General features: G+C 56.2%; 46 protein-coding genes and 3 tRNA genes (1 of these 49 running past the window's edge). 24 read left to right on the top strand and 25 right to left on the bottom strand.

What is annotated here, in order from left to right:
* Positions 1-106: 106 nt before the first annotated feature.
* From tsf to rplM, 4 genes are all read right to left on the bottom strand, one after another.
* The gene (gene tsf / locus VLX68_05830; GenBank protein ID HUI91751.1) at positions 107-1,030 is read right to left on the bottom strand and encodes a translation elongation factor Ts; all 924 of its coding nucleotides are present in this window, start codon (positions 1,028-1,030) and stop codon (positions 107-109) included.
* A gap of 11 nt (positions 1,031-1,041) precedes the next feature.
* Positions 1,042-1,920, bottom strand: a complete 879-nt coding sequence (rpsB, locus tag VLX68_05825; GenBank protein ID HUI91750.1) for a 30S ribosomal protein S2 — start codon at positions 1,918-1,920, stop codon at positions 1,042-1,044.
* 132 nt (positions 1,921-2,052) lie between these two features.
* The gene (gene rpsI / locus VLX68_05820; GenBank protein ID HUI91749.1) at positions 2,053-2,433 is read right to left on the bottom strand and encodes a 30S ribosomal protein S9; all 381 of its coding nucleotides are present in this window, start codon (positions 2,431-2,433) and stop codon (positions 2,053-2,055) included.
* A gap of 59 nt (positions 2,434-2,492) precedes the next feature.
* On the bottom strand, positions 2,493-2,921 hold the full coding sequence (gene rplM, locus VLX68_05815; protein ID HUI91748.1) for a 50S ribosomal protein L13: 429 nt from the start codon (positions 2,919-2,921) through the stop codon (positions 2,493-2,495).
* 128 nt (positions 2,922-3,049) lie between these two features.
* On the opposite strand from rplM, the gene VLX68_05810 reads away from it, so the two are divergent.
* Positions 3,050-3,988, top strand: coding sequence for a glucosyl-3-phosphoglycerate synthase (locus VLX68_05810; GenBank protein ID HUI91747.1), 939 nt, complete (start codon positions 3,050-3,052; stop codon positions 3,986-3,988).
* 46 nt (positions 3,989-4,034) lie between these two features.
* Here the strand turns inward: VLX68_05810 and VLX68_05805 are convergent, their stop codons facing one another.
* Positions 4,035-5,498, bottom strand: coding sequence for a radical SAM protein (locus VLX68_05805; protein ID HUI91746.1), 1,464 nt, complete (start codon positions 5,496-5,498; stop codon positions 4,035-4,037).
* A 205-nt stretch (positions 5,499-5,703) separates the two neighbouring features.
* Here VLX68_05805 and VLX68_05800 point away from each other — a divergent pair, with 205 nt between their 5' ends.
* From VLX68_05800 to VLX68_05760, 9 genes are all read left to right on the top strand, one after another.
* On the top strand, positions 5,704-6,171 hold the full coding sequence (locus VLX68_05800; protein HUI91745.1) for a 23S rRNA (pseudouridine(1915)-N(3))-methyltransferase RlmH: 468 nt from the start codon (positions 5,704-5,706) through the stop codon (positions 6,169-6,171).
* A gap of 34 nt (positions 6,172-6,205) precedes the next feature.
* A complete protein-coding gene (locus tag VLX68_05795; GenBank protein ID HUI91744.1) occupies positions 6,206-6,601 on the top strand; it encodes a hypothetical protein in 396 nt (131 codons plus the stop codon).
* A gap of 340 nt (positions 6,602-6,941) precedes the next feature.
* Complete coding sequence (pilM, locus tag VLX68_05790) at positions 6,942-8,009, top strand: type IV pilus assembly protein PilM (protein HUI91743.1); 1,068 nt, start codon at positions 6,942-6,944, stop codon at positions 8,007-8,009.
* Complete coding sequence (locus tag VLX68_05785; GenBank protein HUI91742.1) at positions 8,009-8,635, top strand: PilN domain-containing protein; 627 nt, start codon at positions 8,009-8,011, stop codon at positions 8,633-8,635. Before pilM ends, VLX68_05785 begins: the two co-directional genes overlap by 1 nt.
* Positions 8,632-9,228, top strand: a complete 597-nt coding sequence (gene pilO / locus VLX68_05780; protein HUI91741.1) for a type 4a pilus biogenesis protein PilO — start codon at positions 8,632-8,634, stop codon at positions 9,226-9,228. Before VLX68_05785 ends, pilO begins: the two co-directional genes overlap by 4 nt.
* Before the next feature lie 9 nt (positions 9,229-9,237).
* Positions 9,238-11,190 carry a hypothetical protein gene (locus VLX68_05775; protein ID HUI91740.1) on the top strand — a complete coding sequence of 651 codons (1,953 nt, stop codon included), beginning with the start codon at positions 9,238-9,240 and terminating at the stop codon, positions 11,188-11,190.
* Between the two features lie 7 nt (positions 11,191-11,197).
* The gene (locus VLX68_05770; GenBank protein ID HUI91739.1) at positions 11,198-12,583 is read left to right on the top strand and encodes a secretin N-terminal domain-containing protein; all 1,386 of its coding nucleotides are present in this window, start codon (positions 11,198-11,200) and stop codon (positions 12,581-12,583) included.
* Positions 12,584-13,022: 439 nt separating this feature from the next.
* The gene (locus tag VLX68_05765; GenBank protein HUI91738.1) at positions 13,023-15,152 is read left to right on the top strand and encodes a ribonucleoside triphosphate reductase; all 2,130 of its coding nucleotides are present in this window, start codon (positions 13,023-13,025) and stop codon (positions 15,150-15,152) included.
* Positions 15,128-15,832: an anaerobic ribonucleoside-triphosphate reductase activating protein gene (locus VLX68_05760; protein HUI91737.1), complete on the top strand. Its 705-nt coding sequence runs from the start codon at positions 15,128-15,130 to the stop codon at positions 15,830-15,832. The genes VLX68_05765 and VLX68_05760 overlap by 25 nt, the downstream gene beginning before the upstream one ends.
* Before the next feature lie 43 nt (positions 15,833-15,875).
* Here VLX68_05760 and VLX68_05755 read toward each other — a convergent pair whose 3' ends face one another.
* From VLX68_05755 to VLX68_05715, 9 genes are all read right to left on the bottom strand, one after another.
* A complete protein-coding gene (locus tag VLX68_05755) occupies positions 15,876-17,069 on the bottom strand; it encodes a hypothetical protein (protein ID HUI91736.1) in 1,194 nt (397 codons plus the stop codon).
* Between the two features lie 357 nt (positions 17,070-17,426).
* Complete coding sequence (gene ptsP / locus VLX68_05750) at positions 17,427-19,121, bottom strand: phosphoenolpyruvate--protein phosphotransferase (protein ID HUI91735.1); 1,695 nt, start codon at positions 19,119-19,121, stop codon at positions 17,427-17,429.
* A 9-nt stretch (positions 19,122-19,130) separates the two neighbouring features.
* On the bottom strand, positions 19,131-19,496 hold the full coding sequence (locus VLX68_05745) for a response regulator (protein ID HUI91734.1): 366 nt from the start codon (positions 19,494-19,496) through the stop codon (positions 19,131-19,133).
* A gap of 22 nt (positions 19,497-19,518) precedes the next feature.
* Entirely contained in the window at positions 19,519-21,009 is a 1,491-nt protein-coding gene (locus VLX68_05740; protein HUI91733.1) for an ATP-binding protein, read from the bottom strand.
* Positions 21,010-21,091: 82 nt separating this feature from the next.
* The gene (gene galE, locus VLX68_05735) at positions 21,092-22,069 is read right to left on the bottom strand and encodes a UDP-glucose 4-epimerase GalE (GenBank protein HUI91732.1); all 978 of its coding nucleotides are present in this window, start codon (positions 22,067-22,069) and stop codon (positions 21,092-21,094) included.
* A 100-nt stretch (positions 22,070-22,169) separates the two neighbouring features.
* Complete coding sequence (locus VLX68_05730; protein ID HUI91731.1) at positions 22,170-23,660, bottom strand: S1 RNA-binding domain-containing protein; 1,491 nt, start codon at positions 23,658-23,660, stop codon at positions 22,170-22,172.
* A 489-nt stretch (positions 23,661-24,149) separates the two neighbouring features.
* Positions 24,150-25,016 (bottom strand): thiamine pyrophosphate-dependent enzyme, encoded by an 867-nt coding sequence (locus VLX68_05725; GenBank protein ID HUI91730.1) that lies wholly within the window; start codon positions 25,014-25,016, stop codon positions 24,150-24,152.
* Positions 25,017-25,130: 114 nt separating this feature from the next.
* Entirely contained in the window at positions 25,131-26,849 is a 1,719-nt protein-coding gene (locus tag VLX68_05720) for a 2-oxoacid:acceptor oxidoreductase subunit alpha (protein HUI91729.1), read from the bottom strand.
* A gap of 88 nt (positions 26,850-26,937) precedes the next feature.
* A complete protein-coding gene (locus VLX68_05715) occupies positions 26,938-28,317 on the bottom strand; it encodes a DedA family protein (GenBank protein ID HUI91728.1) in 1,380 nt (459 codons plus the stop codon).
* 345 nt (positions 28,318-28,662) lie between these two features.
* Here VLX68_05715 and VLX68_05710 point away from each other — a divergent pair, with 345 nt between their 5' ends.
* The 6 genes from VLX68_05710 to VLX68_05685 all read left to right on the top strand — a co-directional run bounded on the left by VLX68_05710 (position 28,663) and on the right by VLX68_05685 (position 37,648).
* Entirely contained in the window at positions 28,663-30,729 is a 2,067-nt protein-coding gene (locus VLX68_05710) for a hypothetical protein (GenBank protein HUI91727.1), read from the top strand.
* 197 nt (positions 30,730-30,926) lie between these two features.
* A complete protein-coding gene (locus VLX68_05705) occupies positions 30,927-31,442 on the top strand; it encodes a radical SAM protein (protein ID HUI91726.1) in 516 nt (171 codons plus the stop codon).
* 427 nt (positions 31,443-31,869) lie between these two features.
* Positions 31,870-31,964, top strand: a tRNA-Sec gene (locus tag VLX68_05700).
* Positions 31,965-32,058: 94 nt separating this feature from the next.
* Positions 32,059-33,465, top strand: a complete 1,407-nt coding sequence (gene selA / locus VLX68_05695) for an L-seryl-tRNA(Sec) selenium transferase (protein HUI91725.1) — start codon at positions 32,059-32,061, stop codon at positions 33,463-33,465.
* Complete coding sequence (selB, locus tag VLX68_05690) at positions 33,462-35,429, top strand: selenocysteine-specific translation elongation factor (protein HUI91724.1); 1,968 nt, start codon at positions 33,462-33,464, stop codon at positions 35,427-35,429. The genes selA and selB overlap by 4 nt, the downstream gene beginning before the upstream one ends.
* A gap of 293 nt (positions 35,430-35,722) precedes the next feature.
* Positions 35,723-37,648 carry a DEAD/DEAH box helicase gene (locus VLX68_05685; GenBank protein ID HUI91723.1) on the top strand — a complete coding sequence of 642 codons (1,926 nt, stop codon included), beginning with the start codon at positions 35,723-35,725 and terminating at the stop codon, positions 37,646-37,648.
* Positions 37,649-38,072: 424 nt separating this feature from the next.
* Here the strand turns inward: VLX68_05685 and VLX68_05680 are convergent, their stop codons facing one another.
* Positions 38,073-38,651, bottom strand: a complete 579-nt coding sequence (locus VLX68_05680) for a phosphatase PAP2 family protein (protein HUI91722.1) — start codon at positions 38,649-38,651, stop codon at positions 38,073-38,075.
* Positions 38,652-39,533, bottom strand: coding sequence for a DUF3108 domain-containing protein (locus tag VLX68_05675; GenBank protein ID HUI91721.1), 882 nt, complete (start codon positions 39,531-39,533; stop codon positions 38,652-38,654).
* A gap of 191 nt (positions 39,534-39,724) precedes the next feature.
* Here VLX68_05675 and VLX68_05670 point away from each other — a divergent pair, with 191 nt between their 5' ends.
* From VLX68_05670 to VLX68_05655, 4 genes are all read left to right on the top strand, one after another.
* On the top strand, positions 39,725-40,486 hold the full coding sequence (locus tag VLX68_05670) for a hypothetical protein (GenBank protein HUI91720.1): 762 nt from the start codon (positions 39,725-39,727) through the stop codon (positions 40,484-40,486).
* 14 nt (positions 40,487-40,500) lie between these two features.
* Positions 40,501-40,941, top strand: a complete 441-nt coding sequence (locus VLX68_05665) for a GtrA family protein (protein HUI91719.1) — start codon at positions 40,501-40,503, stop codon at positions 40,939-40,941.
* Between the two features lie 529 nt (positions 40,942-41,470).
* The gene (locus tag VLX68_05660; GenBank protein ID HUI91718.1) at positions 41,471-43,897 is read left to right on the top strand and encodes a YfhO family protein; all 2,427 of its coding nucleotides are present in this window, start codon (positions 41,471-41,473) and stop codon (positions 43,895-43,897) included.
* A gap of 102 nt (positions 43,898-43,999) precedes the next feature.
* Entirely contained in the window at positions 44,000-44,524 is a 525-nt protein-coding gene (locus VLX68_05655; GenBank protein HUI91717.1) for a nitroreductase family protein, read from the top strand.
* Positions 44,525-44,725: 201 nt separating this feature from the next.
* On the opposite strand, the gene VLX68_05650 is transcribed toward VLX68_05655, so the two are convergent.
* Positions 44,726-46,123, bottom strand: coding sequence for an MBL fold metallo-hydrolase (locus VLX68_05650; GenBank protein HUI91716.1), 1,398 nt, complete (start codon positions 46,121-46,123; stop codon positions 44,726-44,728).
* Positions 46,124-46,526: 403 nt separating this feature from the next.
* Between VLX68_05650 and VLX68_05645 the strand changes: the two genes are divergently transcribed.
* The 4 genes from VLX68_05645 to VLX68_05630 all read left to right on the top strand — a co-directional run bounded on the left by VLX68_05645 (position 46,527) and on the right by VLX68_05630 (position 50,826).
* A complete protein-coding gene (locus tag VLX68_05645; protein ID HUI91715.1) occupies positions 46,527-47,201 on the top strand; it encodes a porin family protein in 675 nt (224 codons plus the stop codon).
* A gap of 728 nt (positions 47,202-47,929) precedes the next feature.
* On the top strand, positions 47,930-49,237 hold the full coding sequence (locus VLX68_05640; GenBank protein ID HUI91714.1) for a hypothetical protein: 1,308 nt from the start codon (positions 47,930-47,932) through the stop codon (positions 49,235-49,237).
* A gap of 9 nt (positions 49,238-49,246) precedes the next feature.
* On the top strand, positions 49,247-49,948 hold the full coding sequence (locus tag VLX68_05635) for a hypothetical protein (GenBank protein HUI91713.1): 702 nt from the start codon (positions 49,247-49,249) through the stop codon (positions 49,946-49,948).
* A gap of 29 nt (positions 49,949-49,977) precedes the next feature.
* Positions 49,978-50,826 carry an alpha/beta fold hydrolase gene (locus VLX68_05630; GenBank protein HUI91712.1) on the top strand — a complete coding sequence of 283 codons (849 nt, stop codon included), beginning with the start codon at positions 49,978-49,980 and terminating at the stop codon, positions 50,824-50,826.
* Between the two features lie 426 nt (positions 50,827-51,252).
* On the opposite strand, the gene VLX68_05625 is transcribed toward VLX68_05630, so the two are convergent.
* From VLX68_05625 to VLX68_05590, 8 genes are all read right to left on the bottom strand, one after another.
* A tRNA-Arg gene (locus VLX68_05625) sits at positions 51,253-51,329 on the bottom strand.
* A 10-nt stretch (positions 51,330-51,339) separates the two neighbouring features.
* Positions 51,340-51,414, bottom strand: a tRNA-Pro gene (locus tag VLX68_05620).
* Positions 51,415-51,630: 216 nt separating this feature from the next.
* Positions 51,631-52,773, bottom strand: coding sequence for a hypothetical protein (locus tag VLX68_05615; GenBank protein ID HUI91711.1), 1,143 nt, complete (start codon positions 52,771-52,773; stop codon positions 51,631-51,633).
* Positions 52,774-52,834: 61 nt separating this feature from the next.
* Positions 52,835-53,572, bottom strand: coding sequence for an outer membrane lipoprotein-sorting protein (locus VLX68_05610; GenBank protein HUI91710.1), 738 nt, complete (start codon positions 53,570-53,572; stop codon positions 52,835-52,837).
* Positions 53,573-54,026: 454 nt separating this feature from the next.
* Positions 54,027-54,815, bottom strand: a complete 789-nt coding sequence (locus VLX68_05605; GenBank protein HUI91709.1) for an ABC transporter permease — start codon at positions 54,813-54,815, stop codon at positions 54,027-54,029.
* Between the two features lie 8 nt (positions 54,816-54,823).
* Positions 54,824-55,735: an ABC transporter ATP-binding protein gene (locus VLX68_05600; GenBank protein ID HUI91708.1), complete on the bottom strand. Its 912-nt coding sequence runs from the start codon at positions 55,733-55,735 to the stop codon at positions 54,824-54,826.
* Between the two features lie 104 nt (positions 55,736-55,839).
* A complete protein-coding gene (locus VLX68_05595; GenBank protein HUI91707.1) occupies positions 55,840-57,078 on the bottom strand; it encodes an FtsX-like permease family protein in 1,239 nt (412 codons plus the stop codon).
* 129 nt (positions 57,079-57,207) lie between these two features.
* Positions 57,208-57,457 carry the 3' portion of an FtsX-like permease family protein gene (locus VLX68_05590; protein ID HUI91706.1) on the bottom strand. The gene runs 1,007 nt beyond the window's last position, so only the last 250 of its 1,257 coding nucleotides appear in the window; its start codon lies beyond the right edge, outside the window; the stop codon is at positions 57,208-57,210.

Below are 57,457 nucleotides of genomic sequence, written 5' to 3'. Positions count from 1 at the left end.
GAGAATTGTTTGAGTATATTGAGCATGTGTATAATGGCCAGAGAATCCATACGGCGATCGGCATGCCGCCCCGTATATTTGAGTCTGTAAAGTTGAACCAATGTGCCTAAACGAGTGTCCATTTTAAGGAGTCAGGTCCATATTCTTCCGCCCCCAGTTCAAAGCGGGTAAAGGAAACAACGGTGATGGGGGATGATACCGCTTTTTCGGCGTCCTTGATTCTTTCAGAAACGGGCCGGTCCGGGTCGCGGATGTACGGCTGCTCAAGGAGCGCGGATTCTTTGTAGAACTTCTCGAGCTTCCCCTCCACGATTTTCGGCCACACCTTTTCGGGTTTGCCCGAGGTCTGCGCTTGGGTAAAATAGATTTCTTTTTCCTTTTCGACAAGCGCGGCGAAAAGCTTGTTGATGGATGCGCGGTCGATGGCGATTGGATTGGCAGCGGCCACCTGCATGGCAAGGTCCTTGCCGAGGTCTGCGACCGCGGGAGCGGCGGCGGCTTCGGCATTGGCGCAGGCAAGCTTCACCAGAACGCCGATCCTGCCTTCGCCGTGCGTGTAGGTAAAAAGCTTTTCATGTACGCCGGCAACGGTTTCTTTTTTGTACCGGCGGAACGAAATGTTTTCGCCTATTTTGGCAACGAGCTCAAGAATCTTCGCTTCAGAAGTGAGCCCGCCAAATTCGGCCAGCGGCAGCGCCTTTGCCGATTCAAGGTCGGCAGGTTTCTTTTCGAGAACCACTTTGCCGATGGTCGAAATGAAGCCGAGAAAATCCTCGTTCTTTGCGACAAAATCGGTTTCCGAGTTCACCTCGAATGCGATGGCCGCGCCGGCATCGGAAACAATGGTGACTTTTCCCTGTTTTGCGGCCTTCCCGGCGCGTTTGGCCAAGGTGGCCTGTCCCTGCTTGCGCAGCGCTTCAATGGCAAGCTTCATGTCTCCGTTTGATTCCGTAAGGGCCTTCTTGCACAGCATCATGCCAAGGCCGGTTTTTTCGCGCAGTTCCTTGACCGCGGTTGCCGATATCTCCATTGCCTTTCTCCTTATTCTTCTTCTATGAATTTGGTGATTCTCTTGCGCACGACACGGTGTTTTTTGGCCCCTGCCGCGCCTTCGGTCTCGTCGCCCTTGATCGTTTCCGGAACCTCGGACGCTTCGAGGAGTTCCTCGATTTCTTCGGTTGCCTCAGCGGCGGCGAGCTCCGGCTTCACCGGCTTTTCGGTTTCTTCGGCGGCAGGCACGGGCCCGCCCGCCTCGAGCACTGCGTCGGCGACCGTCCTGGTGATGAGCTGGACGGATTTGATGGCGTCGTCGTTGCCCGGGATGGGAAAGTCGATTTCGTCGGGATCGCAGTTCGTGTCAACAATGGCGCCGATGGGGATCTTTAAGCGCCGTGCCTCGGCGATCGCGATCTGTTCCTTGATGGTGTCAACCACGAAAACCACGCGGGGCAGCTTGGCGAGAGTGCGCACCCCGCTTAAAATCACCAGCAGCTTTTCCTTCTTTTTCGCAAGCGACTGCACTTCCTTTTTGGGAAGCGCCTCCATGGTGCCGTCTTTCTCCATCGCCTCAATTTTTTCCAGTTTGGCAATGCTCTGCCGGATCGTCTGGAAATTGGTGAGCATGCCGCCCAGCCAGCGCTCCGTGACATAGGGCATGTTGCAGCGCGTGGCTTCCTCGCGAATGCAGTCCTTGATCTGTTTTTTAGTGCCCACGAACAGTACGCGGCCGCCCTTTTTCACCTCGTCGCGGACGCAGTTGAGGTACCGGTCGAGGCTGGCCATGGTCTTGTTGAGGTCGATGATGTAAATGCCGTTCCGGGGGCAGAGGATGAAACGCTGCATCTTGGGGTTCCAGCGTTTTGTCTGATGGCCGAAATGGGTCCCTGCTTCAAGCAGGTCTTGCAGAGTGAGAGAAGACATGTAAGACTCCTTTTACTGTTGGGTTGATCCGCCACGCTCCATACTGGCGCAAAAGATGACCCCTCCCCCAAGGGGAGGGGCACCCGTCTTTTGCTGGCAGCGTGTGTGATAACTATGTGAAGAAAAAAGAAATCAACGCTTAGAGAACTGGAACCGCCTGCGGGCTCCTGCCTGACCGTATTTTTTCCGTTCCACAACGCGGGAATCGCGGGTGACAAGTCCCTTCTTGCGCAGCTGCTTGCGGTATTCATCGCTCACCTTTGCCAGCGCACGGGAAATGCCGAGCCGGATCGCCCCGGCCTGGCCGCTCAGTCCGCCGCCCTGGACATGCGCGACCACGTCATACGAATTCCCCGCGGCAAGCACCTCAAAGGGCTGCTCGACGTCAAGCATCAGCACTTCGCTTTTAAGGTATTCCTTGATGGGAAGGCCGTTGATGATCCGTTCGCCTTTTCCCGGCTTCAGGATCACGCTGGCGATGGCCGTTTTTCTTTTCCCGGTTGCAGAAAGCACGTTTTCCAATGTAACAGACTCCTTACTTTATATTACTGCAATATTATTGCAAACCGATTTCAGATTGAAAGTTCCTTGGGTTTCTGTGACGCGTGCGGGTGCGCGGCGGTTTTATACACATGGAGCTTGCGCATGATGTCCCTGCCAAGCTTGTTTTTGGGGACCATGCCCCTCACCGCACGGATGATGACCTGGGTGGAATCCAACTGCATCTGTTTTTTGAAAGGCCGCTCCAGTTTGCCCCCCGGATACGTTGAGTGGCTGAAATAGGTCTTAAGCTCGGTTTTTTTGCCGGTGAGCTTGACTTTGTCGGAATTGACCACGATGATGTTGTCACCGTGGTCCTGGTTGGGCGAATAGGCGACTTTGTCCTTTCCGATCAATATCTGCGCAACGGTCGATGCGAGCCTGCCCAGCACCTTGTTTGCGGCGTCAACCACAAACCAGTCATGGGAAATGGTGTCGGAATTCACAACGATGGTTTTCATTCTTCCTCTTGCTCCGTCAAAAATCGCGGTTTTGCTTCTGTATAATGCCTCGTAATATATAACATAGATGAATTATGTGTCAATATGTATATTAGTACCCTCCGTGAAAGGAGTTGTTTGCAGCGTTCATGATCAGAGAATACCGCCACGAAGATTTCCTGCCGCTTGCGTCCCTTGCAGGGAAGAAAAAGGCCTCGGGCACCAGCATCAGCCTCGTCATTCCCACCCTCAATGAGGCAAAAACAGTAGGGTACATCATTGAAAAAGCAAGAAAAGAGCTTGTGGAAGAGGTGCGTCTTCTCGACGAAATCATCGTGATGGACAGCAATTCATCGGATGCCACAGTCTCCATCGCAAAAAAGGCCGGAGCTAAAATATATAATGTATCCGATATTCTACCCCAGTATGATGCACCGCCCGGCAAAGGGAGCGCGCTCTGGAAATCGCAGTTCGTGGCAAAAGGCGACATCATCATCTGCGTGGACGCCGACATCAGCAATTTCCAGTCGCATTTTGTCTATGGCCTTGCAGGGCCTTTTCTCAACGACGGTGAGGTCATTTTTGCAAAGGCATTTTATAACCGGCCCTTGAAGCTCAACAGCCACATCTACGAAAACTACGGCGGCAGGGTGACCGAAATACTGGTGCGGCCCCTGTTGTGCGCTTTTGAGCCTGAGCTTGCCGGCATTTACCAGCCGCTGTCCGGTGAATATGCCTTTCGCCGGGGCCCGGTGCAGCGGCTGCCGTTTTCGAGCGGCTATGGCGTGGAAATAGGGATGATATTCGACCTTTACCGGGCGTTCGGACTTTCGCATTTTGTCCAGGTGGACATGGGCACCCGCTGCCACCGCAACAGGCCCACGCACGAACTGTCGCGCATGGCCTTCGGTATTATCCAGACACTCTTTCGGAAGCTGGAGAGGGAAAATGTGCTGTCGCTCAAGGTTCCCCTCCTGGACGCCATGTTCCTGAAGGGCGCCAACGGACCGGAGCGCGCCCAAATCAGGGAAGTGGAGCTTCCCAGCTTTACAGAAGTGAAAACCGCCGGACAAGAAAAAAAGAGATGATAAAAAGTGTTCGTGAGTACGGTTGGCATTTTCTGCAGAGGCTGCCTCATTGTTTCCCACGCGGACTGGTGATCAATCTGACAAGCTTATGCTTCAATTGGATAATGCCTAAGAAAATCCTATAACCGTAGACCCTGGCATTGAGCCCGAGCATTTTCATAATGTAGGACCCCGACGTTAGAGTCCTTTGTCTTGCCAAGAGCAGAATCACTCCAAAAAGCGCAAAGAAGTTCAGGCCCTGTTGATCAAGAATCATAACGTCGCCGGGTTCAAAAAGAAGCCAGTTTTTTAACGGCGCCTTGTACCCTGCCCATGAAAAATCACCGGGAATGAGTTTGTACTTTTTCAATTGCGTTTCCAGCGCAGTTCCCGGATACACCCTCATGCCCACGGTGGTGGCGAAAAAATCTATCATTTTCCTGTTTTTTTTGATGTATGAAATATCCTCTCGACAGTCACTAAAGGTCTGGCCAGGATGGCCGAAGATCATGAAGAGTTTGGTCTTTATGCCGATTTCGCGGCACCAGCCAAGGCACGCCTCAACCTGTTCGTTGGTTATGTTTTTTGCAGTCCGGGCCAAAAGGTGCCTGCATGAAGTTTCGAGGCCCATATTAATATAAACGCATCCTGCCCGTTTCATTTGCAACAGCATTTGGCGATCAACCGTGTCCGCCCGCACCTCGCATTCCCAGGAAAGGTTGTAGGGTCGGATCATGTCGCAAAACGCCAAAACATGTTCGGGACTGGACGTAAAGGTGCTGTCGAAAAGTTTGAGTGCGGAGATGTCCTTTCCATGAATGAGCACATCAAGCTCCCGCTTGATATGATTCATGCTTCGGTACCGCACGCCGCCGGGAAACATGCGCGACGCCGAGCAGAATGTGCAGCATGCCGGACATCCCCGCGAGGTTATGATACATTCCGCCTTCAAATTGAAAAAATCAAGTTTCAGGGAATAGTTGCCGGCAAACAAATGACGGGCAGGGACAGGAAGATCGTTTAGATTTTCAATGCGACGGAAAGCGTTTTCGATTATACCGTTTGTTGACCTGCTGCAAACGCCGGGGAGAGACAATGGGTCGGCGGCCATGCCTTTTATAAAATGATTGCACAGGCCGAGAAACGGGTATTCGCCTTCCCCTTTCACCACGAAATCGATTTCAGGAATGTTGGAGAGGGAATCGGCAACGGTAAAGCTCGCATGGGGGCCGCCGAACACCACGGGCACAGAGGGAAGGGATGCCTTCACAAGGCGCGCGGTGAGAAAGCTTCCCTTGCGGGTTGCCGTGGTGCCCCCGATGCCCACAAATTTCGGGTTCCATTGCAACAGGTCCCTGCTGAAATCACCGTGATAGAAATTAAAGTCCAAAACCTTGACGGAATAGCCATGTGTCTCAAGCATGGCTGCGATACTGGCAATGCCGAGGGGGACAATCGAATCAAACACCCGTACCGGATCGGCGGGATAGGTGAGGAGGACATCAATTTCTGGTTTGGCCTTTGGCATCATTTTCCTTGATGAGGTCGTCTATGCAGATAAGCGGAACTATTCCAATCCGGCAAGGTAAAAATGTTTTATGGAAATGACAAGTGAGGAAAATACCTGGGGAAACAATTATCAATGATTTGTTAAGCTCAATCATGTAAGGGACCATATTTTCCGGGAGATTTCATTCCGGTAAAAAATTATTTTACTGTCTGGAAAACAACAATCAATGCATTTTTCCATCACCATTCTCACAATCGGAAAAAAATCTGGAACGCTTAGCCAGGAGATCGAGCGGTATCAGGCACTTATCCGACCCTTTGCTTCGATGACCGTGTCCTACCTTAAATCACCCGCCAGTCACTCGTTTGCAAAAAGCGAGCTGCTTGAGGCCGAGGGTAAGGCGATTCTTGCTAAAATGCCGGAGCGGTCATACCGTATAGCGCTTTCTGAGGAAGGGAGATGCCCCCTGGGGAGCAAGGACTTTTCAACCTGGCTTGTCGCACGTGGCATGCGAGGTTCTCTTTCCTTTATTATAGGGGGAGCATACGGCTTGTCACCGGCGGTTAAAAAATCCTGCCATGAAATACTGAGTCTTTCCCCGCTCACCTATCCCCATACGCTTTCGCTCGTGGTGCTGCTAGAACAAATTTACAGGGCATTTACTATATTTAAAGGGCATCCTTATCATAAATAAGGAAGCGGAGAAAAAGGATCAAAGGGTTTCTTTCATGATTCTTGGACATCATGGCGGCGTTGGCACAAGAATAGTCTTGATCATCGCAACGCTGGCGGTTGTCGCAGTATCAATCTTCTTGTTCCTCAACAGCAGGCAGAGCGATCAGGAAACTCTCAACAGAAAGGCCGTTGAGATCAGCGAATATGGTCTTCTGCAGGCGCTTGCTTATATAAAAGAAAATCCCTCCTGGACTGGGACTCTTCCCAGAACAGATTATGATGGCGGATGGTATTCGGCCACCGCTGCGCGCAGGAAAACCGCTGACACTGCTTTGCTCGACATCGTATCGCAGGCACATATCGGCGCCGTTTTATACAAGCAGGAATGCGTGCTTCGTCTCTCGGTGGCCGGCAACGATTCACAATGGGTTCGACAGGGTGTGAAATAGATCTTCCCGCGTGTGATGCCTTCTGATTCCGTGACTAAAGGGTAATTTTTCCTGCCTGACAACAATTCTCCTTTTGTAAATTACCGCTCGGGCGTCGGGCTTTGCAAGGAAAAAAGAAAGCCTTCTGCCACAACATATTGTGGGTATCCTTTTGATTTTAATGATATGTAGTATAATGGATTTTTTTTAAAATTTTAATGATTTTTTTGCTTGACAATTTTTTGGCAAGTTGTTAGATATATAGAGGTAACTCTGAAAATTGTTGGCAGTTAGGAAGATTGTCTCATTTTAGTTCTTAAGTGATTTGCTGTAGTAATATATTTTTAAGGCACTAACAAAAATGAACATACTACAAAGACTTCGCGGTGAAAACAGTGTCACAGGTTTGGACATCGGCAACTATTCCCTTAAACTGGTAAAGCTCCGCCATTTAAAAACTGGTTACAATCTTGAAGCTGCGGGAATACGCGAGCTTCCTGCCGGGACCATCGAGGGCAGCGAGATAAAAAACCGTGATGCTCTCATTGATACGATTACAACCCTGATCAACCAGTGCGACCCGTCTATTGTTGAGGTCGCGATTTCAATGTCGGGACACGGCATCATTTCCGACAAGGTCACCTTCAAGATCGATCCGAATGAGAATGCGGAAGAAATGATTCTTTGGGAGGCCGGCCAGCGCAGCCCCTTTGACGTCGACGACATAACCCTCGATTATAAAATCTTGCACCGCAAGGCGGAGACCGGAGAGGCCGAAGTGCTTCTGGTGGCGGCCAAGAACCAGATCATGCAGAGTTACATTGATTTGCTCTACGAGGCCGGGCTCAAGCCCGTTATCGTGGACGTCGTCTCGTTCGCCATCAACAATTGCTACGCGCTCGAGAGCGCGGGCGGGCAGGAAAGCGGCGTGATTGCACTCGTGAATATCGGGCACAACCTTACCAATGTCACTTTTGTCAAGGACGGCGTGTATCATTCCTCGCGCGACATATCCACTGCCTGCGATTTTTACGCAAAGACGCTGCAGAGGAACCTCGGTCTTGGGCCCGAGGAGGCTCTAAATCTCCTTAAAGGCCGGACTAACCAGTCTCTTGACGTCAATGCCCTGCGCCAGAGCCTCGACTACGCCTCAGAGGAGTTGTCCACCGGCATCGACCTGGCCTTCTCGTATTATAAAAGCTCGGAAAAAAGCGATAATATTGAAAAAATCGTTTTAAGCGGCGGCGGCGCCTATATCCCTAATATCGCCTCTGTTCTGGAAAAACGCCATCAAACCAAGGTGCAGATCTCGAATCCCATGGCGCACTTGGAATACGATCCCCGCATGTTTGGCGAGGTTGATACAAAGAAGTTCTCTGCGTTGTTCACGGTCGCGGTGGGGCTGGCCCTGCGGAAGGTGGAAGAATAATGATCGATCGTGTGGAAATCAACCTACTTCCTGCGGAATACCGCGTCCATAAGCGGGGGATACGGATTTCGCGTGACGTGTTTTATCCCCTCTTTTTCTTTCTGTTGCTGGCGGCCTTCCTCTTTTCCCTGACGCTGGGCCTGAGGACTGAGATCCAGCAGCGGAAGAACGAAATTGCAGCCGTGGACGCAATGATAAAGGCAAACAGTTATATAAAAGAACAGATTGCAAAACTCAAAGCCGACAGGGCCGTGATACAGGAGAAGATCCGCGCGCTCGAACGCATCAATGTCAACCGAGAGAAATGGGTGCGTCTCATGGAAATCTTTTGCCAGCGGCTCCCCGATTTCACCTGGATTGTTTCAATTGTCGAGCGTACTCAAACGCCGCCCGTGCTGGCGGTGGAGGGCAGGACACTTTCGTTCCCCGAGGTCGCCAATTTCATGACGCAGCTTTTAGGGAGCAATTACATCAGAAGTGTAGATTTGTCAAGCATTGAGGGAATAAATGAGTCAGTAAAAATGTTCCGTTTCGGGATTTCCTGCACGATCAACCCGGACGCACAGCTTGAGGGCGAGAAAAAAGACACGGTTGCCGTGAGTGGTGTCGCAAAGGGAAAGCCATGAACCTTAAATCGTTAAACCTAAAAAACCCGCATGTGCGGAATATTTTGATCATTGTCGGCGTTGCCGTCGTGAGCGTCGCCTTGTGGTATCAATTTGTGTTTGTGGAGATAAGGCAGGAAACCAACAACCTCAAGGCTGAGCTCGTGAAAAAGCAGAATGAATTGAACCAAATCCAGGTCTTAAAGCCCCAGCTTAAAAAGCTCGAAAGCGACATCGCCGCCGCGAGCGTCCGGCTCGATTCTCTTAAATCAATGTTTCCTGACCAGAAGGAGATCCCGAAACTGATCCGGGAAATCACGGCGGTGGCGCGCGCATCGGGGATTTATACCAACAGGTTCAACCCGCTGCCGGACATTCAGCGGGAATACTATGTGGAAAACAGATATGATCTTTCCGTCACCGGTGGCTACCATCAGTTGGCGCAATTTTTCAGCTTTCTTGCAAACATGCCGCTCATTATCAATTTGAGTAGTGTTTCAATTCAGCTGAACCCTTCGCTTGAGCAGTCGAAACACGAGGCTGAGGAGCACGGGACGCCGATCGCGAGCATCAACGCGTCGTTTCAAATGACCACGTTTTCGTCCAAGAAATAGGGCCTTAGCATGCAGTACAAAGCGCATAAGGGCAGGATACCGGCGATACGGCTGATGGCCGTTATCCTCTGCTGTGCTTTTGCCGCTCAGGGAGCCTCGGCCGTTCTTTCGGGGCTTGAGCTTGTGGGGGGGAGCAAAGGGCTGGCGCTCACGCTCAAGGCGGACGCGCCGTTTACCATGACGACGGAGCAGAAGGTTTCGACCAAGACCGCGGGACTGTCACTGCTCACGATCCACTGCAGCGGGGTCATTTACGACCTCGATGATTTTGAATTCACATCCTTTCCCGCCGCCTGCCCGCTTAAACGGCTTTCGGTGAGCGAGCGGGCTGCCGACAACTCGATTGACCTGCTGTTTACCTTTACAAAAGGGATCGACCGCTCCGTGGCGGCCAAACAGAAGGGGAGCAAGTGGCTGGTGCTCCTGTCGCGCGCGCCCGAAGAAGAATTCACGTGGAGCCCACCGCCCCGGATGAAATCGGTTCCTGCCGTCCAGAAACAGACATCTGTGCTTGACCAGTCAGGCGCGTCGCACCTCAAGGACATCACCCTGCTGCGCCGGGACAGGGTTGAATTGCTCACCTTCGCGTTCGACGGTCCCACCACGATGCGGCTGAAGCGGGGGCAGGATAAGATCATGATACTGTTTGTCAATGCGACCAGCGGCCTTTCCGCCACGCGGTTCTCACCGCCCGGCGACCCGCACACCGTTATCGAGCTCAAGCAGGTGATGCACGGCGGTACCATGTGGCTCGGCGCGGCCGTTACGCTCGGGAAGAACGCATTGGAGAGCGCGCTCATGCAGGCGTTTTCCGACAAGCTGGTGATCTACAGCCCCAGTGATACGCTGCAGGGTCTCGCCTTCTGGTCCGCGGCCAGCGGTTCTGCGATGGCATATGCTTTTGTCAGCATGCCGCGCTTCGCAGTAGATTACGACGGCATGAAGAAAAAGGCGCTTACCGATATGTCAAGCGATGCAGTCATGGGCAAGACGTTTACGGTCCGGGAAGGAACGCCGAAGAAGGAAGTCCAGCTGCCGGCCGCGGCAACCGAAGCACCTAAAAAGGAAGCTCAGTCACCTGCCGTTGCCACGGCAGCGCCGAAGAAGGAAATCCAGTCGCCGGCTGTCGCGCCCGCGGTACCGGTAAAGGAAGTCCCCGTTCCGTCGGGTCCGGCGCCTCTGCCCAGTGTGAAGGTGGGAGCGGCGCCTTTGCGGCTGCTCATGAAGAAAAACGACGTAGTGGTCCGCGCGGAACCGGTGGCAAGCGGCAAGGTAATGGCAAAACTGCCTTTGGGTACGGTGGCGACCCAAGCCGAGAAAAAGGGCGCCTGGGTAAAAATTATAACACCGGAGGTGGCCGGATGGGTCTCAGCTGCAATGACGGTTGACAGCACCAAGGCGCCGCGGGCGGTGCTGAAGGCCGTTGAAAAATTCAATCTGAAGCGCCTTGCGCAACAGAAAGCCGCGGAAGCAAAGGCCGCGCGCGAAAGTGCGGCAAAGGAAAAAGCCGAACAAACAAAGCTTGAAAAGGAAAAACTCGCCAAGGAAAGGGAAGCACAGAAAAAGGCCGGTCCCGAAGTGAAGGTGCCGGCCATGGATTCATCGCTTCATATTGCCGTCGCATCCATGCAGGATACCGCACAGGCGGGTAAAAATATAAGTGCGAAAAAACAGGTAGAATATCATATTTACGGCCGTGACCCGTTTTTGCCCCTTTCGGGCAATGAAGAGCAGGTGCCCACGGTAGAAAAGCTGAAACTTGTCGGAATTCTTTACGACGAGGCCGACCGTATCGCGCTTTTTGAAGACGCGGACGGAAAGGCCAGGGCCCTCAAGGAAAACGATCCCGTACAAAACGGCTACGTGCTGCGGGTGCAGCCCGACAAGGTACTGTTCCTGCTGAACGATCTCGGCATATCGCGAACCTACGCCATGAAACTTAACAAGGAAAATGAAAAATGAGGTGGGTATGAACACACTATACCGCTTGATGAAAATCGCGTGCGTTTCCTGTCTTCTGATCATGTCCGTTTCATGGCTTATGACAGCGCCGCAAAGCCAGGAGGCAGACACCTCCGGACTGACTGCTCCTGCCCAGACACAGACGGTGAAGAAACCGGTACACGACAGGCCCATTGAGCATTTTTCGGCGGACAAAGCAAATGTCCGTTCGGTGTTACAGCAACTTGCGGAATATTCTGGAATCGACATCGTGGTGGATCCAAAAGTGAGCGGCAATGTGTCGCTTACCGTGACCAACAAGACATGGCGGGAGATCATGACCATTGTCTGCAAGATATCGAACCTTACCGTAATCAAGGAGTCGGCTTATCTCTATGTGGTACCGGTAGAGGACTATCGCAAGCAGCAGTTGGATGAAGCGACCGCATCACAGGCAGAGCAAGCAGTGGAAGATCTCCGGCGCGAAGTGATTAAGATCAATAACGCCCAGGCTTCCGAAATAGAGAAAGCCATCCAGTCCCTGCTTTCGACGCGCGGCAAGGTGACAGTGGTTGAGAGGAACAACGCCCTCATCATTTACGATACGGAAAAAAACATAGCGCAGATCAAAAAAACGATCCAGGACCTTGATGTTGAAACGAACCAGGTGTTCATCTCGTGCAAAATCATCACGGTGGGTTCCACAGTGCTGCAGGACCTCGGCATCGGGTGGGGATATTTCGACCAGATAGGAAGCGCCCAAATCAGTGCGACCCATATGCCGAATTTTTCCGTGGCGGGGGAGCTGGACCGGCTCGTTTTCGGGGTGCTCGGCCAGGACAAGCTGGCGGCGTCGCTCAGCTTCCTGTTCCAAAACAGCAAGGCCGAGGTCGTCGCCCAGCCGCAGATCACAACACTTGACAACAAGGAAGCCGATATATTCTTGGGGAGCCAAGTGCCCGTCCTCACCGTGCCCCCCGCCACGGCATCTACCTCCACGCAACTGATCTCTGCCACTCCCACGGTGACGATGGTAGACGCGGGGACCGAACTCACCGTTACCCCGCATGTCACGAGCGAGAAGCGCATAATGCTCGCATTGAACGCCTCAAAGAGTTCCTATACGCTTACCGGGACTGGGTCGAACCCAATCATCGATAGGCAGAGTGCCCGCACCAACGTCGTGGTATCGGACGGCGAGACAGTGGTCATCGCAGGACTGACGTCCAACGACAAGCAGGATTTGGAAGAGGGCATACCCTTTCTCAAGGACATTCCCGTCATCGGCAATCTTTTCAAGCACCACAAGAAGTCGAATGACAAGAACGATCTGATCGTCTTTGTGACGCCGCATATTATTGCCAAGAAGGTGGAGGCGGTGAGCGGGGTCTCAAGTCCCGCGCTTGTAAAGTAGGCACGCCGGCGAGGCACCGTTGCCAGTCAAACGGACGTTTTTGCCGGCGTCCTTTTTAAGCGGAATCAAGCATCCTCTTTTCCGCCATTCCGGATTCAGTCGAGACTTTTCCCCTCTGTCAAAAAGTCAAATATTTTTTTCTTACCGCTGTGGTGGCTTCTTGTTTTTTGCGAAAAAAATGGTTGACAGTAAATCCAAATATATTGTATACTGATAATCGAAAAAGTAGCACATATTGTGGTTCCCTCGATAAACAGGATTCCCGCAATTGCCCAGTAAAACCGCGACATCCGGCTTGAACCTCTGATGCGGTGCGCCGCTATCACAAGGCTTGCGCAGCGGTAAAGAGGGACTTTTTGTTTTAAAGGCGGGGGATGTCAAAACGCTCAGATCAATCTGATGTGATGGTGGTTCGCAATAGTAAACAAGGGTGGTCACCATGATCTCAACAATCAGGAAGCGCGACGGCAAGCTCGTCCCGTATGACAATTACAAGATCGCCAACGCGATCTTCAAGGCGGCCGAGGCGGTGGGCGGCAAGGATTTCGGGCTCGCGCTCACCCTTGCAAAGCAGGTCGAGCAGGCCATCAGCGGCAAGTTCCACTCCAATTCCATCCCAGCGGTGGAGGAGATACAGGACCTTGTCGAGAAGATACTGATTGAAAACGGCCACGCGCGCGTCGCCAAGGCCTTCATTTTGTACCGCGAGCAGCGCCGGCGCGTGCGCAGCACCAAGGACATCCTCCTTGACATTGTAAACACCATGGACGGCTACCTCAAGCAGGAGGACTGGCGCGTCAACGAGAACTCCAACGTCAGCTATTCACTGGGCGGCCTCATTCTCTACAACAGCGGCGCCATCACCGCGAACTACTGGCTCGAGAACATCTACCCCCACGAGATAGCCGAGGCGCACCGTAACGGCGAAATCCATCTGCACGACTTGTCCATGTTCTCCGGCTATTGCGCCGGATGGTCGCTGCGCCAGCTCATCGCCGAGGGCCTGGGCGGCATACGGGGAAAAATATCGTCAAGGCCGCCCCGTCACCTTTCCACGCTGGTCCAGCAGATGGTGAATTTTCTGGGCGTGCTACAGAACGAGTGGGCGGGCGCGCAGGCGTTTTCGTCGTTCGACACCTACCTCGCGCCGTTCGTGGGCTACAACAAGATGACGTATGCAGAAGTCAAGCAGTGCGTCCAGTCGTTCGTGTTCGGCGTGAACACCCCGTCGCGGTGGGGCTCACAAGCGCCCTTCACCAACATCACGCTTGACTGGGTGGTGCCCGACGACCTTAAGGACCAGCCCGCCATCGTGGGCGGCAAGACCATCGACGCGACCTACGGCGAGTTCCAGAAGGAGATGGACATTGTCAACAAGGCGTTCCTCGAGGTGCTCATCGAGGGCGACGCCGAGGGCCGCGGATTTTCCTATCCCATTCCCACCATCAACCTGACCAAAAATTTTAACTGGGGCAGCGAAAACGCGGGGCTGCTGTTCAAGATGACGGGCAAGTACGGCACGCCGTATTTCCAGAACTTCATCAACTCGAGCCTCAACCCCGGCGACGTGCGCTCCATGTGCTGCCGGCTGCAGCTTGACAAGCGCGAATTACGCAACCGGGGGGGCGGCCTGTTCGGCTCCGACGAGTTCACGGGCAGTATCGGCGTGGTCACGCTCAACCTCCCGCGCATCGGTTATCTGTCGTCGTCGAAGGAAGACTACTTTTCGCAGCTCGACCACCTGATGTGCGTGGCGCGCGACAGCTTGGAGATAAAGCGCCGGGTGATCACGCGGCTCATGGATCAGGGGCTGTTCCCCTACACGCAGCGCTATCTGCGCCACTGGAACAACCATTTCTCCACCATCGGCCTCATCGGCATGAACGAGTCCACGCTCAATTTCATGGGCAAGGACCTCACGCACCCCGAAACGCGGGAGTTCGCCAAGGAGGTGCTCGTTCACATGCGGGAAAAGCTCGTGGGATTCCAGGAGGAGACGGGCCACCTGTACAACCTAGAGGCCACGCCGGGCGAGGGCACAAGTTACCGTTTTGCCAAGATCGACCGCCAGAAATTCTCGCGCATGGTCATTCCCGGCGGCGAGAGCCCGTATTACACCAATTCCACGGCCCTGCCGGTCAACGCGGTGGGCGACGTGTTCGAGGCGCTCGATATGCAGAACGACATCCAGCGCCTCTACACCGGCGGCACCGTGTTCCACTGCTTTATCGGCGAGTCGATCGACGACGTGGAGACGTGCCGGAGCCTGGTAAGGAAGATCGCCTCGAATTACGAGGTGCCGTATTTCACCATCACGCCCACGTTTTCGGTGTGCCAGCGCCACGGCTACCTCAAGGGCGAGCAGTTCTCGTGCCCCAATTGCGGGGAGGAGACCGAGGTCTATTCGCGCATCGTGGGCTATTACCGGCCGGTGCAGAACTGGAACTGCGGCAAGAAGTCCGAATACCGGGAGCGCAAGGTCTTCAAGGTCCCCGCGGCGGGCCAGGCTGAGGCCGCCGGTCCCGCGCACGCCAAGGCGGCGGCATGCGAAGTCGCTTCACCGGCGTAGCCGGCTGGCAGAAAAGCTCGTTCATCGATTTTCCGGGGACGGTGTCAACCGTCCTCTTTTTTTCCGGGTGCAACCTTCGGTGTCCATACTGCCATAATTCCGACATTGTCAACGCCCCGGCCGAAGGAATTATTTCTTCCGATGACATCTGGAAGCAGCTTGAAAAGCGCAAAGGCATCGTGGAGGGAGTGGTGCTCTCGGGCGGCGAGCCGACGCTGCACGCCTGCCTCAAGGACCTGGTTCCTGAAATAAAAGGGCTCGGCCTTCGGGTGAAGCTTGACACGAACGGAATGCTCCCGGAAACGATCGCGGCGCTGTCGCCCGACTACCTTGCGCTGGACGTGAAGACAGCGCCGCGGCTGTACCGCGAATTGCTCGGATCACCGTATAATGATACGGAACCGCGGCTATCGCGGTCGGTGGAGATTGCACGGAACATGGGTGACAACGCCGAAATAAGGATCACCGCGGCGCCGGGTATCGTTGACAGGGGGACAATCCGCGAAATAGGGGAATTGGTCAACGGCATGAAAAAGGTATTCCTGCAGCCCATGATGAAGAAAAAGCCGCTGCTGGATCCGGCGTTTACGGAAAAGGAAAGAATTTCTCAGGAAGAAATTACGGTGTATAGGGATATTCTTTCAGAATATGTTGATGGATGTGTGATAAGAGGCGAGTAAGCAGCCAGCGGTCACCGGTCAGCACACAAGATAATTTGTTCCTTCATCTGATGTAATTGAGCTTTGCGGTTTCGATTACATCGCCTTTTTTCAGAACTAACATGTAACACCCTTTGCCGACAAGCGGGATTTTTGATTTTAATTCGTAGCTGCCGGCTGATTGGGATGAGTTGAAAAGCATTGAAACAAACTTCCCTGACAAGGAGTATAGTGACAGACTTGTCTTTGAATCCCTCGCGATGGAATATCTTACCTGAATTTGATCCCCCCGCAATTGCTTTACTTTAAAGCCGTTTTCTCGAATCGTGGCGTGTTGCATAGGATTTTTTACCGGCAGAAATGATTCAAGGGTAGTTCCATCGGCTAAAAAATATTGTTCATAGCCTACGTCTTCAAAAGCACGCTTTAAATACAATATTTTATCACCAATATAGGAAAAGAAATATGTTATAGTATGCGTTGAAGTATCTGGAGAAATAAAAGTGTGATTTGTATAAAAAGTATGGGGACATATATTTACATTGAATAACGTGTCGGTGAATTGAATAGAATTATCTTGATACCCATAAATTGAATCACCACTGAATATATAAGAATAATCATGTCCTAATATCGTCGGCTGAGAATACACAGGTGTACATTGAAAACAGGAAGTCACCATATAAAACCAATTCCATTTACCCTGAGGAATCTTTGCGCTGTCCGCACAGTAACTATAACAGCCGCTCAATATAAGTGTCGTTGAGAGCCTTACGTTGGTATCCAGTTTCGGATTCCCAACAAGCCAAAAAGAATCCAGATAAACACCGTGGTCGGAACTGGCAGAGATAACCGTGATTTTGGCGTATAATGTCTTTGAATATCCCGGTCGCGATTCTGTATCTCCCCACATACTGTCAACCTTGCCAGGAGGATACATATTTTTCAGGGAAAAATCGAATACCCGGTTGAGAGAATCGAAAAATGAAAAAGAAATTTTTACAATAAACGTAAAATCGATGAGGGAGGAAATCTTTAATTCGCTGCTATCTATGGTATATTGATATTGCCATTTGCATACGTCTGTACATACCATAGTGCTGTCGACGTGGGTAATATTGTAAATACGGGATATTTTAGCGTCGTGGCTTTTTACCGATATCACGGTGGGGCAGGAATCGCTGGCGTTAATAAAGTAGGGGCCGGCCTGCAACGACGCAGCGACGGACAAGATAAAAATAAGCGTGAATTTTCGCATAATCCTGTCCTTTTATATAGGCGGTAACTTTGATTAAGATGTCCGTACATCACTAAATATATCATCCTAAATATCTCTTTGCCAATTTTATATGAGAAATCAGCAGTCAGCGGTTAAGTTTCCTCTTTTTTTATCAATTGACTTTGCTAAATGCTGTTCGCATTGCGCAAATGAGTATTTGATCTTGCATCGATTGCTTGCCAGCGCGTTAGGGGCGACCGCAGGCCGCGCTGGAGCGCGGTGCCGCCCGGACCCTCCGCGCAAGCGGCACAGGGCCGTGGCGGCCCGAGGCTAAAGGCCGAGACCGGATGAAGAACCGACACCGCAAAGCGGGGGAACGCCATGATTAATTATTAATTACTTCTCCAGATATTCCCTCGCCATCTTCTCCAATTCCCCGCATGACTTCTTCTCTATTTCCCTGCACACATTTGTCAATGCGCCGGTCTGCATGGAGAGGGTGCGGACGCCCAGGCCGATGAGATAGGGCGCGAGCGCCGGGTCTGAGGCGACCTCGCCGCACACCGTGATGTCTTTTTTATGTCGTGTGTTGGCGTCAACGATGTATTTGACAAACCGGAGCAGCACCCTGAACGAGCCCGCGCGGTATTCCTCGAGCCTGCTGTTTTCGCGGCTGGCGGCGAAGGCGTACTGCACAAGGTCGTTGGTGCCGATGCTGAGAAAGTCGATCTTGTCAAGAAACGAGCCCAGCGACACCGCGGCGGCCGGCAGCTCGACCATGATGCCGAAGGAATACCGCGAGCGGCTTGTCCCTTCCTTTTTGCAGACTTTCTGCAGCGCCGCGGCAACGGCATCCACCTCCTGGGGCAGACAGACAAAGGGCACGAGGATCCGCACGCTGCCGCCGTCTTTGCACGCGCGCAGGATGGCGGAAAGATGGTTGTTGAGGATGTCGGGGTGGTGGAGCAGGAACCGGATGCCCCGCACGCCCAGGTACGGATTTTCTTCGCGGGGGGTGGCAAGATAGGGAAGGGTCTTGTCTGCGCCGGTGTCGAGCAGCCGGATGGTGAGCGGCTTGTCCCTGCACAGGGAAATTATGTCGCGGTAATACCGCGTCTCCTCCTCAACGGTGGGAAGGCGGGACAGCGAAAGATAGAACAGCTCGGTGCGCAGCAGGCCGATGCCGGCGGCTCCGGCCGTGAGCGCCTCCCTTACCTCCTGGAGCGAGCCGGCGTTCGCCTCAAGACGCACCTCAACGTCGTCCTTGGTGGCGCAGGGCATTGCCCTGCGGGCGCGCGCGGGCGCGGCCGGCGAGGCCGAAAGTTTTTTCTGGTAGCGTGAGGCGGTCTGCGCGGACGGCCTTATGATGAGTGTGCCGCCGTAGCCGTCGAGGATGAGCGGCGAACCGGGCCGGGCAAGCGTGACCACGCCGGGAACGTTGATGATCGCCGGAACACCGAGCGATTTCGCGATTATTGACACATGAGAAACGGTACTGCCGCTTTCGATGACGATGCCGGTGATCTTCTTCAGGTCGATGAGCGCGATGTCCGACGGCAGGAGCTGCTCCGCCACGAGGATGACGCCGGCGGGCATCTTGGTGAGCGGCGTGACGCGCACGTGCTCGATGTCGAGAATGTTGCGGAGCAGGCGATGGTACACGTCCTGCACGTCAAGGAGCCTCGATTTGAAGATCTCAGTCTCCATTACCTTGAATTTTTTTTCAAGTTCCCGGATCTGGTTGGCGATGGCGAATTCGATGTTCGATTTGCGCTCGGTGATGCCCCGCCTGATGGCTGAAAGAAACGACGTGTCCGAGAGGATCTGGATCTGCACCTTGAAAATGTCGGCGATGTCTTTCCGGTCGTCGCCGCGGTTGTCAGCCTGAAGGCTGCGGAGCTGCTCCAGGCTTTTTTGCAGCGCGGATTCGAGACGTTCGAGTTCCGTGGCGATGTCGCCGACGGGCAGGCTGTTTTCCTCGAGCGAGGTGAGGTCGATCTGGGTGAAGTGGTGCGCCGTGCCCATGGCGATGCCCGGAGAGACCGCGGTTCCCGCGACTTCGAGGTCTTGCACCAGAACGGGGCTGCTCATACATTCCCCCTATGGAAGAAGGCGCTGGACGGTGGCGAGCAAGTCGTCTATGTCAAACGGCTTGGTCAGATATTCGTCTGCTTTAAGAATGTTTTTTCCGATGATTTTGTCCCGCGCGGTGTCTTTTGCCGTGAGCATTATGATTTTGATCGAGTCCTGATACTTATCGCGCACGAGCTTGCAAACTTCCCAGCCGTCCATCTCCGGCATCATGACGTCGAGGATGATCAGTTCCGGGACGCTCTGCTCGACCGTGCGCACCGCCTCGGCGCCGTCCGCGGCGGTGACGACGTCGTAGGAGTGCGCCGCAAGATTGACGCGGAGAAGCTCCCGCACATTGGGGTCGTCGTCGACAACGAGAATGGTGTGTGGCATGGAGTATTTCCTTTTTGTTAGTCTATCCCGCGAACGGCAGGAAAAAGGTGAATTTGGTTCCTTTGCCGGGCTCCGACTCGCACCAGATTTTGCCGTTGTGCGCTTCGATGATCCCCTTCGAGATGGCAAGGCCGAGCCCGCTGCCGCGGTGCTTTGCCGCGGCTTGGTTTTTTCCCCGGTAAAATTTACCGAAGACCTTGTCGATGTCGTCCGGCGCTATGCCCGGCCCGAAGTCCCGGACGCTCACCGCGATCCCGTTGTCCTTCACGTGGGCGGTGACGATGATTTCCTGCGAGCCCGAATACTTGATCGCGTTGTCGATGAGGTTGTACAGCACCCGGATGATCAGGTTTCCGTCGGCCATGATGTCGGGCACGTCGGCGGGCACGTCGACAATGATGATTTTGCGCTGGGCCAACGAAAAAGATTCGACGGCCGATTTGATGAGGCTGGAAATCTTGATGGGAGCCCGCTGCAACGAGATGTTGCCCGACTCTATTTTTGATATGTCAAGGTACTCTTCGACAAGCGACGAGAGGCGTTTTCCCTCTGATTCAATGATGTCAAGGTAATGTTTCTGCTGCTCGCCCGACAGCGGCAGCGTCTTGAGGGTCTTCGCAAACCCGATGATTGAGGTGAGCGGGGTGCGGAGTTCATGGGATACCATTGAAACAAAATCCGATTTAAGTATGTCGAGCTCCCGCAGTTTTCTGTTTGTTTCTTCCAGCTCCCTGTGTTTCTCCTTGAGTTCGGTGTTGCGCGCCGTGAGTTCGCCGGTGGCCCTGTCTATTTCGTTCTGCAGGTCGTTGGTCAGCGTGTCGAGCCGCGAGGCCATGTTGTTGAACGCGCCGGCGAGACGGCCGATCACGTCGCCGGAGCGGACCGCCACCCTGCTCGAGAAGTCGCCGGTGGCCATTTTGTCGGAAACGTCCCTCATTTCATTGAGCGGCTTCTGCAGGATGCCGGAAAGGATCCAGGCGACCAGAAGGATGATGAGGAGCTCCACCAGATCGATGAAAACTTCCCAGTACACCGTGCTGGCCACATCCCGGAACGCTTTGCTGAGGGAGAATTCTATCTGAAGAAACCTCGGCATGCTCCGGTGTATCGGCTTGCCGCTGACGATGAACGACTTAAGGATGTACTCGCCATTGGGCCTTGGTAAAGACTCAAGCAACGGGCGGTACTTGCCGAGCAGGGAGGGGTCGGTGGACATGATGACCATGTCCTCGCTGTCGAGAATCGAAGCGCTCTTTATCTGGTGCGGCGTAATCGCGGCGGAAAGAATCCGGGAGACCCTCGCGCTGTCATTGAGAAAAAGAGCGCTGCTGACCCTGTGCGCGAGAAATTGTCCCTCTGTGGTGAGGACATCCGTCTCCCGTTTGAAGGAGAAATTACGTACGGCTATGATTTCACTGGTGGAAAGGACAACAAAGATAGGTATGTTCACGACAACGAGCGCTGCGAGGAGCTTGGTCCTGAAACTTAAAGCACGTAGGCGTTCGAAAAGCATGACGCCTCACAAAGTGGATTTTATTTACTAATTCGTATGAGAGAATAAAAAATTACTATAGATGATGCGACTCGGCCTTTTATCACCGGATACACTTTTTATACACTTCCCATGTGCTTTGTATCAGCGTGTCGCGGTCGCTGCGGCGTGGCTTCCAGCCGAGCAGCTGTCCGGCCTTTTTCGACGAGGCGACCATGACCGCCGAATCGCCCGGCCTTCGCGCTGCGACAACCGCGGGAATGGGGCGGCCCGTGATGCGCCGCGCGGCCTCGACGACGGCGGCGACGCTTATGCCCTTTTCGCTGCCGAGGTTCACCGTGACGCTTTTTTTATTTTTTGCAAGGCAATCGCAGGCGCTCAGATGCGCGTCGGCAAGGTCGCTCACGTGGATGTAGTCGCGCACACCGGTGCCGTCCTCGGTGTCGTAGTCGTTGCCGAAGATCTCCATTGATTTCCGCATTCCGGCCGCTACCTCCATGACAATGGGGAGCAGGTTCTGCGGATTTTTCTCAAGTCCCTGGATCCGGCCTTTAACATCATAGCCGGCCGCGTTGAAATACCGCAGCGCGGCGAACCGGATACCCCGCAGCCGTTCGTACCATGCAAGGAGCCGCTCGATTTCCAGCTTGGTGAACCCGTAATAGTTGATCGGTTCGGTGGGATGGACCTCGTCAACGGGAACGTAGCGCGGCGCGCCGTACACCGCGGCCGACGACGAAAACACGATGGCGGGCACGGCCGCTTCTGCCGCCGCGTTGAGGATGTTGATGGTGCCGCAGATGTTGTTCACGGAATATTTTTCCGGCGCAGTCATGGACTCGCCGGCCGCCTTGAGCGCCGCAAGATGAATGACGGCGTCGAACCCCTTGCGCAAAGTGCTTGACAGAAGTGGAACGTCGAGGATGTCGCCGTGAACGAAGGCCGCCTGGGGAAAAAGGTTTTCCCGGCAGCCGCTTGACAGGTTGTCGAAGACCGTGACCTGGTCGCCCCGGTCGAGGAACGCCCGCGCCACGTGGCTCCCGATATAGCCTGCGCCGCCGATGACAAGTATTCTGCTCATGGGACTCTTTAATGTCTGCGTTTTTCCCATTAATCCGGGCAAACCATTTATTTATTCCATAGTAAAAATCATTCCATCATATACATCAATATAATCATGGTCACTGCTGCTTTTTCTGGAGCGCGAGCTTGAGCGCCGCGCCGAACTCGGTGTCGCCGGGCTCGCTTTTCTTTTCCTTTTGCGACGATAGGAACTGCTTGACCTCGGCCTGGTTCCGCCGCTCGTCCGCGACACCGCAGGAAAGGGAGATCCTCCTGCGCTCGGTGTCGATGGATTCGACGGTCACCTCGAGGAGCGCGCCCACCTTCATGGATTCCTTTTTGTCCGGCGAGATGTTCGAAAAGGGCAAAAGGCCGGTGATCCCCTCCGCGAGATTGATGAAATACCCGAACTTCGTGCTCTGCTCCACGGTGCCGTTTACGGCCGTGCCCGCCGGGAACCGTTCCTCGATGCCGTTCCACGGGTCGCTTGCCGCGTCCTTGAGCGAGCAGGAGATCTCGCGCTTTTCCTGGTCAACGCGCAAAATGCTCACCGTGACGGTCTGGCCCTCGGTCACCACGTCGCGCGGGTGGCGGACCTTTCTGTCCCAGCTCATTTCCGAAATGTGAATGAGGCCTTCCACGCCGGGGATGAGCTGGACAAATGCGCCGAAATTGGCAAGCCGGGTTATTTTTCCCTGCACGCTCTGGCCGGTCGCAAACGTCGTTGACACCGTGGTCCAGGGGTTGGCGTGCACCTGCTTGAGCGACAGCGAGATCTTTGACTGGCGCAGCGGTTCATTGCGCTCGATGGAAAGAATGAGGCAGTCCACCTTCTGGCCCGGCTCGAAACTTTTTGAAAGGTCCTCGGCGCGCTCCCACGACACTTCGGAGATGTGCACGAGCCCCTCGAACCCGCCAACGTCGACGAACAGGCCGAACGGCATGATGCGCGTGATGGCGCCGGTCACCACGGTCTTCGGTTCGATGCACGCGGCAAGGTCGTCGAGCACCTTGCCCAGATCCTCCTCCAGGAGCGGCAGGCGCGACACCACGATGTTGCGTCCCCCCTCGGTGACCCGCGTGATGACAAACGAAAGCGATTTGTTGAGCCACACGTTGGGGTCCTCGACCCGCTTCAGGTCGATCTGCGAAATGGGGCAGAACGCCCGCTGTCCCATGACTTTCACGTTGAACCCGCCCTTGTTGACGCCCGTGACCTTTCCCTCGACCGGCAGCTTGGATTTCATGGCGTCGATGAGGTCGCTCAGGGAATTTTCCGACGAATCCTTTGACGAAAATTTTTTAGAAAGCGTGATTCCGCCGGAAAGGGAGACAACGTAGCCTTCGAAGGTGTCGCCGGCGTTTACGGAAAGGGAACCGTCTTCTTTTTTAAGCTCCGACAGTTCAATCACGGCCTCGTTCTTGCCGCCGATTTCCACGAACGCGTATTTGTCGGAAATCTTTATGATTTTTCCCGAAACCTTTGCGCCCCGTTCAAGGTTTACCGCAACGGGCCTGTCGTAGGTGCCGAGCATGTTCAGCAACTGCTTTTCGGCCCTGGTCTCCGCGTTTTCTTCGTCGAAAAAACTGTCGTGTTTCTTGGTGTGCATTACAATCTCCTGGATTTTCCTTTTACCATTTGTCGTCGATATGAAATTTTAAGGGTTTGAGAAAAATATCTTATTACTTGTATAGAATTCAATAAATGAAAATAAAGTATAGTATTGGTGGGGGAGGTTTCCCCCTCGCTGCGGCCCGGTCGCGCTCCAAATTGTCTTCAAAGATATAGTATCCAATAATATGCGCGACCGGGCCTCCGGCGCTTTCCGCCCTTCCTGTTGGGCGGGCGCTCCCCCTTCTGGGTGCGGCCGGGTACCGCCGGCTGCAAGCTTCATCCATCCGCTGGGCGCACCCGCGAGCGGCAGTCGATCAGGAAAATATTGACCGATTGGAATTGTTCCATATGAGTTTCTTGAGCCGCGGAGTGGCGAAATGTTTGTGGCCCAGTTAATAATGTAACAAGAGACATTTCCGCCCCTCCGATTCGGAGAGGGATGGCCCGAAGGGCCGCGGTGAGGTCTCAACGGAAAAAATATTAATCAATCCTTCCCAACCCTTGCCGTCAACTCCGCCACTTTCTTCATATCAATTTCTCTCTCGTAAAGAGGTCTCTTGTCATCTTTGAATGCGCCGCATGCCTCTTCAAACGGCGTTTTATCTTTATTGACATAAAAAACACCGAGCGGAAGTTTGTCGTTTTTTATGGCAAGCTCGAACGCCTTCACCCGGTTTTTCGTGTCATGCGTTTCGTCGAGATAATACGTGTTGTCTTTGAACCATTTGAAGGTGTTGAGCTTGTTGTAGGTGACGCAGGGCTGGAAAATGTCGACGAGCGCGTAGCCTTTGTGAAGGATCGCTTTTTTCAGGATCTCCTTTGTCTGGGGAATGTCGCCGGCAAACGCCCGCGCCACGAACGACGCGTCGAGCGCGAGCGCGACCGCGAGCGGGTTGAACGGCTCGAGGATCACGCCGTCCACCTGCACCGGCGTCACGAAACCGCGCCGCGACGTGGGCGAGGCCTGGCCCTTGGTGAGGCCGTACACCATGTTGTTGTGCACGAGGTGTGCTATTCCCGGGTTTCTGCGGATGGTGTGGATGAAGTGGTTGCCGCCCTCGCCGTACATGTCGCCGTCGCCGCCCTCGGCGATCACGGTGAGCGACGGGTTTGCGGCCTTGATAGCGGTCGCGGCCGGCAGCGCCCTGCCGTGCAGCCCGTTGAACATGTTGGTGTTGAAATAGTGCGGCGTCTTGGGCGCCTGTCCGATGCCGCAGGCAACCACGAGGTTCTGCGGCGCAATGCCGAGCTCGGCCACGGCTTGCTTGATGGTGTCGAGGATGGAATAGTTCCCGCACCCGGGGCACCAGGCGATGTCGAGATTTTTCTTGTCATAAATGGCAGTGTCCATTGTTTCTTTCCTTTAGATTACAAATACCTCTGGATGGTTGACGGTTGACAGGTACTGGAATAATGCGTTGAACGGGCTTTCGTTCTGTCAACCGTCAATAGTCAGCTGTCAACATTATTTTTCTGTCGCCTTCTCGATCTTCTCCATCATCTCCTCCACCGAAAACGGCATGCCGTTGTATTTAAGGATGTTTTCATGCACTTTGTAGGGAGTGAACGCCTTGAGGTACCGCGCGAGCTGGCCGGTCGCGTTGTTTTCGGCAACAATGATTTTCTGCGCCTTTGCCAGCACGACGTCCACCATGGCGTGCAGGGGATGCACCTGGGTGATGTGCAGCAGGGCGGTCGCGCCCCAGCCCATGCGGATGAGCGCCTCCCGCACGCAATAGTAATTGGAGCCCCAGCACACGACAAGGTTATTGAAGTTGTCGGGGCCCACGAGCCGGGGCGGCATGATGTCCTCAGCCATGAATCTGTTTTTTTTAAGGCGTTTGTCAACCATGCGCACGCGCTGGTCCATGTCCTCGGTGATAAAGCCGTCGTCGGTGTGTTCATCGCTGTCCACGCACACGATGCCGTCGCCGAGGCCGGGAACGCCGCGCGGCGAAATGCCGTTTTCCGCCGGCGCGTACCGCTGGTAATCACTGCCGGTCTTCACGATATTTTTTGCCACGCCGTATGCCGAAAAGTCAATGGCCGGCGTGAACATGTTCGAGTCGAGGAAATACTGGTCGGTGAGCACGAAAACCGGGATCTGGTACTTGTCGGCCATGGCAAAGGCCCGGTGCGTCGCCTCGATTGCGGCGGCGAGCGTTGCCGGCGCAAACACCATGCGCGGAAATTCGCCGTGGCCGGCGTAGAGCACGAGGTCGAGGTCCGCCTGCTCGGTGCGCGTGGGAAGCCCCGTTGCCGGGCCGGGCCGCTGGCCCACGTGCACCACGAGCGGCGTTTCGAGCATGCCGCTTAAACTTACACCCTCGCCCATGAGCGCGAACCCGCCGCCCGACGTGGTGACCAAGGCGCGTCCGCCCGCGTACCAGGCGCCGAGCGCCATGTTGACGGCCGCGATTTCGTCCTCGGCCTGCTCTACGATCATGCCGAACTCGTTTTTATGCTTCGCGAGAAAGGTGAGCACGTTGGTGGACGGCGACATGGGATACGACGCGACGAAATCGCAGCCGCCGGCGAGCGCGCCGAGGCCGACGGCCTCCGCGCCGCTCATGAAGAGCTCGTCCTTGACAAGCGCGTCTTTCGCGAGCGAAACGCTCACCACGCCCCGCTTCACGAGCGCATCGCCAAGGCCGTGGCCCAGAAGGCCGGCATGGGCGTTTTTCCCGGCGACATCGGGTTTTTTGGACGCGAAGTGCCGGGTGAGATATGACGCGACCAGGTCGGCAGGGACATTCAGGATGCCGCACACCGCGCCCACCGCCACCGAGCTTGCATAGACCTTGCCGCCCGCCTCCATCGCGGTCTTCAGAAGCGGGACATCCACGAACGGGTGTGTTGCGGGAAGCGATTCCTTTTCGCCGAGAATGAGGGTGTTTTGCGTGATTCTTTTTTCGCAATGCGCGACCGCGGCGCCGTCGAGCGGGATGAAAATGTCCATCCGGTCGACATACGTCGCGATTTTCAGCGACGACACGCGCAGCTCGGTGGAGTTGCTTCCCCCCCGGATGCGCGACATGAACTCGCTCGTGGAGAACACGTTGTGTCCCGCCTTGCGCAGGATCCGGGCAAGCAATTCCTCTATGGTCTGGATGCCCTGGCCGGCCTGGCCCGCGATCACGATTGAAACGTCGTCTTTCAGGATGATTTTCCGAGGCTCGTTCATGGTGGCTCCGTCTGCAATTTTCAACAACAGAACGACAATGAATAATATAAAATACAGGGGAGAAATTGTATATACTTAACAGCAAGAATTATGCCGGGGCTTGGCCGATTTCCTTGAGAACCGCGAGCCGCTCGCGCCGCATGCGGATGAATTCCATGAGGCCGATGCAGATCCACAGCCATACGATGGCGCACAGCAACTCCTCGAAAAACTCGATGGTGCCGTGGATGTCGCACAAAAAATTGCTCGCCACGATCGCGAGCGCGGGCAGGCTGAAGCCGATGATGACCGTGGTCGCCGTGGCAAGCTGCCGCGTCGCGCGCACGCCAAAGTAGGCGAGCACGCCGAACACGATGATGGGCACGATCATGTTGTCATACGCGAGCATGTATCCGAGCCGCATGGAAAGGTGCGACGAGACGAACACGTTGTCGCCCCTGTTGAGGAACAGCAGGAACGCGTTGAGGATTTCGCCGCCGAAGAGCGCGAAGACCATGGTGAACAGGTAGAGCCGTTTTTTGATGATGAGCGAGACGAGCAGTGCGGTGATGCCGATGGCGACCGATGCGGCGGACCCGATTTTTGCTATCGAGAGCAGGATGAGGCTCTGGCGCTGCGAGAGCCACGCGTCAGCGGCAGCCGCGACTATCTCCTCGAACCGGACGAGCGGGTCGTAATCGGCCAGGGTGTGCACGGCCACCGAAACAAACGCCACGGCGCAGACGGTCATGATAAACCCGACGGTAAAAAGAACCGTGACCGCCAGACGCGAAAGCTGCGGAGCGCCGTAGCGCAGCGAAAAAAGCGACGATCCGTACAGGAGCCTGCGCAGCGTATAGCGGATGCCGCCGTATTGCGCCGCGACCTTCACGGGCGGCGAGGTGGCGGAGACCCAGCGGCGGAGGTACCACACGCACCCCAGCATGGCCAGCCCGAGCAGCGCGCCCCAGCCGAAGAGCCTCACGAAGTCTTCCACTTCGTCAAGGTTCTGTCCGAACACGAAGCCGATGATGCCGAACACCGTCGCCCACACTGCGGCGCCCAGCGCGTTGAACGCCGAAAACATGAGGTAGGGCATCTTGCTGATTCCGGCGAACAGGGACAGGTAGGTGCGCAAAATGCCCACGAAGCGGCCGAAAAAAACGGTCAAGGATCCGTGGCGGACGAAAAAATCGGCGAGCTCATGCACCTTTTTCTGGTTGAGCCCGACGTATTTGCCCCACCGCTCCACGAACTCCTTTCCCAAAAGGCGGCCGATCCAGTAGCCGCCCGTGCTCCCCATGATCGAAGCAACGGCGGCGGTGAGAATCACCGCAGCGATGGACAGCTTGCCCGCACCGGCAAACCCCGCCGCGACGAGCAGCGCGGTTTCACCCGGGATCGGGAAGCCGGCGCATTCCAGCAGGATGAAGGCGGCGACGATGGCGTACCCGAAGGTGGTGACGAGGTGGGTGATGACGTGCAGCATAACTACCAATGCATCCGATAAAAAACACTGTTACTCGGCGTGTATCCGCCTATAAAAATACTTGATTCTGGTTAATCAGCGGATAACGGTTATCCACGGTACTATATTTTACAAATAAAAGAAGTTTATTTCAAATAAAAGCTGAAATGATTGGAGCAGGAAATTTTATTGTTTTCATTCACCGGTAAATCGTTTAAAGAATGAATTCGATCTTAAGTGTTATGCGCCACAGGGGCACAATGTTTTCTGTTGGAAACCATTTTTTAACAAGATGAGATTTTTATGGTCGCTTTTAAGTTATGAATCGTTATATTATTATGTTTGAGGCGGGCAGACGGGGATTCTATGAGAAAATGTCTGGCGGTTATAGCAATTGCCGTCGGGTTGATCGGGACGAACAAGGCGGTCGGCCAGTGGGTGCAGACCAATGGTCCCGAGGCGGCATATATCACCGCGCTCGCAGTGTGCGGCGGCGATGTTTTTGCCGGCACCCGGTACGGCGGAGTGTACGTTTCCGCGAATAACGGTGCGTCCTGGAGTCCTGCAGATGCCGGCCTTTCGACGAATATGACCGTCAATTCCTTTGCGGTGAGTGGCAATAGGATCCTTGTGAGCGGCGGCGGCCTGCACAGTTCCAAGGACAACGGCGCATCGTGGACCGCCATTGATGCCGGGTTTCCGCCCGGGTTTGTCACCGCGCTTGCGATAAGCGGAAACAATATCTTTGCCGCCAGGGAACCCCCTGATGACGGTCCCGGCGGCGGAGTATATCTCTCCGCCGACAATGGCGCGTCATGGACCGCGGCCAGCGTTGGCCTCCCGTATACCTATGTGAATGCTCTTGCGGCGAGCGGTGATACCGTTTTTGCCGGAACATACGGCGGCGTGTTCCTTTCCGTCAATAACGGCGCATCATGGACCGCGGCCGACACGGGGCTGCCGGCAAATACGAATGTCAGCGCGATCGCGGTGAATGGCAACAATATCTTTGCCGGCACCGGCAACGGGGTGTTTCTGTCTGCAAACAACGGCGCGTCATGGACCGCGGCCAATGCGGGTCTTGTTGACACGGTTGTAAACGCCCTTATCGTGGGCGGCAGCGACATCTTCGCCGGAACATCAAGCGGCTTGTTTCTTTCCGCGAATAACGGCGCATCCTGGACAAAAGCGAATACCGGTCTGCCGGCGCACGCGGGCGTCACCGCTATCTTGGCAAGCGGCAGCGATCTCTTTGCCGGGACCGGGGCGGGGCTTTTTCTTTCCACGGACAACGGCACGTCATGGACGGCAGTCAACAGGGGGATAAGGAACACATGGGTAAACACGGTCATGGCGAAAGGCGACACCATTTTCGCAGGCACACAATCTGGGGGGATTTTTCTTTCTACAGACCTTGGCACATCGTGGACCGCAAAAAATACAGGATTGACAAATTGGCAAATCAACGTTTTGGCCGGGAGCGGAGGCGGTATTTTTGCTGGCACCGCCGACGGGATATTTCTGTCTCAGAACAATGGAACCTCCTGGGCCGCGGTCAACACCGGACTGGCCAACCCGTATATACACGCACTGGCGGTGAGCGGTGGCGGCGTCTTCGCCGCCAGCGGCGATGTGTACCGCACCACGGACAATGGGGCATCGTGGATCCCGGCCACCAACGGTCTTGACTGCCGCACCGTGAACACCCTTGCGGTGGGCGGAAACGAAATTGCCGCGGGTACCTACGGTTGCGGTGTATTTCTTTCCGCTGACTCCGGGGCGTCATGGCACACCACCGACACCAGCCTTGCGGATGTGTTCATTGATGCCCTTGCCGTCATCGGCAACAGCATATTTGCCGGCGGCTCACATTTGTCAATTTCCACGAACAACGGCGCTTCGTGGTCGGCCGTCGGAAGCGGAGTTGCCAATTTCACAGATTTCTCCTGCTTTGCGGCAAGCGGCGGCAACATCTTTGCTGGCACCTATAACGGGGTTTTTCTTTCCGCGGACAGCGTGAAGACCTGGGCAGCCTTTGACAGCGGTCTCACGAACACATCGGTCTCCTCGCTCGCCATAAGCGGCGGAAATCTGATTGCGGGCGTCCTGGGCGGCGGGGTCTGGCGCAGACCCCTTTCCGAAATGCAGGTACTTCCGCAGAATCAAAAACCTTTTTCTTTCCCCACAAGACTTCACGCGGTCTTCTCCCGTGCAGCCATCACGCTGAACTACGGCATCCAATCCCACTGCCTTGTCCACCTTGGCATTTATACGGTACTCGGAAAAAGAGTTGCGCTTGTCGAAGATGGCGAGAAAAATCCGGGACAATACTCCGTCAGGTTTGATGCCGGCAGGCTTCCGGCAGGGCTTTACCTTTGCCGGTTGCAAGCCGGAAACTGCCAGGAAAGCAAATCCTTGATAATTGCGAGATAGTGCGAAATCCCGTATCCTTGCCGCGAGTCATTCGGTTTGCATATCAGAAAATCCTGCTGCAGCTTCTTTCACCTCTTTCGGGACAGGAGCGGCGACAAGCGGATATATACATAATGGCGCAGCAACACGGAAACGACAATTGCCGCAGTATTTGCTACAGGGAATAATTTGATAAAAATAAAAGGGTAAGATTTCTCATGACGTCGAACGTCTTGTGGCCCATCGACCATGTCGAGCTTACCAACGCATGCAACTTCCATTGCAATTTCTGCCCGAGCGACTCGTTGCTCCGTCCTCGGACGAGCATGAAGCGCCCTCTGTGGGAGAAGATCCTCCGTGAGCTCGGCGAAAAGAAGCTTGCCGAGACCGTCTGCTTCCATGTGCTGGGGGAGCCGCTCCTTCATCCGGAACTATTCGGGGCGATTGAATTTGCAAACGGCCTCGGTCTGGCGGTCTCCCTTTTCACCAACGGAAGTCTTCTTAACGAGGCAAAGTCCCGGCGCTTATTGAAGAGCCTTACCAGGGGATGTCTTGGGCTGAGCATCCAAGATATCCATCCGGACACATTCGGCGAGAGATGCAAAAACAGCCTGACGTGGTATGAGTACCTGGGAAGGCTGAGAGATCTTGGAAAATTTAAGGCGGCACAGATTGAAAGGCATATGGTGGAAGATTTCCGGGAACATGCGGCGGAGGATCCGAGTGTAGTGTAACCGAATTATCTTTACATTTGCCATTCCCGCGAAGGCGGGAATCCAACTTAACATTGACAGTGGATGCCCGTTTTCCCGGGCATGACGTGGGTTTTTCCTGTCTATCCATTGAGGTTCCGCAATATTTGAGATTCGTAAAAATAATGTCCTGCCCGTTCATTTAATTTTCATCTCATTAATCCGGTCATTTAATAGATGACAACCGTTCGCCCTGAGCCTGTCGAAGGGTGAATGCTCATGGTTCCCTTCGGCGAGCTCAGGGTAAATGAGCTCACCATGAGTGGTACCGGTTACCATCAAAAATGTCATCTATATTCTGACCCCATTAATAAGAACGTGGAATTGAAATAGGACATTAACAATGCGTAACGCAACAGCTGCTCAAATTCTTTTAAAATGTGGGTCTTTTCAAACTATTTTTACTCCCAGAGGGGTTGGAACTGGTGTTCCGGCTGGTCCTCAAAACCAGTGGCGGGCGGATAACACCGTCTGTGGCAGGTTCGATTCCTGCCCTCTCTGCCAAACATAGTTGACGGGTAGACGCATTGACGGGTAAATGTGTCGAACCCTTCGGTAGAGGGCCCCCTTGGGCGCGCATCCGCAAAGCCTTTGTCAAATGAGAAAAGAAAATAAAAATCTCAGGTCGCTCCCCAGCGTTGACGCGCTGCTGAAAAGCGCGTCCGTGGCGCCCCTGGCAAGCCGTCATGGCCATGCGCCTGCGGTTTTTGCCGCACGCGCGGTGCTTTCCAGGATAAGAAGCACTCTTTCGCCGGACGGGGACATTCCTTTAAGTCAAGAAATCGAGGCCATGGTCGCGGCGGGAATCTGCTCGATCACCACGCCGTCGCTGAGGCCCGTCATCAATGCCACGGGCGTTGTTTTGCACACTAATCTCGGCAGGGCAGTGCTCGGCGAGGCGGTGCTTAACGGCATGGCGGGAATTATTGCCGGTTATTCCAATATTGAATTCGACACGGCGACCGGCAGGCGCGGGGACAGGAACAAGCATGTGTCAAGTCTGCTTTGCTTTCTCACCGGCGCCGAGGATGCCCTTGTCGTCAACAACAATGCGGCCGGCATCGTGCTTGCGCTCTCCACCTTGGCGGCCGGCCGCGAGGTCATCGTCTCGCGCGGGGAGCTCATCGAAATCGGCGGCGAGTTCCGCGTCCCGGACATCATGGCGGCGGCCGGCTGCCGCATGGTTGAGGTGGGCACCACCAACCGCACGCGCATCGCCGATTACGAAAAGGCAATTTCAAAAAGCACCGCCGTGATCTTCAAGGCGCACCGTTCAAATTTCAGCGTGAAAGGATTTACTGAAGAGGCAACGCTCGGGCAATGCGCGGCGCTCGCGAGAAAAAAACGGATCCCCTTTGTTTATGACATCGGCTCCGGTCTTGTCCGTAAACCGAGTGGCCTGCGGCTCGAAAACGAGCCCGACGTGGCGTCCGCCGTCAAAAGCGGGGCGGACCTTGTGCTTTTTTCCGGCGACAAGCTTCTGGGAGGCCCGCAGGCGGGCATCATTGCCGGGAAAAAGGCGCTCGTGGCGAAACTCTCCCGCGCGCCGCTCATGCGCGCCCTACGCGTTGGAAAGCTCACCATGGCCGCTTTGTCGGCCGCGTGTCGGTCCTATCTCGACGATGGCGCGCTTGTCAAGAACAACCCGACGTTTACCTATCTGTCAAGGGCGAGGGAGGAGACGCGCCGGCTTGCCGTCATGCTGCAGGAAATGCTCAACGGCCGCGGCATCGAATCGTCAGTTGAAGACACGCAGGGCCAGTGCGGCGGCGGCACGCTGCCAGAGCTTTCCATCCCGAGCTGCGGCGTTATGATCGAGAAAAAAGGCCCGAGACAAAACGATTCCCTCAAGGGAATTTTCAACCGGCTCTGCGCCGCCGAACGCCCGGTGGTGGCCGTGCTGCGGGAAGGGAGCCTGGTGTTCGACATGCTTGCCGTGCGGGAATCGGAACTTCCCGCCTTGGCGGAGGCGATTGCCGCGGCATGCGCCGTGGAGGCCCTGTGAAGCGCCTCATCATGGGCACGGCGGGCCACATCGACCACGGCAAGACCGCGCTTGTCAAGGCCCTTACCGGCATCGACTGCGACACGCACAAAGAGGAAAAGCGGCGCGGCATCACCATCAACCTCGGATTCGCCCACCTCACGCTTCCCAACGGGGACGTCGTCGGCATCATCGACGTGCCGGGCCACCGCGATTTCGTGCACACCATGGTGGCGGGAGCGCACGGCATTGACTTCGTGCTCATGGTGGTCGCTGCGGACGAGGGCGTGATGCCGCAGACGGCCGAGCACCTGCAGATCTGCCAGGTGCTCGGCATCAGGCGCGGGCTTGTCGCGGTGAACAAGGCGGACCTTGTTGACGGCCCGGGCCTCGAAGCGGTGCGGGCGCGCATCCGTGAATTTACAAAAGGCACTTTTCTCGACGGCTGTCCCCTGGTCAACGTGTCCGCAACGACCGGCGCGGGCACTTCCGAGCTTGTCGCCGCCATTGCGCAAGTGGCCTCGGCCGCTTCCCAGCGCGCTTCCGGCGGCGTGTTCCGCATGTACATCGACAGGATATTTTCCGTGAGCGGGTTCGGCACGGTGGTCACGGGCTCGGTCACGGGCGGCACGCTGCGCGCCGGGAGCCCTGCCTGGCTCCTGCCGGCCGGAAAAGAACTGCGCGTGCGCCGCATCGAGCGTTACGGCGAGGAAGTGGGCGAGGCGGCCGCCGGTGACCGAGCGTCGCTCAACCTGGTGGGTCTTTCCAAAGAGGAATTCACGCGCGGCATGTTGGTGGCTGACCGGCCGCTCACGGGCTCGCTGCTTCTCGACGCCAACCTGCGGCTGTTTACCGGCGTGCGGCCGCTTGGCGCCTGGTCGCAGGCAACGCTCATCATGGGAACCTTCGAGGCGCAGGCGCGCATCCGCCTGCTCGAGAAGGACCACCTTGACGGAGGCGGAACTGGCCTTGCCCAGCTGCACCTGCCGCTTCCGTGCGTGGCCCAGGCCAACGACGCGTTCGTGCTGCGCGCGAGCGCGGGCGACATCACCATCGGCGGCGGCGAAGTCATCGATCCGCACCCGCTCCATCACCGGAGAAGGCCGCCGCAGCTCGTGGAGCGGCTCAAGGGCCTTGCCGGCGGCGGCCTTTCACAGTTGATCGTGATTGAAACGGCAAAGCAGCCCTCGGGGATCGACCATGCCGCGCTCGCGGAAACGCTCAATGTTTCGCCGGAGCAGGTTGTCGAGCAAATCGCTCAAAATCCTCCGCAGGGCATTGCGGTGCTGCCTTCGCCTGAAAAGTATTATCTTGTCACGCAGGAACGCCGCGATGCGCTGAGCGCAAAGGCCTTAAAGAGCGTTTCGGATTTTCACGAGAGTAATCCCTTTGACGAAAAGGGAAGGACCGCAGAGGAGCTGCAGGGCATGCTCGGCCTGGGAAACGGTCCGGCCGCCGCGGAATTCACCCAGGTGTTTCTGGACAGCCTTGTCAAAGAGGGAAAGCTCAGGCGCGTCGGCCACACGTTTTCCCTTGCCGGCCGCTCGGTGAGCCTTTCAGCCGGCGATGCTGAACGGGGCGTCCGCGTAGAAGACATGATCAAGAAGTGCGGGATGCAGACGCCGCTGATGAGCGAAATAATCACTTCTGCCAAACAGCGCGGAATTGATGAAAAACGGCTGCGGCAGCTTTTGCAATATCTGGTGTCTGCGAAAAAGGCGTACCTGGTTGAAGGGCAGTATCTTCATCACTCAATTGTTGACAAATGCAGGACATTGCTGTTGAATGCGCTCATAAAAGAGCCGAAAGGAATCACCGTGGCGCAGTTCCGCGACCTTGTTTCGGGCAACAGGAAAATATGCCTTTTGCTCTACGCGTTGTTTGACAGCGAGGGAATCACCGAAAGGCAGGGGGATGTGAGGGTTATAACCGATAAGGGAAGAAAGCTGTTGACGGTTGACGGTTTGCAGTCGACAGTGAAATAAAAATATTAAAGGTTAAAAGTTGACTTTTATTTGATTGTTCAGACCTCACCCCCGGCCCCTCTCCGAATCGGAGAGGGGAAAAGACCTGAACGTTTAACTTGCGGAAAGAAAATTATATCGCGCGTTAGGCGCGACTGGAGGCCGCGCCGGGGCGCGGTGCTGCCCGGCCCCGCGAAGCGGGGAAACTCCCGGATTTTATTTTAGGATTGCTTTTATAAGGCGATTGTAATTGACGCATGATATGACATATTTTTCCTCTCACCTCTTATCATCCTGATTCGGCGGTACGCATCGTGAACTACCTCGGTTTCGCCCTCGACTCGTTCCAGGAAAAAGCGGTACAGGCAATTGACGAAGGAAAGTCGCTCATCGTGGCCGCGCCCACGGGCTGCGGCAAGACCCTCATCGCGGAGTACGCGGTGGAGGCCTCCATGAAGCTCGGCAAGCGCGTGATCTACACCGCGCCCATCAAGGCGCTCTCGAACCAGAAGTACCGCGACTTTAGGAAGCGCTTCGGCGACGAGGTGGTGGGCATCCACACCGGGGACGTTACCATGAACCCCGAGGCGCGGCTCCTCATCATGACCACCGAGATTTTCCGCAACCTCATCCTCGAAGGATCGCCGCGGCTTTCCGACGTGTACTACACCGTGTTCGACGAGATCCACTACCTTGACGATCCGGAACGCGGCACCGTGTGGGAGGAGAGCATCATCCTCGCGCCGCGCGACATCCGCTTCATGTGCCTGTCGGCCACGGTGCCCAACCTCCACGAGCTCGCGCAGTGGATGGAGGCGGTGCGCGGCTCGCACGTCACCGTGATCGAGGAGACGCACCGGCCCGTGCCGCTCAAACATTTTTTGTATAGCCCGAAATTCAAGATCATGAGCGTCAAGCAGGTGGCCGGGCTCTACCGCAGGAACCCCGACCAGCGACGGGCGTTCCTGCGCAAGAAGCCGTCGGCGCGCAGCGTGGTGCGGCATGTGCTTGACACAGGGCATTATCCCATCCTCTACTTCTGCTTCAACCGCAACGCGTGCGAGCGCAACGCGCACATGCACGCGTGGCTCAAGCTGCTCTCTGCCGACGAGCAGGCGCGTTCCGCCGCCATGGTGGAAGACCTCGCGGCCCAGTACCGCCTCACCTCCTACGACCGGTTGCTTTACATGCGGCAATTATGGGCGGCCGGAGTTGCCTACCACCACGCGGGCATCCTGCCGGCCGCAAAGGAGATCGTGGAGCGGCTGTTCTCCGCCGGACTCATCAAGCTCCTGTTCTGCACCGAGACGTTCGCGCTCGGCGTGAACATGCCGGCCAGTACCGTGATCTTCGACACGCTCGAAAAGTTCGACGGCGTCGACTTCAATTACCTCATGACAAGGCAGTACAACCAGATGGCGGGCCGCGCCGGCCGCCGCGGCATGGACGACGTGGGCTATGTGTATTCGCAGATCATCCCCGAGGCCACCGACCCCACGCAGGTGGAGCGGCTGTGGCACGGCCGTAACGAGGTGATCTCGAGCAGGTTCTTCGCGTCATACTCAACGATTCTTGCCTTGTACAGCCAGTACGGCGACGCCGCGTTCGAGATTTTCCAGAGGAGCCTACGCAACTACCGCAAAGGGCGTTTCGCCTACACGCACTCCTACCGCCAGGAGGAGGAGCAGATAAAGAACCGCATCGCGTTCCTCCAGTCGGCCGGGTTCCTTGACGGACGCCACCTCACGGACAAGGGGCGGCTCGCCATGGCCGTGAACGGCTACGAGATCCAGGCCAGCGAGCTGTATTATTCCCGCAGCTTCGACGAATGCACCGCCACGCAGCTTCCCGTGGTGGTCGCGGCGCTCATCACCGAAGAGAGCCGGCGCCGCAACGCCAGGCCTGTCTCGGATGTCAAGATGCGGTTCGCAGCCGAAGGCGTGATCCATAAACTCCGCATCAAGGAGCTCCGCCACAACATCGACGCGCCCGTGCGCGAGCTCGATTTCGCGCTCGCCGCACCGGTGTTCGCCTGGGCAAACGGCTGCACGCTCGCACAGCTCGAGTCGTTCGGCGTTCCCGAGGGCGACCTCGTGCGCGTGCTGCGCATGAGCGTGCAGCTCCTGCGCACTCTGCGGGACACCATCCCCGATCCCTACATCGCGGACAGGATGCATGAATCGCTTGTGCTTGTCAATAGGGATGTGGTGGATGCGCAGGCGGAGCTTGAGGTTCAATAATCGCTAAAATATTAATGCGGGGGAAGTCTCCCCCTGGGGTGCAGCTTCCGCCGCCTCCTTCACAAAAAAGAAAAGCAGATGCCGGAGGCGGCGGCGATCTGCACCCACACCCCCTCTTTGGCGCCGATACTCCCATGATTCGCGGAAAGATTTAGTGGCTGGCGGTGCGACGGCGGCAGCGCGGGCTTTACACGGCGGAAGAAGATAAATAATAGAGCCCACTGATAGACATGATGGGATTTACAAATGCGGCAGTGAACTTATTCCCGCGCGTTAGGCAGGACTGGAGGCCGCTCTGGAGAGCGGTGCTGCCCGGACGCCGGCGCATCAGCGCCATCGCGCCGTGGCAGCCCGGGCCGAAGGCGAGACTGGAAGGACGGCCGACCCCGCGAAGCGGGGGAACGCCCAACTTTTTAATAAATAATTAAATTCTCAATACCCCCGGATCCCACTTCTTCATCACAAAAAAGTATCCTAAATAAATTAAACCCCCTACAACCACCCCGAAAATCGCCCCCGCCAGCACGTCAAACGGATAATGCGCGCCCACGTACACCCTCGAAAACGCGATCACTGCCGCGAACGCGAACGCGGTAATCCATACCCTTTTCCTTCTGTAAAGCAGTGTGAACAGCATTGCCTGGGCGAACATGTTCATGGCATGCGACGACGGGAACGACGGCGACGTTTTCATGCCGATGAGGAACCGGCCGCCCTCGACGTGCACGCGCGCGTCGCACGGCCGCAGGCGCGGCGCGAGCGGCTTGATCACGCGGTTGCACACCGGGTCGGACACGGATACCGTGAGGAGCGAAAGTGCGATGACGACGAGCGCCTTTCTCCTTTGGAAATAAATAAAAATGAACGCCGCGAGCACGCCGGGGATGATCCAGAAGCGTCCGTTGGTGATCACCGGGAAGACGGCATCGAACACCGGGTTGGCAATGGCATGGTTGAAAAAAAGAAAGAGCCGGGTGTCGAGGGCGAGAAGGAAATGAGGCACTCAATCCTTCCTTTCGTACCAGATCAGCCGCGCCGTGATGGTGCCCAGCGCGATGTTGGCCTGCACCATGACCGGCATCTTGTACGCGTCGTTGGTCAGCCACAGCCGCACTTCGTCCTTCTTGTTGAACACGCGTCCCTCGCCCACGAGCACGGGCTTTACCAGAAGGCAGTTGAAGGTGCCGGCCGGAGACTGGATCGGTTTGCGCTCGACGCAGTACGACAGGATCCGGTAGGACCGGTTGTGCATGAAGCAGTCGATGAAAAAGGAGTCGCGCGGCGCGAACGACAGCGCGCGCACGTAGGCGGTGAGCGAAAAGTAATTCTGCACGAACTGCGGCGCGGCATACGATTGGGTGTCATTGTCATGCGTGAACACCCTGGCGCGTGCCTGGTCGACCATCTCCCACCGGTCGGCCTTGTACCGGCCCTCGCGCAGGTGCTGCTCAAAGAAGAACGGATAGATCCCTCGGGCGTCCAGGGTGGTGCGGATCTGGTCGCGCACCTTGTAGATGGCGCTGAAAAAGCCGTTTGTCAATCCTTTTGCGCTCATGACCACCGGGCCGTCGGCCGGGCCGACAACGGTTTCGAGAATGACATACCCGGCGGAAAACGGTCCCCAGCCGACCTCGTATACGAATTTCTCGCCCTTTGCCCACGGCAGGCTGTCGAAGCTGCGGAGGCTGAACGCGGGAGAAACGTGTTTTACCGCGGCAATGGAATCAACGAAACCGGTTGAATAGCATGACGGGTACTCGGCCTGGCGCTCGAGTTTGCTCCATTCCGCTTCGTGCGCGCGGGCCGTGTCGGCGGCTGCCGCGGGGCCTGCGCACCCCGCAAAACATGCGACCATAATAAAAAAGGTGAATCGGGAACACGCCATGGAGCGAAAGCACCTTCCAAAGGCATTCGGCAAACGCGGCAAAAGAGGAATTGCGCCGATCATCAATGAAAAATAATCCCTGCCGTTTTTTATTGTGGAATACCGCGGGACGCAAATTATCTTTATCCACAGAAAAATTGCCCGGCCGGCGCCGGGCCGGAACACCGTTTTACAACGGAAAGGATCGCCCCATGAAGACGATGAAACTGTTCGGATTGTGCGCATGCGTCCTGCTGCTTGCGCTTTCCTGCGGGAAAAACAAGGGGACCAATCCCGGAGGGAACCAACCGGGAACCGTCTTCGATTATTCCGACACGCTTGCCCTGAGGGCAATCCTCGACGCCAACGGCCTTACAACGATCTCCGCCGGCAGCCCCACGATCCTGGTCATGACGCTCGTGAACGGGAACATTCACCGCATCAAGGAGCTGACGCTCCAAAACAAGGGGATCACCACCATTCCTTCGCGCATCGGCGAGCTCACCGCGCTCGAAACCATTCGACTCGACACCAACAGCCTCACCGCGCTTCCGTCCCAGATTTGGAATTGCACCTCGCTGGTTAGGATACAGCTTTCCAGCAACCAGCTCACCACGTTGCCAGCGGGAATCAGCAAATTGCATTCACTTGGCGCGCTCATCCTGTCACACAACGCCGTTTCTTCACTCCCGGCAGAGCTTTGGAACATGACCTCGCTTACCGATCTTGGTCTCGATTACAACAGTCTTACCGATATTCCGGCGACGGTTTCAAACCTCACCAACCTTCAGCGGCTTTCCGTCAACAATAATTCCCTGACCACGCTTCCGCAGTCGGTCTCTTCACTAAGCCAGCTTGCATTATATATTGATAACAATCAAATCTGTCCTAACACGCTTCCGACCACCTTTGCGGCATGGCTCGACATTCATGCGGAGCTTGACTGGCGGACCACCCAGGGAACATGCCCGTAGGGCGGCTTCGCGCCATGACCTCTCAACTTTTCCGCTTTGTAAAATTCGGCATCGTGGGCGGCAGCGGCGTGGTGGTCAACGCCGGGCTCTTTTTCTTGTTCGCCGATTACGCCCGCATCGATTACCGCATCGCGAGCATCTGCGCCATCGAATGCGCGGTGATCAACAATTTCCTCTGGAATTACTTCTGGACCTGGAAGGACCGCAAAACCGGGAGCAAGCGATCGTTTCTGTACATGATGTTCAAGTTCCACCTCTCCTCGGGCCTTACCGCCATGGTGGTCAACTGGGGCCTGCTCGTGCTGTTCACCGGCGTGCTGCACGTCCACTATTCGCTTCCGCTGGTGCGGGTTTCCGACAAGCACGTCTCCAACCTCATCGGCATCGCCTGCGGCGCGGTTGTCAATTTCGTGCTGGGGCATTACTGGGTGTTTTCGAAGAAAAAGAATAAGTAAATCATCTGGAGGGGGAGGTCTCCCCCTAGGGTGCGGCTTCCGGCGCGCCTTAAGAAAAACCGAAAACGCTACAGGCGCGCCGGCGATCCGCACCCATACCCTCTCCCTGGCGCCGGTCCTTCTATTGACAAATCCATATAGCAGTTGGGCGATTCAGCGGTTGTAGGCGGCGTTGAAGCAACGCCGCCGCCATTATTTCATAGAAAAGAAAAGACTGAATCCTTTACCTAAAAAATACCGTTAAAGATAAAGGATCAGGTCTTTCTTGGCTGACAGCCGAAATCTGTTCTTCTAAGCCCCGTAGGGGCGAAATACTTGTAACCCAGGGCAACGCCCCGGGTGAATGGATATAGTAATGATTTTTCCCCTCTCCGATTCGGAGAGGGGTGGCCCGGAGGGCCGGGGTAAGGTCATCGACAAATCAAGCAGGATAATAATTCCTCATTATTAAACTCCGCTCCAGATATTATCCAGTTATTATTTATATTTTATCATAGAAATTAACAGGACAATCATTCCGGGATGACACATGGATACATCGAAAAAGATTAAAATCGTCAAACCCAAAACGCGTGACTCCCAAAAAGAATCATCCTTAAAACAAAAATCCTTGTTTTCCTGGAAGCCATTCATTCCCCTCGGCATCCTGATCCTCCTCACCGCCGTGTATTACTGGCCCATTCTGGTCTGTAAAGGCTTCCTGTGGAACGATTTTCTAGAGCAGAACTTCGTATACCGGCTCTTCGCGGCCGTGTGGCTCAAGCAGGGTGTGATGCCGTTCTGGAACCCGTACGTGTTTTCGGGCATGCCGTTTTTTGCCGACGTGCAGGCCGCGGTGCTGTATCCGCTCAACCTCGTGCTCACGCCCTTTGCGACAAAAGACTGGCTCAGCCCGATTCTCGTGGAATACCAGATTGTTTTTCACATCGCCATGGCAGGCTGCTTCATGTACCTGCTGGCCCGGGAGTACGGCGCGAGCAAAAGCGGCGGTCTTCTCGCGGGCGTTACCTTCATGCTGTGCGGATTTTTCACCACCCACATTTTTCACGAAAACCTAGTCCATGCCGCGGCGTGGTTCCCGCTGGTAATTCTCCTGTTCAAGCGGACCATCGACCGCACGAGCCTGCGGTACGCGGCGCTCACCGCGCTCGTGCTCACCGTCGTGTTTCTGTGTGGATATCCGCAGCTTATGGTGTACATGTATTACTGGCTCGCCGCCTACTACCTATACGGCCTCGTGGTGCGCATCAGGGAGAAAACAAAACCGCTCGCGGAAGTAAAGCGCGCCGTGCTGTTTGCCGGGCTCGTGGCGCTCGGCATCGGCATGGGATCGGTGCAGTTTCTGCCCACGGAGGAGCTCGCGAAAAATTCGGTGAGGCCCAAGCTTGCATTTTCCGAATCGTGCGAGGGGTCGTTTCGTCCCTACCGATTTGTCACGCTGCTGGTTCCCAACTACTTCGGCACGCCCCAGAAAAATGCATACTGGGGAATTTCCGAAAAAGACGTAAACGGCGGGGCGCACAACTACTGGGAAACAGCCATGTACGCGGGAACGGTGTCGCTGGCGCTCGCCGCGATCGCGCCGTTCTTCGTGCGCACGCCGCTCACGGTTTTTCTTTCCATCATGGCGGTGCTGAGCTTTCTGCTCGCCATGGGAAATTCATTTTTCCTCTACTTTATCGCGTTTAAATTCCTGCCTGCGTTCAACGCGTTCCGCATCCCGGGCCGGTTTGCTTTTTTCTTTTCGCTGTCGGTGTCGCTGCTTGCCGGGCTCGGCCTCACCTGGTTGCAGGAAAGCGTTTCAAAGGAAGATGCAAAGCGCAAAAAGCTGCTCGAACGCGCGCTCTTGGTTACGGCAGGCATCTGCCTTGCGTGGGGAGTGATCGCGGCAACCGGCGCTTTTAAAAGCGGGATCGTGGATTTCATCCTTGCCAACGGAAGGTTCGGGTCAGACGGCCGGGGCATCGCGAACTATGTTGACAGACAGATATACCCCGCCCTGCTCAAGGGCCTGTGGGTGTTTGTCGCGCTCGCCGTTTTTTCCGCCGGCATCCTGGTGGCGCGCCTGCGCGGGAAACTGTCGGCGAAAACCGCGGCGGTCCTGCTTGTGTGCCTTGCCGCGCTCGATTTCATGGCATTCGGCATGGGCTATGCATCGGGCACCATTGACCCGGCCGTGATGTATGCCAAGACCGAAACCGTGCGGCAGCTCCAGGAAATGGAAAAAACGGAATATTTCAGGATCAACTCGCGCAGCTCGAACCCGGGCACCGACGACCTGGGCGGCCAGTATATGGCGTTCCGCAAGAACCAGGGGAGCGTGCACCGTCTGTTCCTCATGGAGGGATACAACCCGCTGCGGCTCAAGCGCCAGCTCGTCAACCGCAAAGACCGGACGCTGGATATCCTCAATGTCAAGTTCAAGATCGCGGTGGACGAGCAGCGCCGGTCCATGAGCCTCGCGCTCAACCCGACGTACTTCCCGCGCGCAAGGATGGTGTACGGGTATGCGGTCGAGCAGGACGAAAGCAAGATACTGCCCCTTCTGTATGACTCATCCTTCGATTATAAGAAGGCCGTAGTGCTCGAAGAAAAACCGGCGCTTGCCATGGACACGCTGGGCGCCGACACCGCGTGGAAATGCGATATCACGGATTATTCCCTTAATAAAATCGACTTGGAAGTGACAAGCGCGAAAAACGGGCTGCTGGTTTTAAGCGAAATAGATTATCCGTCGTGGAAAGCAACGGTTGACGGAAAGCCCGCGCCGGTCCTCAGGGCGGATTACGCATTGCGGGCGATACCCGTTGAAAAGGGGAGCCACAAAGTGGTTTGTTATTTCTCGGAAGATGTTTTCAAAAAAGGCCTGGTACTGTCCCTGATTTCCTTGCTGCTGACGCTTGCGCTGGGCGTCTGGGGTTGGCGGAGCGAAAGAAAAGAAAAAGCGACAAACTAACAAAGAGACGGAGTGAGAAGGTCAAAGGAAGGAAAATGATATCACTTTCAACTTTCAACCTCCAACTTTCAACTCGATAAGCTTCAGATAAAGGAATTAACCATGTCCGCTTTCATTGAACTCGCCAAAAAACGGTATTCGGTCCGCGCATACGAGAGCAGGCCGGTCGAGGAGCCGCTGCTGCTCAAGATACTGGAGGCCGGGAGCATTGCGCCGTCGGCCTGCAACAACCAGCCGTGGGTGTTTATTGTTGTCAGAAAAGAAGAGACGAAAAAAGAATTGCTCAAGGCCTACGAGCGTTCATGGTTTGCAAACGCGCCCGTGATCCTCGCGCTGTGCTGCGACACCACGCTCGCATGGAAGCGCGCCGACGAGAAATATTACGGCGACGTCGACATCGCCATTGCCACGGACCACATTACGCTGGCGGCCGCGGAAGCGGGCCTGGGCACGTGCTGGGTGGGAAATTTCAAAGCGGCCGAGGCGCGCAGGATATTGAAGCTGCCCGAAACCGTGGAGCCGGTGATTTTTACGCCGCTGGGGTATCCTGCGTCAGAGCCGCCAATCAAGAAGCGTAAAAAGCTGGATGAGATCGTTCATTGGGAGTTTTATGGGGGAAAAGAATAAAAAAAGTATAAAAAGTTGGGCGTTCCCCCTGTGGAAAAGGTGCATGGCTATGCGCCTTTTCTTTTAGGAAAATCAGTCTGACATTTCATTTCACGGGGGCTCCGCCCCCGGACCCCGGCCAAGGGCGCTCAGCAGCGAGCACCCTTGGAACCCGCGCCCCCGCGTCCGCAGCGCCGCCTGCTCCCCCGGCTGTCTCAAAAATTAAAAAGTAATTACCTCCTGTAAAGCAGGATAAGATACATTTTTAAACCCTTTTGCCATCAACGCGTCGCGCAGGGGCAGCGACTGGTCCTCCTCGCCGTGCACAAGGATGATGTGTCGCATCTTGGCCGGCGGGGTGAGTGCGGCGTAATCGAGGAGCTCCAGCGAGTCGGCGTGCGCGCTGAACGCGTCGATGGTTTTTATCTGGCACTTCACCGCGTGCTCCATGCCGAAGATGCGCACCACGCGGTTGCCGTCCATCAGCTTGCGCGCCAGCGTCTCCTTGGCCGCGTATCCCACGAACAGCACCAGGTTCTTCGGGTTTTCGATGTTGTTGCGCAGATGGTGCAGGATGCGGCCGCCTTCGCACATGCCCGACGACGAGATGATGATGTGCGGGTAGGTGAGCCCGTTGAGTGCCTTTGACGCTTCGGTGTCATGTATGTACTTGAGCCTCGAAAACCCGAACGGGTCCTCGTGGCCCGAAAGAAAAACGCGGTTGGTCTCGCGGTCCATGCATTCGGGGTGCTGCCTGAAAATTTCCGTGGCGTCGCAGGCCAGCGGGCTGTCCACGTATACGGGCATGTCCGGGATGCGGTCTTCGTTGAACAGCTTGTGCAGGTGATACACGATCTGCTGGGTGCGCCCCACGGCAAACGCGGGGATGATGATCTTGCCGCCGGTCGCCGCAGTGTCGTGTATGACGGCGGCGAGCTCCTCTTCCACCTGGATGGAATGGTCGTGGCGGCGATTGCCGTAGGTGCTTTCCATCATGAGCACGTCAAGGTCGCGCAGCACGTCCGGGTCCTGGATCACGGCCATGTTGGGCCTGCCGATGTCGCCGGAAAAGCCGAAACGCAGCGTGCGGCCGTTCTCAATGATTTCGAGCGTCATACCCGCCGACCCGAGAATATGCCCCGCGTCGCGGAAGGTGACGGTGACGCCGGGGATCGGCGAAAAGGGCCTGCGGTAGGGCACGGTCCTGAATTTGTCCATGCACGCCTCCGCGTCCTGCATGGTGTACAGCGGCTCAAGCGGCGTGTCGTGCTGCTTGCGCTTCTTCGCGTTGACAAATTCAATGTCCTTGAGCTGGAGATGGGCCGAGTCACGCAGCATGATGCGGCACAGGTCGACGGTGGGCGGTGTCGCGTAAATGGGCCCGCCGAACCCCTTTTTCACCAGGTTCGGGATGTTGCCGCTGTGGTCCATGTGCGCGTGCGACAATATCAGGCAGTCAAGCGTTTTCGGGTCGAACCTGAAATTCAGGTTTTTTTCATACGACTCCGCGCGCCGTCCCTGGAACAGGCCGCACTCGAGGCCCAGCGAGCGGCCGTTTACCGTTAAGACATATTGCGAACCGGTGACTGTTTGCGCGCCTCCGAAAAATTGCAGTTTCATGGTTGAGGTACCTCGACAGCGCTATTGGTGGATGATAAAATTTTTGAATGCAAAGTGAAAAATAACTCGCGCCTCTCTTCGCCTCACCCCTTTACCCCGCCCCTCTCCACTCATGGAGAGGGGCGGGGTAAAGGGGTGAGGTAAAAAAAGAGCCCGGGTCTTTCGGGGAACCCGGGCTCATTCAGTCCGCCAATGCCCTGCAAGGGGGATAGGGTCATCATGTGCCGGAGCTGAAATTTCTTTTTCCCGCATCATTCATTATACCATGCTGAGGACAAAAATCAACCCTAAAATGTTTTTTTGAAGGCGGGAAACTTTTATATTGAACTGTATCGGTTCCGGCGCTCGCAGGCGCCCGAAAAAACAGGAAAAATACCACTCGTTGAACGAAAGGGCTGCTGTTATGAAACGGAATTGGGGAGGACTTTTTGCAGGCATCCTGCTGGCGCTGGCTGTTGCGCAGGCCAGTCAGGCCATGGAATTCTCGGCCGGGGCACGGCTCGGCCTCAATGTGTCCGGCATCATCGGCGACACATCAAAGCTCATGATGCCGCGTTTCGGTCTGTGCTTCGGCGGCTTTGCGAGCGAATGGATCAACGAGAGCTTCGGCCTGCAGGAGGAGCTCATGTTCGACTTCAAAGGCGAAAGCTGGAAAAACCAGGACTCGATCGACCTCAGCATCTTCAACAAGTATCCGACTCATTTTACCTACCTCGACGTGCCTATCCTGGCAAAATGGAGATTCATCAATAAGGACAAGATTCGCCCCGTGCTGTACGGCGGGCCGTATATCGGATTTCCCCTTATCTCCGAGTCCGTGTCGTACGGCGGCAACACCTACGACAAGATGTCGAGTACCCAGCCGGTGGATGTCGGGCTCACTGCCGGCCTTTCGCTGGATTGCAGGATGGGCGCTAACGGCGTGATCCCCATCGACATCCGGTATTCGATCGGTCTCATTGATTTTTATAAGCGCGACGCGCCGAACCTATACGACCGCACGCTGCTGCAGAGCGTGTTTTCGATCTCGGCCGGGCTAGGGTGGATTTTTGATTTTACAAAAAAGAAGGAATTCTAACAAGATTACATAAATTTGGGCGGTTCCCCGGATGTAGAGGCGAAAAATCTTTCGCCCCCACTTCCGGGGCCGGTTCTCCTTCCGGTCTCAAGCTGCCACGGTCCCTATATGCCTGCCGGCGAGGGCCGGGCAGCACCGCGCTTCGGCGCGGCCTCCAGCCAGCTCGGACAGCCGAACCGGACACGACGTTTAGGCGTAAATGCCGCATGAGGTGGGCCGCGCTCATTAAGTGTGTGTACGAGGTAGCCCCGCTCATGTGCCCGAAATGCGGGGGAGAGATGAGGATTATTTCGTTCATCGAGGAAAATGGGGTGATCCGAAAGTTCTGAAACACTGCGGCCTGTGGAAGGAACAGTCCCCGCGCCTGACTTTTAAGCTTTGGGCCGAAGCCGCGAAACGGGTATTCCTGGATTTGACATGTGGAGAAGGGAATACCTATATTTTTTCTCGAAGCCCTTTAGAATCCGGACGGCGGGGGTGGGGAAGACGGACGGAAAGTGAGCGTCTGTAAAGAACCTTCCTTATACGCTCACCCGCCCGCGGAAAAAGCAATTACCCGTCAATCCGCATGATCGCGCGGGCGCGCGAGGAGAGCGTCCTGTTCGTACAAAAAAAGGGCCCGGTGGCCGCCGGTTTGCCCTGGTTCGAATTATTTTATGCTTGTAGTTGTCCGGCCGCCCCGGCGCGTCCCCGAACCGATATTTTTCCCGTACCCTAAGTTTTCAACCATGAACCCCTTGCCGCACGACGATTCGCCCCGGCCGTTGCCCCCGGTCCCGCCGGCGTCCGGTCGCAATGCCCCGTGGTTCCCGCTTGACAATGCAGCCCGGATCTACGCGGCCATGCTCGGCAGCCGGTCGCCCACGGCATTCCGCGTCGCCGCGGTCTTGAAGGAACCAGTGGACCCGCCGGCGCTGCAAAAGGCGCTTGACGGGACCATGGCCCTGTTTCCCTATTTTCTGGTCCACCTCCGGTATGGCGTATTCTGGAACTACCTGCAGGCGGCTCGCGAGACGGCCGTGGTCCGCGAAGAACGCGATCCGCCCTGCAGGGACTTCGGCGCGCGCCGCCTCCTGTTTAGGGTCTTGTATTACGGGAAACGCATTTCCGTGGAGTTTTCTCATGTCCTGACGGACGGGTCGGGCGCGCTGGAGTTTGCGAGAACCTTGGTCGCGGAGTATTTCCGCGTTCTCGGCGTCGTTTTCGATTACACGGACCATCTCCGCCGCCCCGGCCAAGAGCCCGCGGCCGACGAATTCGAAGACGCCTACGAACGGTTTTTCAACAAGAAAATTCCCCATGCCCAGGCTCTCGGCACCGCCTTTCATCCCGCCGGAGAATTGGTCCCCGGGGGCGATCTCCTTGTTATTTCGGGGATCTGTTCGAAAACCGCCATTCTGGGAGAAAGCAAAAAGAGAAATGTGTCCGTTACCGAATTCCTGACCGCGCACTACTTGTGGGCGCTTTTCCGGTCGCGCGGGCGGTCGCGCCGGGACATTCGGGTCATGGTCCCCGTCAACCTGCGGGGACTGTACCCGTCGCATACCATGAGGAATTTCTTCCTGACCGTGTTTCCCGGAATCAGGCCGGCCTTGGGCGCCTACGAATTTGACGATATCCTCAAGGCGGTGCATCACTACATGCAGATTGAGGTGGACGAACGGTTCATCAACCAGCAGATAGCCCGGAACGTGGCCTCCGCGCGCAACCCGATGAACCGACTCATACCTCTTTTCGTGAAGCTTCCGATATTGCGCATGGTTTTTTCGCATTCCGGAAGCCGGACCGCGTCCGGTATTCTTTCCAACCTGGGCGGGGTCGGGTTTCCGGAACCCGTCGCCCGGCACGTCGACAGGTTCGTGTTCATCACTTCGCCCAATTCCGTGCTCAAGCTGAGCGTGGGCGTCATCGGGTTCGGAGAACGGGTGACGATAACCTTTGCCGGCCTGGTTCTATCGACAACCGTGCCCAGGCTCTTTTTCGCCGCGCTCCGCTGGCAGGGAATCAGGGTCTTCATCGAAACGAATAAAGAATAGGGAGAATCCATGCCGTATTGTTCGCGATGTGGCGTTGAGGTGGGCGATTCCGTTCGCCAATGTCCCCTGTGTCAGGCGCCTATTCAGCAACTGGACGCGCCCGAAAAGCCAAGGGAGCGCGCGTATCCTCCCCCGCGGGCGCCGTCCGACGGTCCCGGAGGGCCATGGAGAATCCTTTCCTGGGAGATCGCGTCCGCGGTGTGTAGCGCCGCGGTCTGCTCGGTGGGGGCAATCGACCTGCTCAAAAACGGCCGCTTCACCTGGTCGGTGTATCCGCTGTGGGGGATCGCGGTGACGTGGGTATATCTCACCCTCGCGTTCTTTTTCATCAAGCGGCCCTGGATCGCGTTATCGGGCTGGATCGCGTCCACCGCATTGTTCGTGTATGTCCTGAATACCGTGACCGGCACGCTTGACTCGTTTTTCCCTCTCGGGCTTCCTCTTACCCTTGAGGCCGGCGCGGCCGCGGCGTTGGCCCTGGTCGTCTTTGCGCGAATAAAGCCGGTAACATACCTCGTGGGATCGGTCCTGGCCATTATCGCCCTGCTTTGCGTGGGGCTTGACTATACGATAGGCGGTTTCTTGAGGCAAAACAAATTCGGCTGGTCGGTCATTGTCGTTTCCGCAATCGTGCCGCTCGAAGGCCTTCTTGCGTTCCACCGGTTTTTCCTGAGCAAACGGATCGACCTGAAACGGCTGTTTCACCTGTGAGCGCAAGAAGCTTCCGAGGGCGCTGAATCATGCTCCAATTTCCCTGGACCGATCAATTCATCTCCGTCAACGGCATCCGCACACGTTTCGTGCAGGCGGGAGCGGGGCCCGACATCATCCTCGTTCACGGGCTGGGCGGGTCGTGCGAGCAATGGTGCAAGAACATCGATTATCTCGCCCGGTCCCATCGCGTGGTGTGCTTCGACTTGCCCGGCCACGGGAAATCCGGCAAGCCTCGGGACACCGCATATTCTCTCGAATGGCTCTCCCGGTTTCTGGGCGATTTTGCCGCCGGCATGGGCTGCGGGAAATTTTCGCTCATGGGCCTTTCGCTCGGCGGCGGCGCCTGCCTCCGCTACACCCTGGACAATCCCGCAACCGTGGACCGGATCGTGCTCACCGCGGCCGCGGCCCTGGGCCCTCGGCTGGGGCTGCCGCTGCGTCTGGCCGCGAGCATTCCCTTTGCGGCCCGCGTGAACTTTGCCCCGCCAAGAAGCCTCTACGCCATCTACGTGCGCTCGATCGTGCACGCTCCCGAGAACGACGTGCGGGATTTCCTCGATTTCTATTACTCCGCCGTCAGGAACCCGGAAATCCGCGCAACGTTTTTCCGCGCCCTTCGGACCAACTGCAACCTGATGGGCCTCAAAAAAGCCGTACGCGACGACATCACCGGTCGCCTCGACCGCCTCTCGCCCCCGGCGCTCATCGTATGGGGCAGACAAGACAGTTTCATGCCGGTTTCAAACGCGCGCGAAGCGCTGAAGAAAATCCCTCATGCCAGGCTCGTGCTGATTGACGATTGCGGGCACAATCCCCAATTCGAGAAATACCGGGAGTTCAATGGAATCGTGGGGGAATTCCTCGGCGGGAAATGACTCCGCCCCGCGGGTTCCTCGGCACGGACCCCAAATAGGCCGCTTGCATTCGTCCGGACGGAAAAGTCCGCCGCGGAAAAATTCGCGGGAGGCGGCAAGGATTCTCGAGAGGCCCGGCCGGACGCGCATGAAAAATCAAAATTCTTATTAGTCTATTCTCGCGCGGTGCCGCCGGCGATCAACCCGCGCGCGGCAAGGGTCCCGCGAAGAACCGGAGTAACCCATGACGCCCTCCAAGATTGTTGAATGAGGAACGTTGTTTGAGTCTTGTTTTCAAATACCACTGCCGCGCTTGATCCAGCCAATTCCTGCCTTTTCTCGTAAAGATCTTTGGTCAAAATTGAGGTTCTCCAAAATTCGTGGGCAATTTTGGGCATTTTCAACAAACAAGGACTCACAGGTTCATCTGTAAGTCCTTGATATGTATGGCGTGCCTTGGGGGACTCGAACCTCCAACCTGCGGATTAGAAATCCGCTGCTCTATCCAGTTGAGCTAAAGGCACAAAGAGAAAATCGGGGTGATAGGATTTGAACCTACGACACCGTGGTCCCAAACCACGTGCTCTAGCCAGACTGAGCCACACCCCGTTAGCGATTTTGCCAGGGTAAAATATACATTCCGGGGAAAAAAGAATTTTATTAGTAGAATCTGCTCCTAAATAAAATTGGTGTGGGCGTTCCCCCTTTCGCGCGTCGGCGCCATCGCACCGTGGCGGCCCGAGCCGAAGGCGAGACCGGAAGGACGGCCGCCGCAGCGAAGCTGCGGGGCGCTCTATTTCTTTTGATAAAAAAAATGGAAATGTTTCAGAACGAGACTTTTACTCTTACCCCGTAAATGATCTCGGCGTGGGGAACGGCCAGCAGGCCGTCGCTGGAGGCGGGGAAGGCCTGGAGGTAGCCGATCAGGTCGGCGTTCTGCAGGATGTTGTAGGAATACTGAGCGGTGAGAAGGCCGGATTTCGCGGTGACGTCGGCGATCGCGCTTGCCGAAACGTTCATGAGTTCGTTGATCTTGTACCGGACCGAGGCGAAGCCGTAGTGGCGGTGCAGCAGGGTGACGCTGGTTTGCAAAAGGGAAAATTGCGAAGGCGACACCGCAGGCTGGGGCCGCTCGTTGTACAGGTATTCGGCGTTGAAATACCAGTCGCCGGCAATGGAATAATCGGCGCCGAGCATGCCCACAAAGGCGCGGTAGCCGCCGTAGCGCCAGTGCTCCACGAGCTCGCCGTATACGCCAGCCACGAGGTCGCCCTTGAACATGACGCCGGTGATGTACTCCCTGTTTGCGCCCTGGTAGATGCCCACGCCGCCCAGGTCGAAGCTGCCGGCGTGGCCGTAGCCCTTGATCGCGCCGGCGACGCCGTCGGCGCGCGAGCTCACCTTGACAATGGCGTCGAGGCCCGCCAGCTCGCCGAAGGGCACGCGCACGCGCGCCACGTCGCTGCCGCGGCGGCGCAGCGACAGGTCGAGGATGTTGACCGAAGAGAATACGTCGATGGGTGAAAACACCAGGCCCTCTCCGAAGGAGATGATCTGCCGGCCCACCGAAAGGTCGGCGAACGAGAGGAACAGCTCGCCGTAAAGCTTGCGGACGTCAAGAACGAGCGCCGACGACGGCGAGGCGAGCGCGGGCAGCGCCGCGGCGGAATCGGCGCCGCGGAAGGCGTCGGCATAGGCGCCCAGTAGCAGCCACAAATCGGCGCTCGCGTCGAATTTCACATGCGCGGTGTTTGCATTGCTGCCGTTGAGGGTGAGCAGCGTCGCGCCCGCCATGTCGAACTGGTTCGCAAGGGGCCTGCTCTTGTCGACTGTTTCCAGTCCGTCAACGTCTCCCTGCAGGCTGCCCGACAGCACAAGGCCCTGCTCTTTTGACTGCTGGGCCCGGGCGGCGAGAACAAGCATCAAAAGTATGGCGATTGTTTTTAGTAGTGAACGGTCGTTTGTCATCACCCCTCCCGCTTTTATGCGCACGGCGGTCAATTCATCATCCATTCATTTGTCATGATAATCACCGCTGCAAATTCTGTAAACTAAAGATTGCCGGATCCGTCTTTACGTCGAAGCGAACGTCGCTCATCTCAAAAACGGTCTTGGTGTCCTTGCGGAGCTTGTTCACCATCTCGACTTTCACCGGGAAATGCCGGTCGTCTATTTTCTTGACGTCAAGCACGTGCGACACCTTGAGCAGCGTGCCGCTCTTGGCGTACATCTCCTCCTGCCACGGGATATACATGGTCTTGTCGACGCACATTTTTCGCTTGTAATACGGTGCGTCCTTGACCGTTGCCTCGAGCGTCAGCACGTAACAGGCGTGGCCCTCGAATTCCTCCTCGCCGCTGAGGATGGCCGAATATTTCTTGCGCAGCACGTCAGACTCGAGCGCGTCCTCGTACGAAACATCGGACCCCATCATGCCCTCCTTGAGCATGTGCCCTGAGATCTTCACCACGTCCTGCTCCGACGGGAAGTAGATCCAAAGCTCCTTGCCGATCTTGAGGTATTTGGTGCCCCGGTCCTCGGCGTTGGTGAATTCCGCGAGCGCCTTTTCGGTGCCCATGGCGACGGCCTTCATGGTCTTGGTGCGCACCTCGCCGCCCACGTGGATCTCCATGGTTGCGATATAGGAAATGGTGCCGTAGTCGCGGTTTCTGTCCATGGCGGCCAGGATTTCTTCCGGGGTAATGGCGGCGGCATAGGTTGACATTGCGGCGATCATGAAAACTACATAAGGCTTAAATGCCTTCATGGCATGCTCCTTTGAACTCACCCCCAACCCCTCTCTTGAAAGAGAGGAGAGGCGGAGTTGGTGGCAGATGGTTTAGAATCGTTTGCGTGAGGGTCAAATTCGTGAAAACCTCATCGTTTTTGAAGCGGAGGAAACGGATTCCTTTATAGGCAAGCAAATTCTCCCGATACTTGTCGATTTTCTCCCTTCCTCCGTGTGCGGCCCCGTCCAATTCAATCGCGAGTTTCCCCGCGTGACAATAGAAATCAACCACCACGAACCTGCTGCGATCCATGTCCTGAAGAGTGAACGGATATTGCCTAACGAATTTGAACCCTCCACATTTTCTATTGCGAAGCATGGTCCGGAGAACAGATTCTGCGTGCGCCTGATTTTTTCGTGGCAGTCGGGCGGTACTCTTGATCATTGTTAACCTTCTCCCCCTCCTTTTTAAGAGAGGGGGCAGGGGGGTGAGTTACGTATGATCGGCATTCTGCCACCATGCCACGGTCAGAATATATCCCGCCGCAACGGTGGAAAGGTAGATAACCAAGCTTGCGGCGCCCGGTTTCGGGACCGCGTCTCCTGCCGCGCCGCTCACGAGCGCGGGATAGGCCCATGGAAAATATACGGCGACGACCGGCATTCCTATGCCGACAAGCTGCGTGATGATGAGCGTCAGGACGACAAAGCCGATCGGCGGCAGGTATCCCCGGCCTATGCCCGCGATCAAAGCAACCGGCGTGCAGAGCAGGATGGTGAGCAGCGCGCTTTGGCAAAATATTTTAAATGCGGGCATTACAAGACCCGGCGACCATCCGGGAATGGGCAGCGCAAGAGCGGTCAAGAGTGCCGCTGCAAACAGCGCGAGCGAGAGCATAAGGCTCCAAACAAGAATGATGAAAAACTTAGCCGCGACAATGGCGGGCCGCGAAACGGGCAGGGAGAGCAGGTCTTTCAGCGTGCGGTCGGAGAATTCCCTTCCGAAAACCCACGAGGTGACGATGCCGAATCCCATCGCACCGAGGGCGAGAATTGTCTGCACCAAAAGCGCCAATAAATTGGGCCAGTCGCCCTTGCCGATGGCAGAGGTCTTGGCCGCCAGGGCGGGCGAGCGTCCGGATATTTCAGGGTGCTGCGCCGCGAACATCATGAAACCCATCATGATGCCGACAAACGCGAACACCGAAAGCATGCCGGCAAACATCTTCGAGCGCCGTACCTTGAGCCATTCGGCCCAGAGCGATGCGGAGAATGCCTTCATGGTCCGCCTCAATTTTTCCCGATGATCCGCAAAAAATATGATTCCAAATCTTCTTCCTCGACCCTTACCATCGACGGTACGTTGTCTGATTTGACAAGGGTCGCGTTGATTTTGTCCGGATTTGTTATGGCTTGGTCAGCCGTGATTTCCAGCAGCCCTTCACCGGCAAGCCTGGCGGCGATCCCCTGTTGTAAAAGCGCCGCCTGGGCGGCTTTGTCGTCGTGCACGGCGACGAGCAGGCGCTTGTTGCGCACGCGTTCCAGGTCGTCCGCGGTCAATTCCTGTAATAACCGTCCCTCGTGGATGATGCCGATGCGTGTGGCGAACTTTGAAATTTCGCCGAGAATGTGGCTCGAAATGAAAACCGTGGCCCCGCGCTTTTGCACAAGGTCGAGCAGCAGCTCCCGGATTTCGACGATGCCGGCGGGGTCAAGGCCGTTGGCCGGTTCGTCGAGAATGAGTATGTCGGGATTGTGAAAAAGCGCCTTTGCCAGTCCGAGCCGCTGGGCATTGCCGAGGGAAAGGTCTTTCGCCCGCCGTTCGGCGTATCGTGTGATATTGAGGAATTCCATGGCCCTGTCGACCGATTTTTTATCGCCGATAAACCTGAGATGCCGCAGCAATTCGAGATTTTCGCGCACGGTAAGGTCGGGATAGGAATAGGGAATCTCAACCAGGTATCCGACGCTGTTCCAAAAATTATTGCTTGAGCCCGACGCCCTTTTACCATTGAGCAGGCATTCGCCTTTTGTCGGCCGTATCATGCCGAGCAGCATGCGGATGGTGGTGGTCTTTCCGGCGCCGTTGAGGCCGAGAAAGCCGTAAATCTCGCCTTTGCCGACGGTCAATGACACATTGTCAACCGCCGTGAAGCCGCCGAATCGTTTGGTAAGGTTTTTCGTTTCTATTACATTATCCATTTTGACCTCATCTCCCAACCCCTTCTCCGAATCGGAGAAGGGGAGTGAAGAGGAAACGTTTTTTTCACCCGCCGCGAAGCGGTGCCCCCACCAGAAAATTTATTTTACACACTTTTTATCGCATCCACCGCGTTCATCCCGGCCGCCTGGCGCGCCGGCGCCACCGACACCAGCGCCGCGAGCACGGTGCCGAGCAGCACCGAAAATGCCACGTTGGCCGCCGCGATTCTCGGATAGAGCACATTGTCAAGCGGCACGCTTATCTTGCTCATGTACGCGGTCAGGTCGATGCCGTGCACGTGGAAAAAGGCGGTGATGGCGCATCCCAGGGCGACTCCCGCGAGGCTCCCCGCGAACCCGAGCGTCATGCCTTCAACTAAAAACATCGCGAGCACTTCGCCGCGCTTGAACCCCATCGATTTGAGGATGCCGATTTCCTTTCGGCGCTCCAGCACCGCCATCATCATGATGTTGCTGATGATGAACGCGCCGAGCAGCGCGATGACGATGTAGATGATGTTGTAGATGCGCGTAACGAGCTCGACGGTGGTGTAGGTGTCGCCCACGCGGGTCCACGGCGTGACGTTTATTGACGTATCGGAAATATCGGCGCGGATCCGGGCGGCGGCCCTGTCGGCCGTGCGGTAGTCCTTGAGCATGACGATGATCTGCTGCACCGCACCGCCCGTCCGCAAAAGCTCCTGCGCGTCGGGCAGCCCTATTTGGAACATCATGTCGTCGAACACGTTCATGCCGGTGGAAAACAGCCCGGCGATGACGAATTTCCTGAGGTTGAGGGCATAGTCGCTCGCCGAGGCCATGACGCGCACGGTGTCGCCGACGCGGAAACGCAGGCTTTTGGCCATCGCGGCGCCCATGATGAGCTCGCGGGGGCCGGCCAGATACCGTCCGCCCGGCAGGATGGACCGCTGCAACATGAGGAGGCCTTTTTCCTTGGCCGGATCGCCCGCGAGGGCGAGGGCCGTTTTGTTGAGTCCGTTGTTCGACAGAAGCACGCCGAAAGTGATGCGCGGCGTGATCAGGGCGATGTCGCCCGCGACCGCCGGGTTGCGCTTGACGGCGGCGATGATCGAATCGGGGCGCGGCACGTTGTAGGCAACCGGGTAGAACCTGCTGCGCTCCTCGAACTTCCTTTCGGCGATGCGAATGTGGCCGGCGTCGTTTTTCGTGGCGTTCTTCACAAACGACTGCACGAAGCCCGCCACGAACCCCTGGGCAAACACGATCACCGTGAGCGAGATCGCCACCGACACAAGCGCGAGGATCGAGCGGCGCCGGTTTCTGCCGACGTTGCGGATCGCGAGACGGATAAGAGAAAACATGTTTTACTCCGCTGTTTTCATAAAAAGTTCACCGCAAAGTCGCAAAGATCGCAAAGGAAAAATGAGTTCGGATCGGAAAAAAATCTTATGTTCTTTGCGGCCTTTGCGTGCCTTGCGAGAGACTTCTTTCTAGTTGAACCGCAGCGCCTCGGTCACCTGTATCTTCGACGCCCGCCGCGCCGGGATGATCCCCGCGATGGTCGCCACGGCGACGCCCAGCACGAACACTACGGCCATGGCAGGCGCGTTCCACTCGCCGTAGATGTTCCCGGCGATCCCGTAGGACGCGGTCGCGAGGCTGCCCGCGATCTTTTCCATGGGAATGCCCTGGGTCACGAGCTGCAGGTTGACAAGCGCTCCCAGGGAAACGCCCAGAACG

The organism is Chitinivibrionales bacterium (assembly GCA_035516255.1).
Classification (GTDB): domain Bacteria; phylum Fibrobacterota; class Chitinivibrionia; order Chitinivibrionales; family FEN-1185; genus FEN-1185.
This window is presented reverse-complemented; position numbering and strand designations above follow the sequence as displayed.

Excerpts from the sequence above, each read along its gene's own strand:
- pilM (HUI91743.1), top strand. The coding sequence starts at position 6,942 with ATGAACATACTACAAAGACTTCGCGGTGAAAACAGTGTCACAGGTTTG.
- galE (HUI91732.1), bottom strand. The coding sequence starts at position 22,069 with ATGAGCAGAATACTTGTCATCGGCGGCGCAGGCTATATCGGGAGCCAC.
- VLX68_05635 (HUI91713.1), top strand. The coding sequence starts at position 49,247 with ATGCCGTATTGTTCGCGATGTGGCGTTGAGGTGGGCGATTCCGTTCGC.
- ptsP (HUI91735.1), bottom strand. The coding sequence starts at position 19,121 with ATGAGCAGCCCCGTTCTGGTGCAAGACCTCGAAGTCGCGGGAACCGCG.
- VLX68_05795 (HUI91744.1), top strand. The coding sequence starts at position 6,206 with ATGATTCTTGGACATCATGGCGGCGTTGGCACAAGAATAGTCTTGATC.
- VLX68_05805 (HUI91746.1), bottom strand. The coding sequence starts at position 5,498 with ATGATGCCAAAGGCCAAACCAGAAATTGATGTCCTCCTCACCTATCCC.
- VLX68_05595 (HUI91707.1), bottom strand. The coding sequence starts at position 57,078 with ATGTTTTCTCTTATCCGTCTCGCGATCCGCAACGTCGGCAGAAACCGG.
- VLX68_05600 (HUI91708.1), bottom strand. The coding sequence starts at position 55,735 with ATGGATAATGTAATAGAAACGAAAAACCTTACCAAACGATTCGGCGGC.
- VLX68_05615 (HUI91711.1), bottom strand. The coding sequence starts at position 52,773 with ATGACAAACGACCGTTCACTACTAAAAACAATCGCCATACTTTTGATG.
- VLX68_05605 (HUI91709.1), bottom strand. The coding sequence starts at position 54,815 with ATGAAGGCATTCTCCGCATCGCTCTGGGCCGAATGGCTCAAGGTACGG.
- rpsB (HUI91750.1), bottom strand. The coding sequence starts at position 1,920 with ATGTCTTCTCTCACTCTGCAAGACCTGCTTGAAGCAGGGACCCATTTC.
- VLX68_05640 (HUI91714.1), top strand. The coding sequence starts at position 47,930 with ATGAACCCCTTGCCGCACGACGATTCGCCCCGGCCGTTGCCCCCGGTC.
- VLX68_05775 (HUI91740.1), top strand. The coding sequence starts at position 9,238 with ATGCAGTACAAAGCGCATAAGGGCAGGATACCGGCGATACGGCTGATG.
- rplM (HUI91748.1), bottom strand. The coding sequence starts at position 2,921 with ATGAAAACCATCGTTGTGAATTCCGACACCATTTCCCATGACTGGTTT.
- VLX68_05745 (HUI91734.1), bottom strand. The coding sequence starts at position 19,496 with ATGCCACACACCATTCTCGTTGTCGACGACGACCCCAATGTGCGGGAG.
- VLX68_05730 (HUI91731.1), bottom strand. The coding sequence starts at position 23,660 with ATGCACACCAAGAAACACGACAGTTTTTTCGACGAAGAAAACGCGGAG.
- VLX68_05645 (HUI91715.1), top strand. The coding sequence starts at position 46,527 with ATGAAACGGAATTGGGGAGGACTTTTTGCAGGCATCCTGCTGGCGCTG.
- VLX68_05720 (HUI91729.1), bottom strand. The coding sequence starts at position 26,849 with ATGAACGAGCCTCGGAAAATCATCCTGAAAGACGACGTTTCAATCGTG.
- VLX68_05740 (HUI91733.1), bottom strand. The coding sequence starts at position 21,009 with ATGCTTTTCGAACGCCTACGTGCTTTAAGTTTCAGGACCAAGCTCCTC.
- VLX68_05755 (HUI91736.1), bottom strand. The coding sequence starts at position 17,069 with ATGCGAAAATTCACGCTTATTTTTATCTTGTCCGTCGCTGCGTCGTTG.
- VLX68_05725 (HUI91730.1), bottom strand. The coding sequence starts at position 25,016 with ATGGACACTGCCATTTATGACAAGAAAAATCTCGACATCGCCTGGTGC.
- VLX68_05675 (HUI91721.1), bottom strand. The coding sequence starts at position 39,533 with ATGGCGTGTTCCCGATTCACCTTTTTTATTATGGTCGCATGTTTTGCG.
- VLX68_05765 (HUI91738.1), top strand. The coding sequence starts at position 13,023 with ATGATCTCAACAATCAGGAAGCGCGACGGCAAGCTCGTCCCGTATGAC.
- VLX68_05660 (HUI91718.1), top strand. The coding sequence starts at position 41,471 with ATGGATACATCGAAAAAGATTAAAATCGTCAAACCCAAAACGCGTGAC.
- VLX68_05770 (HUI91739.1), top strand. The coding sequence starts at position 11,198 with ATGAACACACTATACCGCTTGATGAAAATCGCGTGCGTTTCCTGTCTT.
- VLX68_05630 (HUI91712.1), top strand. The coding sequence starts at position 49,978 with ATGCTCCAATTTCCCTGGACCGATCAATTCATCTCCGTCAACGGCATC.
- VLX68_05650 (HUI91716.1), bottom strand. The coding sequence starts at position 46,123 with ATGAAACTGCAATTTTTCGGAGGCGCGCAAACAGTCACCGGTTCGCAA.
- tsf (HUI91751.1), bottom strand. The coding sequence starts at position 1,030 with ATGGAGATATCGGCAACCGCGGTCAAGGAACTGCGCGAAAAAACCGGC.
- VLX68_05785 (HUI91742.1), top strand. The coding sequence starts at position 8,009 with ATGATCGATCGTGTGGAAATCAACCTACTTCCTGCGGAATACCGCGTC.
- VLX68_05710 (HUI91727.1), top strand. The coding sequence starts at position 28,663 with ATGAGAAAATGTCTGGCGGTTATAGCAATTGCCGTCGGGTTGATCGGG.
- VLX68_05665 (HUI91719.1), top strand. The coding sequence starts at position 40,501 with ATGACCTCTCAACTTTTCCGCTTTGTAAAATTCGGCATCGTGGGCGGC.
- VLX68_05705 (HUI91726.1), top strand. The coding sequence starts at position 30,927 with ATGACGTCGAACGTCTTGTGGCCCATCGACCATGTCGAGCTTACCAAC.
- selA (HUI91725.1), top strand. The coding sequence starts at position 32,059 with ATGAGAAAAGAAAATAAAAATCTCAGGTCGCTCCCCAGCGTTGACGCG.
- VLX68_05800 (HUI91745.1), top strand. The coding sequence starts at position 5,704 with ATGCATTTTTCCATCACCATTCTCACAATCGGAAAAAAATCTGGAACG.
- VLX68_05655 (HUI91717.1), top strand. The coding sequence starts at position 44,000 with ATGTCCGCTTTCATTGAACTCGCCAAAAAACGGTATTCGGTCCGCGCA.
- VLX68_05610 (HUI91710.1), bottom strand. The coding sequence starts at position 53,572 with ATGAAGGCATTTAAGCCTTATGTAGTTTTCATGATCGCCGCAATGTCA.
- VLX68_05810 (HUI91747.1), top strand. The coding sequence starts at position 3,050 with ATGATCAGAGAATACCGCCACGAAGATTTCCTGCCGCTTGCGTCCCTT.
- VLX68_05715 (HUI91728.1), bottom strand. The coding sequence starts at position 28,317 with ATGCTGCACGTCATCACCCACCTCGTCACCACCTTCGGGTACGCCATC.
- VLX68_05760 (HUI91737.1), top strand. The coding sequence starts at position 15,128 with ATGCGAAGTCGCTTCACCGGCGTAGCCGGCTGGCAGAAAAGCTCGTTC.
- pilO (HUI91741.1), top strand. The coding sequence starts at position 8,632 with ATGAACCTTAAATCGTTAAACCTAAAAAACCCGCATGTGCGGAATATT.
- VLX68_05670 (HUI91720.1), top strand. The coding sequence starts at position 39,725 with ATGAAGACGATGAAACTGTTCGGATTGTGCGCATGCGTCCTGCTGCTT.